The organism is Rhodococcus sp. TAF43 (assembly GCF_052113525.1).
GTDB lineage: Bacteria > Actinomycetota > Actinomycetes > Mycobacteriales > Mycobacteriaceae > Prescottella.
On the sequence record NZ_JBFRDL010000001.1, the window covers coordinates 225,998 to 282,108 of the forward strand.

Sequence of the window (56,111 nt, forward strand, 5' to 3'; positions counted from 1 at the left end):
TGGCCGAGTCCACCGTCACCGACACCGGCCGGGGCTGGTCGGCGTGGACAGACATGCTGTGGTCGGCGTCGTTCCGAAAGGCCTTGTGGCGCACGATCGAAGTGGCGCTCGCCTCCACGCTCGGGTGCCTCGTGCTCGGCACGTTCCTGGCGCTGGTCCTCGCGTTCGTGCCGTTCCCCGGGTCGAAGGTGGTGGGACGCCTGATCGACACCATCCTGTCGCTGCCCTCGTTCCTCGTCACGCTCGCGTTCACGTTCCTGTACGGCACCGCCGGTGCCGTGAACGCACTGATCAGCCGCATCACGGGCGCCGACCGGGTGCCACTGAACTTCCTCAACACCCCGCTCGGCGTGATCGCCGCCGAGATCACGTTCTTCACCCCGTTCGTGGTGCGACCGCTGCTCGCGGCGTTCACCCAGATGCCCCGCGAGCAACTCGACGTCGCCGCGAGCCTCGGTGCCTCTCCCCTGCGGGTGCTGCGCACCGTGATCCTGCCCGAGGCCTGGCCGGCACTGATGGCGGGCGGCTCGCTGGTACTGCTGTTGACGCTCAACGAGTTCGGCATCGTGCTGTTCACCGGAGCCAAGGACGTCATGACCCTGCCGGTGCTGATCTACACGCACGGCATCGTCACCTTCGACCTCCCCGGCGCCGCGGTGATCGCGACCGTCCAGGTGGCGCTGTCGCTCACGCTGTACGGCGGCTACCGGTTCCTGTTCACCCGACTGATGGGAGGCAGCCGTGCTGCTCTGGACCCGACGCGCTAGGTACCTCACGCTGGCGTTCTTCGGCGCGGTCGTCATGACCGTGTTCGTCGCCCCGATCGCGACGGTGATCGCCGCCGCGCTCGCGGGCGCGTGGAACGGCCCACTGCCCTCGAACCTGGGGACGAAGAACCTGTCGGCGGCACTGTCCGACGACAACCTCGCGAGCATGACGGTGAGCCTGCAGACCGCGATCATTGCCGGCGGCATCGCGTTGTTCCTCGGGGCCTGGGCCGCGTTGGCCGCGCGCGAGGCGCCGGTGTGGCTGCGCAAGGTCACCGACGCGGTCTTCCACCTCCCGGTGGAGCTGCCGTCCGTCGCGATCGGCCTGGGCATGCTCATCGCGTTCAACGAGCGGCCGCTGCTCCTCGGCGGCACCAAGTGGATCGTCATCCTCGCGCACGCCGTGCTGGTGCTGGCCTTCGCGTTCAGCTCGGTCTCCGCCGCACTCGACCGTCTCGACCCCGCCTACCGTCAGGCCGCCGAATCCCTCGGCGCCGGCCCCGTCCGGGTCCTGTTCCGGATCACGCTGCCGCTGCTGGTGCCCGCCCTCGGCGCGGCCGCGGGCCTGTCCGTCGCGCTGTCGATGGGCGAACTGGGCGCCACCATCATGGTGTACCCGGCGACGTGGAAGACGTTGCCGGTGGCCATCTTCGGCCTCACCGACCGCGGCCAGGTGTTCCAGGCCGCCGCGAACACCACCCTGCTGCTGCTCGTCACCCTGGTGGCGCTGCTGGTGCTCGGACGGATCCGCGGACGCGGCGCGGCCCGCTGACCCCTGTCGGCCTGAGCGCCCACTCCTCCTCTGATCTCGCGGGCTTCCGCGGAACGAGGCAAGGAATGGGCGCTCAGGCCGATGTCGTATCCCGCTCGCCTTCCCGCCGGACCGGAGCAAGTTCCGGTCGCTTCGCGACGCGCCCGGCGCCCGACGACGTCCCGCGCACGCGACGCCCGAGCCATGGCCCGAGGAACCGGACCGCCCACTCGGTGTCGGCACGGATTCGCCCGAGTGCGGTGACCGGCGGCAGCGGACCCAGACTGTCCTGCCAGCGCAGGTCGGTGCCGGGCACTCCCAGCGCCGTCGCCGCGGCCGCGGCCAGACGGTCGTGGCCATCCGCGTTGAGGTGCAGTCGATCCCAGCTCCACAGCCGCGGGTCCGTCGCGACCGGGTACACCTCGAGGTCGATCACCGCGACACCGTGCCGTGCCGCGGCCGCCCGGATCTCCTCGTTCAGCGCCGAGATCCGCGCCATGATCGCCCGGCCGCCCGGCATGCCCGCCCCGAGCGTGGGGAACGTCATCGTCAGCACCCGCGCACCCGACGCGGTCAGCGCCTCGAACGCGATCTCCAGTTCGGCTGCTATCGCGACAGGTTCGAACTTCGGTCGCAGCAGGTCGTTCACGCCGGCGACGACGGATGCCAGGTCGGGCTCGAGCGCCAACGCGGGGGCCAACTGTTCCTCCCGCACCTGGCGGGCCAGCCGGCCCCGGATCGCGAGGTTGGCGTAGAGCATCTCGGGGTTGATCTCCGCAAGCCGCTCGGCGAGCCGGTCCGCCCAGCCTCGATAGCCCAGCTGGTCGTCCCCGTCGTTGAGTCCTTCGCTCTGGCTGTCACCGATCGCCACGAACCGACTGAACACGGCCCCTCCTCATCTCAGCTTCTGCGGTGCGACGAGCCTAGACCTCGCGTCCTCCCCCGCCGAGCGCACGCCGGCAATGGCAGACTCCTCGGCGACCACCGACGCCAGGCGGCGGCACACCGACTCGGTGCAGCCCGTCGCGGACGCGGCGAAGCTGTACAACGGCCTGCCCGACATCGGGCTGTCCCACGGCAAGGAGACCCATGAACAGCGCGCACTGGCGCACCCACCTCGCCGATGTCGACTGGCCGACGCTGGAGCACGCATACGGTGATGCGAGCGACGTGCCCGGCTGGATCGAGGGACTGACCGGGGCGGAGACAGTCGAGGAATCGCTGCACGAGCTGTGGTCGGCGGTGTTGCATCAGGGAACCCTCTACGACTCGACCGAGCCTGCGATGACGTCCATCGCGTCGGTGCTCGGCGCCCGGCAGACCGCGGATGCTGAGGGCACGGCGTGGTTGCTGCTGATGTTCGCCGACGCGGTGCACGACTATGAACAGGTCGGGGCGGACGACGCCGAGACGGCCGCCCTCGTCCGCTCGGCCCGAGACTCGTTGCTCGGAATCGCAGCGCTCGTACGACCACTGATCGCCGACGACGGCCCGGAAGCCGCGGCCTCGGCACTGCTGCAGGCCGCGGCCCGCACGGCCGATTCCGCTGCGGTAGAAACACTCTCGGCACGGGCTGACGCACGCCCGGCCGCGCAGGTCGAGCAGGCATGTGTCGCCGCGCTCACGACTCTCGGTGCCGATGTCGCGGCGGCTCTCGCCGACGGGGATCCCGGCCTGATGATGGCGGCGACGCTCGCGCGGATCGCGGCCGGGAGCACCGAGACCACGGACCTCGACGCGCTCGTCACGGGATGGGAGCTCGCCGTCGAGGTGGCCTCGCACATCGCGTTCGATGTCGGAAACCTTCCGGAGTGGTTGAGCGCGAACAACCCCGAGGCGTCGGCTCACGTACTCGCTGCGCTGCCGATGCCGGACGAGACGACGATCGCCGGGCTCGTCGATGTCGTCGTCGGTTCCCGGAGCAACGCTCCGGCCGCGGTCCGTCGTCTGCTCGCACTCGCGGCGCTCCCCGAAGCCGGGCCGGAGTCGATGATCGCAGCGCTCCGGCAGTGCCCGGCGACACCCGAAGTCTGCGACGCACTCGTTGCCCTCGCCGAGCGGGTCACCACCGGTGACACCTCCGCCATCGGGTCGAGCACCTTCGACACGGATGCTCGGACAGATGCCGCGCTCGCCCTGCTGCGGGCCGGCGACGGACGGTGGGCTCGCCCGATGGCCCAGGCCCTGCTCACGAACCCCGCAGCACGCGGCCTCATGGTTGCCACCTCCGCGTCGGGACGTTCCGCGCTCGGCTACGCGCTCGTGCGCGAGCACGCACCGTCCTCCACCATGGTCGTCGCCGGCATCCGGCAGGCGCTGCGGCAGAAGCCTCCTGCCGATCCGTCCCGCGACGGCGCCGGACACCTCGTCGAGTTGCTGGCCTCCTGGCCCGCCGAGGCTGCCGCGGACGCGCTGCCCGAGGTCCGGGAGCTTCTCGCGGTCGCGCCGAGGCAGTCCGCCGACGCGCTGGCGACGTGGGGCGACACCGCCGGTATCGACCGTGTCCGCGAGGCGAGCGTCACCGGCGACGCGACCGTGCTGCTCGCTCTCGCACGCCTGACGAAGGACACGGATGACTTCCATCATGTCCTCGACGCCGACCTCGAGCACAAGGAGTCGGAGGTGCTCGCGCACTGGGCTGACCGCACCGACCGTCGCTTCCTCGACTGGTGTCGCGGCCTCGTAGGCACGAAGGCCGCGACAAGCGACCACCAGCGAGGTAACCAGCTCACCGCGCTGCGCATCCTCGCCGCCGTCGACTCGGACGAGGCCGCAACCGGCTGGCCTGTGGTCCGCAGCATCATCGACGCCGGTCGCGGCCCCATCGAGGAAGCGATCGGTCTCGCGCTCGATTGGCGCGCCCGACAGTTGCTACCGCCCGAGGCGTGCACCGACTTCGAGGCGCTGCTCACCGATCTCGTCGTCACCGACCGCAAGGACTACAACGGCCCGATCGTCAAGACGAGCGCCGCCGCCGCGATCGCCCTCCTCGACGTCGGGCTGCCCCTGCCCGACGCTCCCGCACGAATCGTGAAAGTGGTCGCGGGGGCCGTGACCGACCGGTGGGCGCGCGAGCTCGGCCTCCGCCTCGCCGAACGGCTGGCGGCCGCACCGGCAACGGTCCGCCGCGCGGTCGCGAAGAAGCTCCAAACCCTCGTCGACCGCGACGAGCGCTTCGACTCCACCGGCGACATCGCTGTCGAGGACGCGCGAACCGTTGCCCGCCTGCGCCCGATCCTGCACAAGCTGGAGACCGAATGAGTCCGCTGTGCGCGAGGAGCCGTCAGCTCGCTTCCCGAACGACCGAGCTCGAGCGCCCACTCCTGCGCTGATCTCGCGGGCTTCCGCGGACGACGGCAAAGAATGGGCGCTCAGGCCGATGTCGCACAATCACTTCATGCCCGGTTCCCTCGGATGGGTCGGCGATCCGTCACCCGACGCCGCGACGTGGCTCGCGCCCTACCGCTACCCGGACGCCGGACCGGCGAGCGGGTGGGCGGCCGATAGATTCCCCTATGTCCTGCGGATCCTGCACCCCGCTCACCTGGGCCCGGACGGGGAGGCGCAACCGGCCACCTGGGCCGAGATTGCCGAGGCGCGAAATGTGCGCCTCGAGCCTGGCATGGCCTTCCCGGAACTCAGCGGATTCGACGATCCGTGCGCGACCGTCGACGGACTGTTCGACGCGACACCCGAGATGGGCTCCCTGCCGGCCGGACTGCTCGACGCGGTGTACTCGCACTTCGACGACGCGGCTCACGGCCTGTTCTGGGACGGGTGGAACGGTTTGCTCGACCACCCGATCCGCCAGTGTGCCCGGGTGCGGGAGGACCCGACCGGGCCGTCGTATCAGGTGGTGCGGGCCACCCGGTCCGTCGAGGCGGGTGCCGTCCGACTACGCACGCCGAACTTCTGGTGGCCGACAGACCACTCGTGGTGTGCCGCCACCGGAATCGACGACATGCACACCCTCGTCGTCGCCGCAGATCTCGAGAGGCTCGCAGCAGCGCATGCCGATCCGCGACTGGAGACCCTGCTGCACCGACAAGCCTGAGCGCCCACTCCTCGCCTGATCTCGCGGGCTTCCGCGGAAAGAGACAAGGAATGGGCGCTCAGGCCGAACGTCACTGACCCTGGCGCAGGATGTAGCGCTGGACCTTGCCACTGGGGGTCTTGGGCAGCTGCGGGACGAAGTGCACGGTCCGCGGGTAGGCGTGGGCGGCGAACTTCTTCTTCACCAGATGCTGCAGGTCCTTCTCCAGCTCGTCGGTGCCCTCGATGCCGGAGCGCAGCACCACGAACGCCTCGAGCACCTCGCCGCGCAGCTGGTCCGGCATCCCGACGACCGCGGCCTCGACGACGTCGTCGTGCATCACCAGCACACTCTCGACGTCGAACGGGCCGATGCGGTAGCCGGCCATGATGATCACGTCGTCGTCGCGGGAGGAGAAGAAGAACCGGCCCTGCTCGTCGACCTGCCCCGCGTCGCCGGTGATGTACCAGCTGCCGTCGGGCGTGAAGCGGGCCGCGGTCTTCTCGGGGGCGTCGCTGTAACCGGTGAACCACATGAGCGGGCTGGCGGTGGTGTCGATCACGACGCGGCCAGGGGTGTTCGGCGGGGCGATCTCGTCGGCGTCGTCGGAGAGGACCGCGCAACTCCACCCGGGCAGCGGGCGACCCATCGACCCGGCGACGACGTCCTCGCGCAGGCCGTCGGCCCACGCGTTGATGATGAACATGCCGTGCTCGGTCTGCCCGTAGTGGTCGCGGACGGTGACGCCGAGCTCGGCCTGCGACCAGGCGATGACGTCGGGGGTGAGCGGCTCGCCCGCCGAGGAGGCGCGGCGCAGCGTCACCGACTCCGGCACCGGGGTCTCGTCGGCGCGCAGGCTGCGGTAGACGGTGGGCGCGGCCGCGAAGTTGGTGACGCCGAACCGCTCCATCACCTGCCACGTGAGCGGCGCCGAGAACCCGGCGTGCAGCAGGATGCTGCGGACGCCGGCCGCCATCGGACCGAGCAGCGCGTAGTACAGCCCGTACGCCCAGCCCGGATCCGCGGCGTTCCAGAACACGTCGTCCTCGCGGACGTCGAGTCCGAACTCCATGTACGACTGGAACGACGCGAGCGCGCGGATCGGCACCGGGACACCCTTCGGGGTGCCGGTGGTGCCGCTGGTGAACAGCCGGACCATCGGGGCATCGCCGCCCATGGTGACCGCGGCGCCGCGCGGGTCGTCCGCCGCATGCCCCTGCACCAGGGCATCGAACGACAGCGCGCCGGATGCGGCACCACCGGCCACGACGACGCGCCACGCTGCGTCGGCCGGCATGTCCTCGCCCGGCGCCAGCTTGTCGAGCTGGTTGGCATCGGCGATCACGACACGCGCACCACTCGCCTCGAGCCGGAACGCGATCGCGGGCGTTGCGAACGCAGTGAACAGCGGGACGTGGACCGCGCCGCGACGCCAGATCCCGAGCAGCGCCACCACGAGGTCCGCCGACTTGCCCATCAAGGTCGCGACGCAGTCCCCCGGCTCGACGCCCAGGTCCGCCAGCGCGGCCGCGAAGCGGGTGGACTGCTCCCGCAGCCACCCGTACGTTAGATCGGTCGACGACAGGTCACTCTCGACGACGGTGAACGCGACCGCATCGGCCGGGTGCCGATCGCACAGCAACTCCGCGGCACAGGCCTGCGGGGTGTCGTACCGGTCCGCGAGCTCGCGAAGGCGGGTGGTCGGGTCGACGGTCATCGTCACTCCTCGTCGTCGGGGCCCCGTCGCCGCGGGGCCGTCGTGCCACCTATGATCCGTGTCACAGCATCGACCGGCTACCCCCGGAAAGGGGTGATGAGGGTGCCCACCCACACCACGGCCCTGCTGCGTCCGCGTGACCGCGACGCACTGCGCACCGAACTACGAAAAGTGGCCGCGACCGGCATCGTTCCGGTCGTGTTCGGCGGGGAGGTCTACGACGGCACCCTGCACCTGGGCGAGTTCGTCGGCACCCACACCGACGGCCTGCGCGGCCTGGCCGTCTCCGAGAGTTCCGGCCTGGGCGGACACGTCGTCGCGCGCCGCAACCCCGCGGCGGTGCACGACTACGGGCGGGCCCGCACCATCACCCACCACTACGACGGCCCGGTCCTCGCGGAGGGACTCTGCTCGGTACTGGCGGTGCCGGTGGTCGTTCGCGGGAACTCCCGCGCAGTCATGTACGCCGCGATCCGCGAGCGTGTGCAACTGGGTGACCGCATCGCCGACGTCATGATGCAGGCCGGTCGCCGCCTCGCGAACGAGATCGCGATCCGCGACGAGGTGGACCGGCGGGTCCAACTGCTCGACGCGGCGGCCGCCGAGCGCACCGCCCCGAATGGCGCCGACACCGAGGAGATCCGGGACGTCCACGCCGAACTCCGCAGCCTCGCGCACACCGTCGACGACCCCGCGCTGCAGGAACGGCTGCGCCACCTGTCGAGCCGACTCGCCGGCGTGGGATCGACCCCGGAACCCGATCGCGGCGCCCTCGCCGTCACTCTGTCACCGCGCGAAGTCGACGTCCTCAGTCACGCTGCCCTCGGCTGCTCGAATGCCGTTATCGCCGAGCGCCTTTCAGTCAAGGCCGAGACCGTGAAAAGTTACCTGCGCAGCGCCATGAGCAAGCTCGATGCGCACTCGCGGCGCGAGGCCGTCGTCGCGGCACGGCGGCTGGGCCTGCTCCCGTAAGACCCGAAGCCCGCGTCCGGACGTGTCCCCGTTTTCTGGAACACGTTCCACCCTCTGTGCGATACTCGCGACCATGTCAGCGACACCGGCCGGGCCCACCACGATCACGCGAACGGCAACCCCAGAGGACCTGCTCGAGTTGGCGCGGCAGTCCCCCGCCGCCGTCGCCGTGCACGACAAGAAGGCCTGGCTGGGGCTGTTCGCCGACCGTCACGTCGTCGAGGACCCGGTGGGCGGACGCCCCGTCCTCGGTGGTCTCTACGACCGCCGCAGCCATGTCCGCGGCGGCGAGCCCCTCGCCCGTTTCTGGGACACCTTCATCGCGCCCAACGACATCCGGTTCCACGTCGAGAACGTCGACATCGTCAGCGGACTGGACGTCGTCCGCGACGTCACGATCGAAACCCGACTTGGCGGCGGCGTCGTCGCGAAGGCCCCGATGCACCTGCTGTACGAGACGACGCTCGACGACGGCGCGCCGCGCATCCGCCGGATCGCGGCGCACTGGGAGGTCGCGCCGATGTTCGCTCAGGTCGCGGGCATCGACCGCGCGAAACTCGGTGTCGCGGCGGCGATGAGCGCGCGCATGCTCCGCCTGCAGGGCCTCGGTGGCTCGCTCGCGTTCGGACTCGCGGTGCGCAGCGTCGGCGAGAGGGGGAAGCAGGCGGTTCGCCGACTGGTCGAATCCGCGCAGCGCGGCGACCGGACCGCACTCGATCTTCTCGGTGGCCGAGCCGTCGCGGACGTCACGAAGCTCATTGCCGCGGGCGACGCCGTCACGGCGACGTGCACCGTCGACGGCGCGCACGCGGTGCTGTTCTGCTACCTCGACCGAAAGACGATGCAGGTCACGAGAGCCGTCGTGTACGCGTAGCCGGCGAACGATCAGTCGAGCAGCACCGTCGCGAAGGTGGCGACCTGTGTGAACCCGACCGTCGCGTACGTTCGGCGTGCGCGCTCGTTGTAGCTGTTGACGTACAGGCTCGCGATGCGTCCCCGCGCGGTGACCGCACCGGCGACGGCCGCGGTGCCGGTCGCTCCCAGGCCCTCGCCGCGCCGCGCGGGATCGACCCACACACCCTGGATCTGGCCGACGGTGGCCGACATCGACCCGACCTCCGCCTTGTAGACCACTTCCCCGTCCTCGAACCGGGCCCAGGCCCGCCCCGAGGCGATCAGGTTCGCGACCCGACGTCGGTAGCTCCGCCCGCCGTCGCTGGCCCGCGGATCGATCCCGACCTCCTCGATGAACATCGAGACCGCGGCGGGCAGATACGACTCGATCTCGTCCATCCGCACCTGCCGCACCAGCGGATCGGGGCGCACAAGCGGCTCGTCGCGGAGTGCGAGCAGCGGCTGCTCGGATCGCAGCTCGCGCGGCGGGCCCCAGTCGGATTCCAGCAACTCCCACAGCGGAAGCGCCAACTCGGCCCGTCCGACCAGCGACGAACACATCCGCGGAAACCGACTGGCCCGGTCGGCGAACGACCGGAGGTCGTCCAGCTCCCCCAGCAGCGGAACCAGATTCGCGCCCGCGAAACACAGCGACTCCGCCGGGCCCCCGCGGCTCCACATCTCACCCTGCAGTGCACGGGGGTCGAGCCCCGAATGCTGCACCCTGGCCGCGACCATGCATGCCGCGACGGGGTCCGATTCGAGCACACGCAGCACCTCGGCGGTGTCCCGACCGCCCAGTTGCCTCGCCCCGAGGAGCTTGAGCACTGACGCACCCCCTTCGTCACACGTCTCTGTGAGACCGCTCGGCGTGATGTCTGTCAGCGTCGGGCTGTCAGTGCCGGATCTGGGGACCACATTGCCATGAAGGTGCGTCGAGGTGGGCCGATTTCAGCTCACGGTGACCACCGGCGCGCCGCTCGTCTCGCCGCCTTCCATCTCCTCCGCGATTCGCATCGCCTCTTCGATGAGGGTCTCCACGATCTGGGCCTCGGGGACGGTCTTGATGACCTTGCCCTTGACGAAGATCTGGCCCTTGCCGTTGCCGGACGCGACACCGAGATCGGCCTCGCGGGCCTCGCCCGGGCCGTTGACGACGCAACCCATCACCGCGACCCGCAGCGGGACCTCCATGCCCTCGAGCCCGGCGGTCACCTGGTTGGCGAGCGTGTACACGTCGACCTGCGCGCGACCACACGACGGGCACGAGACGATCTCCAGCTTGCGGGGCCGCAGGTTCAGCGACTGCAGGATCTGCCCGCCGACCTTGATCTCCTCGGCCGGCGGCGCCGACAGCGACACGCGGATGGTGTCGCCGATGCCCTCGGACAGCAGGGCGCCGAAGGCGACGGCCGACTTGATGGTCCCCTGGAACGCCGGACCCGCCTCCGTCACACCGAGGTGCAGCGGGTAGTCGCACTGCGCCGCTAGCTGGCGGTACGCCTCGACCATGACGACCGGGTCGTTGTGCTTGACCGAGATCTTGATGTCGCCGAAGCCGTGCTCCTCGAACAGGCCCGCCTCCCACAGCGCCGACTCGACGAGCGCCTCCGGGGTGGCCTTGCCGTACTTCTGCATCAGACGCGGGTCCAGCGAGCCGGCGTTGACGCCGATCCGGATGGGGATCCCGGCGTCACCGGCCGCCTTCGCGACCTCCTTGACGCGGCCGTCGAATTCCTTGATGTTGCCGGGGTTGACGCGGACCGCGGCGCAGCCGGCGTCGAGCGCGGCGAAGATGTAGCGCGGCTGGAAGTGGATGTCCGCGATCACCGGGATCTGGCTCTTCTTCGCGATCGTCGCGAGCGCGTCGGCGTCCTCCTGCCGCGGGCACGCGACGCGAACGATGTCGCAGCCCGACGCCGTAAGCTCGGCGATCTGCTGCAGGGTCGCGTTGACGTCGTGGGTCTTGGTGGTGCACATCGACTGCACCGAGACCGGGTAGTCGCTGCCGACGCCGACGTTGCCGACCATCAGCTGACGGGTCTTGCGTCGCGGTGCGAGGACCGCAGGAATATCGGGCATGCCCAAACCGACGGGGCTGGTCACGTTTCGCCTTCTTTCGTTGGTACGGGGCAAGTCTATCGTTCGGGAGTTTCCACGGTCCGGCTCGAAGCGAGCGCCGAGATCACGGGAACAACTGGATCGGGTTGACGATGTCGGCGGTCAGGGTGAGCAGCATGTAGGCGCCGCCGATCACCACCACCACGTATGTGATCGGCATCAGCTTCATGTAGTCGACCGGCCCGCCGTCCGGCTTGCCGCGCAGGTTCCGGAAGAAGTTCCGGACGCGCTCGTAGATCGTCACGGCGATGTGCCCGCCGTCGAGCGGCAACAGCGGCAGCAGGTTGAAGATGCCGAGGAAGAAGTTCAGCGTGGCGAGCAGCCCGACGAAGACCTCCCACAAACCACGCTCGGCGACCTGTCCGCCGATGACCGAGGCGCCGACGACGCTGATCGGGGTGTCGAGCGCTCGCTCGCCACCGGTCACCGCCGTCCACAGATCCACGACCTTCGCCGGCATCTGGGTCAGCGCGTGCGCGGTCTGCACGAAGATGTCACCGGTGTAGGCGAACGACGCGGGAACGGCCGCGAGCGCCGAGTACTGCACGACGCCCGGGGGCGCCTGGATGCCGATCGCTCCGACGTCCTGCGAGACCGGGGGCTGCGGGTTCTGCTCGGTGGAGTCCGGGTTGTTGACGTACCGCTGCGCCTGCTGCACCTGGACCGGGATGACGAGCGTCTGCCCGTCGCGTTCGACGGTGAAGTCCGCCGTCCCGGTCAACGGCTGCGTCTTCTTCACGAGGTCACCGAAGGTCGGGGTGGGTTCACCGTTGACCGCGGTGATCAGGTCACCGGCACGGATACCGGCCGCCTCGGCAGGACCGACACCCGAGCACTCCGCGAGCGCGAAGTCCGGGCCGGCACTCTGCGTCGGCGACACGCACACGGTGCCCTCGACGACCGCGCGGTCCTCCGAATTCGGCAGGCCCCAGCCGACCGCGAGGATGAACACCAGCACGAGTCCGAGCAGGAAGTTCATCGCGATGCCGCCGGACATCACGACGATCCGCTTCCACGCCTTCTGCTTGTACATCGCGCGGTCGACCTCGTCGGGCGCAAGTTCGTCGACCGCCGTCATGCCGGCGATGTCGCAGAACCCGCCCGCGGGGATCGCCTTGAGTCCGTACTCGGTCTCGCCGCGGCGGAACGAGAAGATCTTGGGGCCGAAGCCGATGTAGTAGCGCCGGACCTTCATGCCGAGGGCCTTGGCGGTCCACATGTGCCCGGCCTCGTGCAGCGCGATGGACGCGCCGATACCGAGGGCGAACAGCACCACACCGAATGCGAAGACCATGCGGTTCTAGCCCTCCTGTTTCACGAGCTCGCGTGCCCGTGCACGGGCCCACCCGTCGGCGGCGAGCACGTCGTCAACCGTAGCGGGAGGCGCGGCCCATTCGCCGCCGGCCGCGAGAACCCGCTCGACCGTCCGCACGATTCGGGGGAACCGGAGCGTGCCGTCGAGGAACGCCTCGGCCGCGATCTCGTTCGCCGCGTTGTAGACGGCCGTCATGCAGCCACCGGCCTTGCCGGCGTGGCGCGCCAAGTCGATCGCCGGGAACACCACCGAATCCACGGGTTCGAACGTCCACGTCGAGGCGGTGGAGAAGTCGCATGCCGCGGCCGCACCCGGCACCCGGTCCGGCCAGCCGAGGGCCAACGCGATGGGCAGCTTCATGTCGGGCGGGCTGGCCTGCGCGAGGGTCGAGCCGTCGGTGAACGTCACCATCGAATGCACGATCGACTGGGGGTGCACCGTGACGTCGATGCGGTCGTAGTCGATGCCGAACAGCAGGTGCGTCTCGATCAGCTCGAGCCCCTTGTTCACGAGCGACGCCGAGTTGAGGGTGTTCATCGGGCCCATCGACCACGTCGGGTGCGCGCCGGCCTGCTCGGGTGTGACGTCCTCGAGCGCCGCGGCCGTCCACCCGCGGAAGGGTCCACCCGACGCCGTGAGGATCAGCCGGTCCACTTCCTCGGCGCGGCCGCCACGCAGGCACTGCGCGAGCGCGGAGTGCTCGGAATCGACCGGAACGATCTGGCCGGGTGCGGCGGCCGCGGTGACCAGCGGACCACCCGCCACGAGGGACTCCTTGTTGGCCAGCGCCAGACGCGCGCCGGACGCGAGTGCCGCCAGGGTCGGTTCGAGGCCGAGCGACCCGACGAGCGCGTTGAGCACGACGTCGGCCTCGGTCCCCTTCACCAGTTCGGTGACCGCGTCGGGACCCGACAGCACACCGGGCAGGTCCAGCCGGGCCGCCGCGGCGGGATCGGCGACCGCCACCCGGCTCACGCCGGTCTCGCGGATCTGGCGGGCGAGCAGGTCGATGTTCCCGCCACCCGCCGCGAGCCCGACCACCTGGAACTTGTCGGGGTTGGCGGCGATGACCTCGAGGGCCTGGGTGCCGATGGAACCGGTGCTGCCCAGCAGCAGGACGCGAGTCGGTTGGGTGTCAGCCACGGATCCATTGTTCCTGACGGATGCTGAGAGAATCACACAGGATTGATCTCGGCCGCGGCAACACGGTCGGGACCCCACTTCGTACGACGCACGGTCGTATGTCACGATATGCGGCGATAGCGCATTCGTATGATCAGGAGGATCGAGCCGTGGCCGGTACCCAGTTGGACCCCACTTCCAACGACCCCGTCGTCGCCGCGCACGTCGACACCGCCGAGGTGCCCTCGGCCGCATGGGGCTGGAGTGGCGAGGCTCCGCGAACGTTCCGTTTCGCCGGCTGGTTCTTCGCCGCGTTCCTGCTGCTGATGATGATCGGTAACCACAGCGGCAAGGTCGAGGACCTTTTCCTCATCGGCTTCGCCGGTGCGATCGTCTTCGTCCTCGTTCGCGACATGGTCGTGCGCCGCAAGCCGCGGTAGGCGACGCCGCCGCAGCACCGAAGACAACGAAGAAGGACCCCGCACTCTCGGTGCGGGGTCCTTCTTCGTCGAACGGCCTAGTTCTCGGCGGCCAACTGACCGCACGCGGCGGCGATCTCCTGACCGCGCGTGTCGCGGACGGTGCAGGAGACGCCCTGCGCCTGCACGCGGCGGACGAACTCCCGCTCCACCGGCTTGGGGCTGGCATCCCACTCGCTGCCGGGCGTCGGATTGAGCGGGATCAGGTTGACGTGCACCAGCGGGCCGAGCGCCTTGTGCAGCTTCTTGCCGAGCATGTCCGCGCGCCACGGCTGATCGTTGACGTCCCGGATCAGTGCGTACTCGATCGACACCCGCCGGCCCGACTTGTCGGCGTAGTAGCGCGCCGCATCGAGGACCTCGGCCACCGGCCAGCGGTTGTTGACCGGCACGAGGGTGTCGCGCAGCTCGTCGTCGGGCGTGTGCAGCGAGACCGCGAGACGCACCGACATGTCCTCGTCGGCGAGCTTGCGGATCGCCGGGGCCAGCCCGACCGTCGAGACGGTGACGGAGCGCTGCGAGATGCCCAGGCCGTCCGGTGCGGGCGACGTGATCCGACGGACCGCGGCCACCACACGCTTGTAGTTGGCCAGCGGCTCCCCCATACCCATGAACACGATGTTCGACAGGCGACCCGGACCGCCCTCGACGTCGCCGTCCCGCAAGGCCGCCGCGGCGGCGCGAACCTGGTCGACGATCTCGGCGGTGGACAGATTCCGCTGCAGGCCGCCCTGCCCCGTCGCGCAGAACGGGCAGGCCATGCCGCAGCCCGCCTGGCTGGAGATGCACAGCGTCGCCCGGTCCGGGTAGCGCATGAGCACGCTCTCGAGCAGCGTGCCGTCGTTCGCCTTCCACAGCGTCTTGCGGGTCTGCCCGGCATCGCACGCGACGTGCTTGACGGCCGTCAGCAGCTGCGGGAACAGCGCCGCGCCCACCTTCTCGCGCATTCCCGCGGGCAGGTCGGTCATCTTCTCCGAGTCGGCCTCGAGCCGGCCGTAGTACTGACGGGCCAGCTGGTCGGCACGGAAACCGGGAAGACCCAACTCCTTGACCGCCGCCTTGCGCTCGTCGGCGTCGAGGTCGGCGAGGTGTCGCGGCGGCATCCCGCGGCGCGGCGCATTGAAGACGAGAGGAACAGGAGTGGCAGTCATAATGTCGCCCATTCTCCCATTACCCGGCCTCCACGTCCGATGCGCGTGCGCAACGCCATACTGTGGGTGATGATCGACACATGACCGATGTACCGAGCGAGGACCCCGGCAGGGCTCACGAGACGGTCCACGACGAGCCGGCCGCCACACCGTCAGCGAAGGGCCGGCACGAGGCCGCCGCGCCGGCCCCGACCCACGACGCCGCCAAGATCGCGCGTACCCGGGCCGCCTCCACCTGGACCGGACTGGTCATTGGCATCGTCGTCGCGATCCTGCTGCTGATCTTCATCCTGCAGAACCTCGATTCCGTGACGTTCCAGCTGTTCGGATGGCAGTTCACGCTTCCGGCGGGCATCAGCCTGCTGCTGGCCGCCATCGCGGGCGCGTTGATCATGGCGCTCGCGGGCGGCGTGCGGATCATCCAGATACGCCGGGTCGCGAAGCGCGCGGGTGCCGTGACCGACCACACGTCGCCGGAGTAGCTGCAGCGACGCTTCGGGGGCACGATGGGAGCCATGACAGGAGCACGGTCTTTCACCCGAGGAGTCGATCCGTGACGACCCGCACGCAGCAATCCGAGCGACACACCGTCCGCCCCGACCTCGCCCGCTCCTGGCTCCTGACCGCGGCCACGAAACCGGACGGCTTCACTCGTCCCGAACACGTCGACGCGATCATCCTCGACCTCGAGGACGCCGTCACCCCCGACCGCAAGCCCGAGGCGCGCGACGCCGTCACCGCGTGGCTGTCCGGTCGCGGCGAAGCGTGGGTGCGAATCAACGACGCCACCACCCCGTACTGGGAGCAGGACCTGCGGGCCCTCACCGGGCTCCCGGGCCTGCAGGGTGTGATGCTCGCCAAGACGGAGAGCGGCGGACAGGTCGATGCGACCAGCGAACTGCTGCCGGACACCCCGGTCCTGGCACTGATCGAATCCGCGGTCGGGCTCGAGGCGGCACCCGAGATCGCCCGCGCGGACGGCACGTTCCGGCTCGCGTTCGGCAGCGGCGACTTCCGCCGGGACACCGGGATGAGCGACGACGTCACGGCGATGGCCTACCCGCGCTCACGGCTGGTGATCGCGAGCCGGGCCGCACGACTGGCCGGGGGCCCGATCGACGGCCCCACCGTGTCCGCGAACGAGACCATCCTGCAACGGGACTGCGAGGCGACGGTGTCGCTCGGGCTCACCGGCAAACTGTGTCTGCACCCGGATCAGGCGTCGGCTGTCAACCGCGCGCTGAGCCCGAGCCCGCACGATATCACCTGGGCCCACGACGTGATCTCCGACCTCGGTTCCGACGGCGAGCGGGTACGGGACGGCAGCGACCTGCCCCGACTCGCCAAGGCCAAGAAGATCACCCACCTCGCCGACGTGTTCGGCCTCGACTGACCGTCAGGCGGTGCAGGTGGACTTGGTCGGCGCCCCGGTGAGCCGGTCGGTCATCCAGTCGAGCGCCTGCGGCAGCCCCGAGACCATCGGCAGGCCGTGCCCGACGATGAACCCCGGTGCGATCGGCGGAAACTCGGCTGTCGAGAACTCGACGGTGGCACCGGCTCCACACCAGTCCGTGGCGAGCTGCTGCGCCTGCGGGTACGGGATCACGTCGTCGTTGCGCCCCTGCACGATCAGGACCGGCGCGGTCGGAACCGCGCGGCCGATGCGCTGCTCGTCCACCACCGCGCGCACCGTCGGCAGCGCGTCGATCAGTTCCGCGACCGATCGTCCGTCCCGCGTCCACTCCGACGTCCGGTGCATGCCGTACCGCGCGATCGTCTCGGGGACACACTGGTTCGCGATGTCGTCCAGCGCCTGCCGCCCGGCCGGACTCAGGGCACCGTCGATCTCGGCGCGGGTCTCCGGGTAGCCGGCGTAGATGTTGTTGACGGCGTAGCCGAGAAGACCGGCCGCGAGGCCGCCGTCGAGTGCGGCCGCGACGGCCCGCAGATCGGCCGGGGGGCCGCCGGAGTAGGTTCCGCTGATGTTCAGTTCGGGCGCGTACACGGCCTGCAGTTCGGCCGCGGCCGCCGCCGCTCCCCCGCCCTGCGAGTACCCCCACAGTCCGATCGGGCTGTCCGCGCCGATCCGGGTGCCCGGCAACGCTTTCACCGCGCGGGCCGCATCGAGCACGGCGTGTGCCTCGGCGCGACGGTCGACGTAGCTGTGCATGCCCTCGGTACCGAGGCCCTGATAGTCGGCAACGACGACGTCGATGCCCTGGGAGAGCAGCGCGTGCACCTGCAGCAGTTCGTACTCGACCGCGAAATCGAGCGGCGGGCTGTAATGGATCGCCTCGGCGATGAGCTTCGACGGCGCACACTGGTCGCCCTGCCCTTGCGTCCCGGGCGCGAGGACCACGAGCGGTCGCGCACCCGCACCCACCCACGGCAGGCTCGCGTCGAAGTACGTGGCGGTCGCGGCGGTGGCGTCGCCGTGAGCATCCGTGGTGCGGTACATGATCCGATTCGCACCGGACGGCCACGGCCCCGCCTGGTTCGGAATCGACAGCAGCGGCGCGTACGGATCGGTGCGCAGCACGACACCGGGATCACCGGCCGGGAGCGGCGCCGCGACCTGATAGAAGTCCGCGGGCGCGGGGGCCGCCCCGGCCACCCCGGCGGTCGCTGCCGCGAGCCACACGCCGAGAACCCCTGCTGTCCAACGAGTCCGTCGCGCTGAGAACATGAGGCCCAGCTCACACGACGGCAGCGCCAGTGTCAATACTCCGAGTAACACTAACCAGACGGAAGGATGAGACCGCTCGACACCACCCTCGTGTGGATGCGGTAGCCGACTTCCAGTCCCAGGCCCGGCGTTTCGGCGAACGCACGGGCCGCGGTCCGCGCGGTGAACTCGATGCCCAGCACCGCACGCAACGCGTCCCTGCCCTCGAACTCCCATCGGGTCCGCACCCGACGCATCGCGAAACCCTGTGCGTCGAAGAAGGCCTCGACGGCCACCGGGTCGTAATGCGGAAGGTCCGCGCGCATCCACCCGCCGTACGGGGCGACGGTCGCATCGAGGTCGACGATCGCGAGCACCCCGCCGGGACGGAGCACCCGCATCGCCTCGAGAATGCCTGGACCGCATCCGGGACCGAAGAAGTATGCGGTGCGCGCGTGCACGACATCGACGCTGTCGTCGGGCAGCGGAAGCGCGTCCGCGGATCCTTCGACAACACTGACCGCGGCGTGTCCGGCGGTGCGGCGGCGCGCTGCCGCCACCAGCGGCGGATGCGGCTCGACACCTACCACCGACCGGGCCGTCTCCGCGAACAGGGGCAGGTGGAAACCTGCACCGCAGCCGAGGTCGAGGACGTCGCGGTCGCGCCAGTCCGCGACCTCGGCGAGTACGCCGAACACGACGCCGTCGACGTCCTGGGCACGGTTCTCGACCTCGTAGATGTCGGGCCAGTGCCAGATGTTGGGGCTCGGGATCGTTCCCCGAGCGCTCCCCCGGCCGCGGTCGGCGCGGCTCACACCAGGACGGTGAGAACGAGCCAGGTGACGAAAGCGGACGGCAGCAACGAATCGAGACGATCCATGATGCCGCCGTGCCCGGGCAGCAGGGTGCCCATGTCCTTGATTCCCAGTTCGCGCTTGACCTGGGATTCGATCAGGTCACCGAGCGTCGCGGTGAACACCAGCGCAACGCCCAGGAGGGCGCCGATGAACGGGTTCGCGTCCAGGATGAACGTCACGGTGAGGACGCCACCGATGACGCAGAAAACGAGCGACCCGGCGAAGCCCTCCCAGGACTTCTTGGGGCTGATCGCCGGCACCATCGGATGCTTGCCGAAGAACACGCCCGCGACGTAGCCGCCCACGTCGGAGCACACCACGATGATCATGAGGCAGAGCACCCGGCCTGCGCCGTCGTCCTGCAGCACCATCAGCGTCGCGAAGGACGCCAGCAGCGGAATCCACGCGGCAACGAAGACCGTGATCGCGGTGTCCCGCAGGAAGTTGCGCGGCGTGGCCTTGAGGCCGTGGTCGAACAGGCGCCACACCATGCACACCAGCACCGTGCCGGCGAACGCACCGAGCACCCCCTCGGTCCCGTACGGCCAGCTGAGCCAGATGACGGCCTGACCGCCGAGCAGCAGGGGAATCACCGGGACGCGGATGTCGGCCTCGCCCAGTCGCTTGGCGACCTCCCACGTGGCGATCGCCATCGCCACGGCAACAACACCGATCCACACCAGCGGCGCGAAGGTCAGGATCAAGATCAACGCAACACCGATGCCGCCGCCGACGGCGATCGCGGCAGGCAGGTTGCGTCCAGCTTTGGAGGCCGGGGCGGCGGTCGCCGCGGAGGCGCCGTCAGCTTTCCCCACGGCTAAACCTCCATCAATTCTGCTTCCTTGTGCTTCACCAGGTCGTCGATCTGGCTGACGTAGCGCGCGGTGGTCTTGTCGAGCTCCTTCTCGGCGCGACCGACCTCGTCCTCGCCGGCCTCGCCGTCCTTCTGGATGCGCGACAGCTCGTCCATCGTCTTGCGGCGGACGTTGCGGATCGAGACCTTGGCGTCCTCGCCCTTGCCCTTCGCCTGCTTCACGAACTCGCGACGACGCTCCTCGGTGAGCTGCGGGACCGAGATGCGAATGATGCTGCCGTCGTTGCTGGGGTTGACGCCCAGGTCGGAGTTGCGGATGGCGTTCTCGATCGGTCCGAGCTGCGACGCCTCGTAGGGCTTGATGATGACCATCCGCGCCTCGGGCACGTTGATGCTCGCGAGCTGCGTGATCGGCGTCATGGAACCGTAGTACTCGATGACGATTCGGTTGAACATGCCCGGGTTGGCTCGACCGGTCCGGATGGAGCCGAGGTCGTCCTTCGCAACCGTGATGGCCTTCTCCATCTTCTCCTCGGCCTCGAAGAGAGCTTCATCAATCACGGCTGTTCCTCCGTCTCGTTCGTGTGACGCTCGAATACGTCCCGCATCTTGATCGTGCTGCACGACATCATGACTTGACCAACGTTCCGATCTTCTCACCGGACACCGCGCGCGCGATATTTCCCCGCGTCAACAGGTTGAAGACCATCATCGGCATCTGGTTGTCCATGCAGAGGCTGAAAGCGGTCGCATCGGCGACCTTGAGACCCTTCTCGATCACCTCGCGGTGGGTGACCTCGGAGTACATCGTCGCGTCCGGGTCGAGGCGCGGATCGGCGGAGTACACGCCGTCGACGGCCTTCGCCATGAGCACCACCTCGGCGCCGATCTCGAGGGCGCGCTGCGCTGCCGTCGTGTCGGTCGAGAAGTACGGCATGCCCATGCCTGCACCGAAGATCACCACGCGCCCCTTCTCCAGGTGGCGGCGGGCCCGCAGCGGAAGATACGGCTCGGCGACCTGCCCCATCGTGATGGCGGTCTGCACGCGGGTATCGATGCCCTGCTTCTCCAGGAAGTCCTGCAGCGCAAGGCAGTTCATCACGGTACCGAGCATGCCCATGTAGTCCGAGCGCGCGCGGTCGAGACCTCGCTGCTGCAACTCGGCGCCACGGAAGAAGTTGCCGCCACCGATGACCACCGCGACCTGAACACCCGAGCGCACCACCTCGGCGATCTGCTCGGCGACCGTCGTCACGACGTCCGGATCGAGCCCGACCTTGCCGCCACCGAACATTTCACCGCCGAGCTTGAGGAGCACACGTCGGAATCCTGGACGTTCGTCGGCCGGTGCGGTCATAACTCTCCCTCGGTTCTGCAGGTTGTGCGGTTCTAGAAGTATTGCGGTTCTTCGGCGAGCGGGCCACGAACGGGCCGGGCCAGACGTCGAGGACCCGTCCGGCAGATCCTCCGGAACAGGCTCTACCATCCTGCCTCATCGGCCCGGGATCACCAGCGCTGACCCCACCCACCGCACACGTCGGCCCCGCACGGACCGAATGGGCGGACCGACGATCCGGATGAACCGGATCGACGACTGCACCCACCCGGCCGGCGGGGCCGATGTGTGGAAGTGCGACTAGCTGGCGCCGACCTCGAACCGCGCGAAGCGGGTGATCGTGACGCCGGCCTCGTCCAGGATGGCCTTGACGGTCTTCTTGGAGTCGGTGACCGAGGACTGCTCGGTCAGGACGACGTCCTTGTAGTAGCCGTTGACGCGACCCTCGACGATCTTGGGGAGCGCAGCCTCGGGCTTGCCCTCCTCCTTGGCCGTCTGCTCGGCGATACGACGCTCGGCCTCGACGATGTCCGCGGGGACCTCGTCGCGAGTGACGTACTTGGCCTTGAGCGCAGCGACCTGCATCGCGGCGGCGCGAGCGGCCTCAGCGGCAGCATCGCCCTCACCGGTGTACTCGACGAGCACGCCGACGCCCGGGGGCAGATCGGAGGCGCGCTTGTGCAGGTAGGTCGCGACCGGGCCGTCGAAGGAGACGACACGACGCAGCTCGAGCTTCTCGCCGATCTTGGCGGAGAGCTCCTGGACCAGGGCGTCGACGGTCTTGCCGTCGACCGCGAGGGCCTTGAGGGCCTCCAGGTCGGCCGGCTTGCCGGCGGCAGCCACGGCGACGACCTTGTCGGCCAGCTCCTGGAACTCGGCGTTCTTGGCGACGAAGTCGGTCTCGGCGTTGATCTCGATCATGACGCCGTCCTTGGCCGCGACCAGGCCCTCGGCCGTGGTGCGCTCGGCGCGCTTGCCCACGTCCTTGGCACCCTTGATGCGGAGCAGCTCGACAGCCTTGTCGAAGTCGCCGTCCGTCTCAGCGAGCGCGTTCTTGCAGTCCATCATTCCGGAGCCGGTGAGCTCGCGGAGCCGCTTGACGTCAGCGGCGGTGTAATTCGCCATCGGGGGCAATCCTCCTCGGATGAGTTTCGGATGCCTGACTCAGCGGTGCCAGGCAAAAGCAGCTGAGTGAAACGGCCCCGACCGGGATTACGGTCGGGGCCGAATCAACTAGGCCTGCTTCTCGGCGTCCGCGACGTCCGCGGGAGCCTCGGCGAGCTTGGAATCGGCCTCGGCGACAGCCTCACGCGGGGACTCGGGGCCACCCTCCGTGATCACGTCGGCGGCCGGAGCAGCCTGCGAGAGGAGCTCCTGCTCCCACTCGGCGAGGGGCTCGCCGGCGCCGGCCTCCGGCTTGGCGTCCTTGTCGGCGCTCAGACCGGCACGGGCCTGCACGCCCTCGGCCACCGCCGAAGCGACGACCTTGGTCAGCAGGGCGGCGCTGCGGATCGCATCGTCGTTGCCCGGGATCGGGTAGTCGACGACGTCGGGGTCGCAGTTGGTATCCAGGATCGCGATGACCGGGATGTTCAGCTTGCGCGCCTCGCCGACGGCGATGTGCTCCTTGTTGGTGTCGACGACCCAGATGGCCGACGGAACCTTGGCCATGTCCCGGATGCCGCCGAGGGTGCGGTCGAGCTTGGTCATCTCACGCGTGAGCATGAGGATTTCCTTCTTGGTGCGACCCTCGAAACCGCCGGTCTGCTCCATCGACTCGAGCTCCTTCAGGCGCTGCAGGCGCTTGTGGACCGTCGAGAAGTTGGTGAGCATGCCGCCGAGCCAACGCTGGTTGACGTAGGGCATCCCGACGCGAGTTGCCTCGCCCGCGATGGACTCCTGAGCCTGCTTCTTGGTACCGACGAACAGGACGGTGCCGCCGTGGGCGACAGTCTCCTTGACGAACTCGTACGCCTTGTCGATGTACGTCAGCGTCTGCTGCAGGTCGATGATGTAGATGCCGTTGCGGTCGGTGAAGATGAACCGCTTCATCTTCGGGTTCCAACGGCGGGTCTGGTGCCCGAAGTGTGCGCCGCTGTCGAGCAGCTGCCTCATGGTCACAACAGCCATGGCTGTGTACCTCTTCTTTCATTGCCGGTTGCTGCAGTGGTCGGGTGACCTCTGCCCTGGCGCCCGCCCGATCGTCGGACCTGCACGAATGCAGGACCAGCCGAAGACCGGATAATGCGCGGGCGCGCGAAGTCGGACTGTGCGTGCACAGACCGCTCGACAAGTGTACGGCCTCGCCGCCACCGTTCCTAACCCGAGACTCACGGATCAGGAAGCCGCAGGTGGCGAGTCCGGCCGGCAAATCTGTGGATGACGAATTCGTCCATCCACAGATCGAGGGATGGGTGCCGCACGTGACGGATTGCGCGCCAGAGTCGCTCCATGAGGTTTCCCCGCGCCGCCTGCTGCATCGTGATCACGGCAGCACTGTTCTGTTTCTGCGTCTCCCCGTCGGTCGTCTCCCCCACGGTCGCCGCCGCACCGCGACCGGCGCCGCCTCCCGCCGAGCCGGCCCCCACCGCCGACACGGCACGCGCGGCGTTCGATTGGCCGCTGCACCCCCGACCGAGGGTGACGCGGGCGTTCGACAAGCCCGACCGGAACTGGCTGCCCGGGCACCGCGGCGTCGACCTGGCGGCGGCGCCGGGCCAACCGGTGCTCGCCGCCGGCCCCGGCACGGTGGTCTTCGCCGGTTCGGTCGCCGGGAAGCCCGTCGTCTCGGTCGATCACCCGGGCGGTCTGCGGACCACGTACGAGCCGGTGGACGCGTCGGTCACCGCCGGCCGACGGGTGGAACGCGGCACCGTCCTCGGCACCGTCGCACCCGGGCATCCCGAGTGCGCGGCGACGGCGTGCCTGCACTGGGGGCTGAGGCGGGACCGGGAGTACCTCGACCCGCTGCCGCTGGTCCGGGCGGTGCCGATCCGGCTGTTGCCGACCGTCGCCGGTCAGGCGCGGGGATGAGCCTGGTCGTGGACGGCGCGCAGTCGGGCCACCGAGACGTGCGTGTAGAGCTGGGTGGTCGCCAGACTCGAATGCCCCAGCAGTTCCTGGACCACACGCAGGTCGGCTCCGCCCTCGAGCAGGTGCGTCGCCGCCGAGTGCCTGAGCCCGTGCGGCGCGAGGTCGGGCGCGCCCGGCACGGCCTGGACCACGTCGTGCACGACGCTGCGAGCCTGACGCTGATCGAGACGTCCGCCGCGGCGCCCGAGCAGCAGGGCGTCGCCGGATCGCGCGTTCGCGAGTTCGGGTCGGCCCGCACGCAGCCACGCGTCGATTGCATCCTCCGCGGGCAGGCCGTACGGAACCACGCGTTCCTTGTCGCCCTTGCCGAGCACCCGCAGCACGCGCCGACTGCTGTCGATGTCGGCGACGTCGAGCCCGCACAGTTCGCCGACGCGGATTCCTGTCGAGTAGAGCAGTTCCACGATCAGCCGGTCCCGCAGCGCGATCGGGTCCTCCTGATCGGCACCGGACTGCGCGGCGGCCATCGCCTCGGCCGCCTGTTCCTGGCGCAGGACCGGCGGGAGCGTGCGGTGCGCTTTCGGCGCGACGAGCCGGACCCCGGGGTCGACCTCCATCCGGCCGGTCCGCTGCGCCCACCCGGTGAACCCCTTCGCCGACGACGTCCGTCGGGCGAGGGTGGTGCGGGCGACACCGGCGGCGGCCTGCCCTCCGAGCCAGCCGCGCAGGACCCGCAGATCGAGATCGGCCAGTGTCGCGTCGGGCCGGTCGCGGGTCCCGTACTCGAGCAGGCTCCGGACGTCGGCGAGATAGGCGCGCACGGTGTGCTCCGAACGCCCCCGCTCGAGCCTCAGATACTCCGCGTAGTCGTCGAGATGCGTGCGCAGCCCGGGCGACAGCTGCGGGTTCGGGTCGACGTCCATACCGACAACGGTCGCGGCGTCCTCGCGAATTCGCAAGCGGCCGCGCCGGTAGGGTTCTCGCGTGAATCGCGCTATTCCTATTCCGCTGCTTTGCGTTCTAGCTCTGATCTCGGCAACTGCTCCCCTGTCGACGGACATGTACCTGCCCGGCCTGCCGTCGATGGCCGACAGCCTCGGCACGTCCCCAACGAACGTTCAGTTGACGCTGACCACCTTCATGGCCGGGCTCGGCATCGGCCAGTTGCTGATCGGGCCGCTGTCCGACGGTCTCGGCCGTCGCAAGTTGTTGATCGGCGCGACCGTCGTGTGCGCGATCAGCGGTCTGCTGTGCGCGATCGCGCCCAACATCGGCGTTCTGATCGCCGCCCGACTGCTCCAGGGTCTCAGTGGCGGCGCAGGAATCGTGTTGGCCCGCGCCGTGATTGCCGACCGAGCCCGGGGCGACTCGGCGGCGCGCCTGTTCAGTCTCATGATGATCATCGGCGGGGTGGCGCCCGTCGTCGCGCCACTCATGGGCGGCGCGCTGCTGGGGCCGATCGGCTGGCGCGGCATCTTCTGGGTCCTCACGGCCGCTTCCGTCCTGATGCTGGTCGGTGTGCTCACCGTCGTCCCGGAGACGCTGCCCGTCGAGCGCCGGCACGGCGGCGGACTGGCCGCGTTGGCGCACAACATCCGGTACGTCGCCACCAACCGCGTGTACGTCGGCTATGCCCTGACGTTCGCGTTCGGATTCGGCGCCCTGTTCTCGTACATCTCGGCGTCGCCGTTCGTGGTGCAGGACGTTCTCGGCCTGACGCCCGGGCAGTTCTCCATCGTGTTCGCGGTCAACTCGCTGGGCATCATGGTCGGCAGCATCGTCAACACCAAGCTGATCGGCCGGTTCGACCCCCGACAACTCCTCGCCTTCGGCGTCAGCCTTTTGGTGGCCTCCGGACTTCTGCTGACCCTCGCGACCACGATCGGCGGCAGCCACATGTGGCTCGTGCTGCCCTTGATGTTCGGCGTCGTCTCGAGCATCGGCTTCATCATGGGCAACGCGACAGCCTTGGCGCAGGGACGGGTCCCCGAGGCGGCCGGAACCGGTTCGGCGCTGATGGGCGCCGGGCAGTTCGGGCTGGCGGCGCTCATGTCCCCGCTCGTGGGAATCGGCGGCGGCGATTCCGCCGTGCCGATGGCGATCGCGATCCTCGCGTCGGGCGTGATCGCGATGACCGCGCTCACGGTCCTGACCCGCGCCGCCGACCCGAACCCGACGGATACTCCGGAGCACGATCGGACCCAGTCCACGTCACCCCGCCAGGTCGTCGACGAGGCGGGGTGACCGCGACCTCAGACCGACTCGGCAGCCGCCAGTTCGGACTTCCACACGCGGAACCCCTCTTCCGTGCGCCCGCGACGCCAGTACCCGGAGATCGATGCCGAGGCGGCCGGGACGCCGCGTTCCTTCCGGATGTAGGGGCGCAGGCCGTGCATGACGGCCTGCGCCTCCCCATGGATGAACACGTGCACGTCGCCGGGCAGCCAGGCCATCTCGCGGACCGCCGTCACCAGTAGCGAGTTCTCGCCCGCCACATCGTCCCCCGCGATGTCGGACGTGACGCCGCGGTGGATCCACGTGATCTCCACGTCGTCACCGGCTGCCAGCGCGACCTCGTCGCGCTCGTCGGCGACCTCGATGAAGACCCTGGCCACCGCGTCGGGCGCGAGGGCAGCGACGGCCGTCGAGATGGCCGGCAGCGCCGATTCGTCACCTGCGATGAGATGCCAGTCGGCATCCGGCCGGGGCGCATAGGCACCGCCGGGACCGCGGACGGTCAGCGTCTCCCCCGGCGCCGCGGACGCGGCCCAGGGCCCCGCGACACCCTCGTCGCCATGAACGACGAAGTCGATCGCCAGCTCGCGCGCGACCGGGTCGACGGATCGGACCGTGTACGTCCGCAGGACCGGGTCGTCCGCGGGACCGAACTCGATCTTCACGTACGAGTCGGTGAACTCGGAAGATTCGAAGGACTCGAAACCCGGATCCCCCAGAACGACGCGAACCATGTGCGGCGCGATTCGCTCGGTGCGCACCACTGTCAACGTCGATGTCTTCCTGGCCACTGCGACACGCTCCTGACGATCCAAACAGCAATTGGTTAGCTTTACCTAACTACCATACAGACCGCGCGGACAGTGGTCGCGCGCCGTCAGCGGCCGTGCGGGCGGGCCAGCGTGAGTCGCTGCACCCAGCCGTGGGTCGGCCATGCCTTGAGTCCCGCGCGATCCGGAGTGACCCGGGTTCCGACGAACTTCGCCTCGAGCTCGGCGTCGACAGAACCGGTGAACCGCCACAGCTGATCGGTGGTCGGACCCACACCTTCCCAGGAGGTGGCGCGGTAGACAGCCCGAACGATGTTGTCCGCGAACACGATCACCGGAAGATCGGCGATGTTGCGGGCGGCCGACCCGGCGCGCCACGGCCCCCGGGCCGCCGCGTACAGATCGTCCGCGGACAACCCCGCGCCGGCCGCGGCGGGAACTCGCACCAGAGCACCCGGCACCGGCAGTTCCGGCGCGGGCAGAGCCGCGTACTGCACGGCCAATTCCTCGACGGACATGGCCCGCTTCTCGAGGTCCATCGGTTCACCGGCGAGGTTCGTCAACACCGGATGCTGCGGCCGGTGCTCGAGCTGACGCAGTGCGTCGGTCACCAGATGCGCCGCCTCCCGTGCCGCGCCGACGGTGTCGTGGGCCGCCTCCAACCGGTGTCGCAGAATGAGGTGATCCACCGAATGCCCGGCCGCATAGATGTCGCGGATCCGGCGAGTCCAGGCGGTGCGGGTCTCGTCGCGATCCGCGTCCCCGACATTCTCGGAGTCGAGCGTGCCCGCCTCCCCCAACGCATCCCATGCATGCGCGTAGACCTGATTGCCGCGTCCCGCGCCGACGTAGAAGATCGAGCGGTCACGGGGGTCCCGCAGCGCGTAGACGTACACGCCCAGGTTCTCGACCACGCGGGCCGGAAGCGGGTTGGGCGACGGCTTACGCTCGCGGGGCTCGGCGGTGATCACCCGCATGACGGCGAGCCGGAGCGCATCGGAGACCACGACGCCGCCGGCGGGCCCGTCGAACAGCACCCCGGACGCGTCGCGCACCGACGTGAAGGTGCGCCCGGCGTTGTCCTGCAGCGAGTTGACGACCGCGGTGAACTCGGCGAGCCGCACCTTGGGGTCGCTCGCCACGCCCCGCCCCTCGTCGTCCGTGAGGAAATCGCGGATTCCCGGTGCGGCCAGCAGCACTCGGGTGATGTCTTCGGGGACGGTCCAGACGGTAGCCATGACGCGACTGTAGGCGATCACCGGACCGCATGCGGTGCACCTTGCTACCCAGTGACCTCGGATCGTTTCCGTATGGAAACGATCCGAGGCCGCTTGTGTCCATCCACGTCCGATATCGGACGCCGGAACCGTTCTTCCGTCACACTCGATCTGTGACCCGATCAGCCGAACCCACCGACAACCGCGCCTCACGCGCCGAGCGTCTGGTGGGCTACAGCTACCGCATGCCCGACTACTACGAGGTGGGCCGGGAGAAGGTTCGCGAGTACGCGACCGCCGTCCAGAACACCCATCCCGCGCACTACGACGAGGAAGCCGCACGCGCGCTCGGCCATTCGGCACTGATCGCGCCGCTCACCTTCGTCTCGGTCATCGGGGCCATTGCCCAGAAGTACCTGCTCGAACAGATCATCACCGGATTCGACCTGAGCCAGATTCTCCAGACGGACCAGAAACTGGTGATCCACCGCCCGATGCGCGCAGGCGACCGGTTGACGGTCGACGTCTCACTCGAGTCGTTTCGGCAGACGGCCGGCAGCGACATCATCGTGACGAAGAACATCGTGTCGGACGACACCGGCGAACCCGTCATCACCACCTTGACCACACTGGTCGGCCGGACCGGCAGCGAGGCCGATCCCGATCGCCTCCGCCGGATCAAGGACGTGATGATGCGCGAGGCGTGATCCGGCGGTCGGCACACTCGGTGGCCGGCGCCTTCCCGTCACCACCGGAACCAGCCCGTCTCGTCCGACCCGACGAATCCGTCGAGTTCCAGCACCGGCAGCAGGGCCCGCACCCGCGCCACCGGTAGCCCCGACTCCTCCGACAGCTCGCGGGTGCCCCGGGTACCGCTGCCCGGCAGCGCCTCGTACACCGCGGCCGCATCGCCGGTGAGCGCGTCGAGAGCGCGCACCGCCCCGCCGCCGGCAGCCTCGCCACCATCGACACCAATCGGCCCGGCCTCCTCCACGATGTCCTTCGCGCTCGCGACCAGGCGGGCCTCTCCCTCCCGGATCATCCGGTGACACCCGGTCGACGCCGCGGACGTCACCGGTCCCGGCACCGCCAGCACGGGACGGCCCAGCCGCCGGCCCCACGTGGCGGTGTTCCGCGCCCCGCTGCGCCAGCCCGCCTCGACCACCACGACGCCGTCGGACAGGCCCGCCACCAACCGGTTCCGGGCCAGGAATCGATACCGGGCCGGGGTCGTGCCGGGCGGATACTCGCTGATCACCGCGCCGTCACGCGCGATCTGCTGCAGCAACCGCCCGTGCCCGGCGGGATAGGCCCGATCCACCCCGCACGCGAGGACCGCGACCGTGAGACCACCCGAGCCCAGCGCCGCCCGATGCGCGGCGGCGTCGATCCCGAACGCCGCCCCCGACACCACCGTCCACCCGTCGGCCGCGAGATCGCCGACGATCTCGGCGGTGACGTGCTCGCCGTAGGAGCTCGCCGCCCGCGTACCGACGACCGCCACCGACCGGGCCACCAGCTCGTCGAGCGGTCGATCCCCCAGCACCCACAGCGCCAGCGGGCCGCCGTCGTCGCGGCCGTCACCGAGTGCGTCGAACGCCAGCAGTCGCCACCGCGGCCACTCGTCGTCGTCGGGCGTCACCAGACGACCGCCCATGGCCGCGAGCAGATCCAGATCCCGGGCCGCCGTGTCGATGTGCGCCCGCGCCGACGTCCGCCGATCCAGGAAGCTCGACAGATCCCGCTCGCGCACCGCCCGCGCCGCGTCGACTGGGCCGACCGCCGAGACCAACTCCGCGAGCGGTGGACACGACCCCTGCACCACCTTCGACAGATACGCCCACGCCGACAACCGCGGATCGTGCCCACTCATGCCACACCCCGGTCCCGGAACTCGAGCGCCGTCGAGACCTGGTCGCGGCCCGGTGAGTCCAGGCCAGCGAGGTCGCCGAGGGTCCACGCCACCCGCAGCGCACGGTCCGCGCCGCGTGCGGTGACGGCGCCCAGGCGCAGCGCCTTCTCGAGCGGTACGAGCGCCTCTCGCGGCAGCCGGAACCGTTGCCGCAGAGCCGGGCCCGGCACCTCCGCGTTGGTCCGCCATTCGTAGGACCGCCACCGTTCGCCGGCCGCGGCCCGGGCGGCGGCCACCCGACCGCGCACCTGCTCGGTGGTCTCACCCACCTCGTCCATCAACGCCCCGGTCGCCACGGCCTTCATCCGGATGCGCAGGTCGACCCGGTCCAGCAACGGTCCGGAGAGCCGACCCAGGTAGCGGCGCCGGACCGTGGGCGCGCACACGCAGTCCACCTCACGCGCCGGTGCGCACGGACACGGGTTCGCGGCGAGCACCAACTGGAACCGCGCCGGGTAGCGCGCGACCCCGTCCCGCCTGGCGATGCGAACCTCCCCGTCCTCCAACGGCGTCCGCAGGGCCTCGAGCGCCTTGGTTCCCATCTCGGCGCACTCGTCCAGGAACAGGATTCCTCGGTGCGCGCGGCTGACCGCCCCCGGTCGCGCCATCCCGCTGCCACCGCCCACCAGCGCGCTCACCGAAGACGTGTGGTGCGGCGCGATGAACGGCGGCTCGGTGATGAGCGGGCGCTCCGACGTGAGCAGCCCGGCCACGGAGTGAATCGCCGTGACCTCCAGCGCCTCCGGCTCGGTCAGCGCCGGCAGCACACCCGGTAGCCGCTGCGCGAGCATCGTCTTCCCGATGCCGGGTGGACCGGTGAGCATCAGGTGGTGGGCACCGGCGGCCGCCACCTCGATCGCCCACCGCGCCTCCGCCTGTCCCACGACCTCGCTGAGGTCGGCGCGCGACGACGACGCCCCGGTGTCGAACGGCGCGGGTGCGGACAACGTCCCCTTGCCCTGCAGCCACAGCGTGACCGCGGTGAGACGGTCGGCGCCCAGAACCTCGATTCCGTCGACCAACCCGGCCTCCGCCAGCGCCTGGACCGGGACCACCACCGTCGACCATCCCGCGTTCTTCGCCGCCAACACTGCGGGCAGCACGCCGCGGACCGTGCGCAGCCGGCCGTCGAGCGCCAACTCGCCCAACAGCACCGTCTTCGCGAGGCGCGTCCGCGGAACCTGCCGGGCGGCGTCGAGCACGGCGCACGCCAAGGCGAGGTCGTAGACGCTGCCCACCTTCGGAAGCGTCGCCGGCGACAGTGCCAGCGTCACCCGCGATTCGGGCCACTTCTCGCCGGAGTTGGTGACCGCCGCCCGCACCCGATCCCGAGACTCCTGCAGCGCAGTGTCCGGCAACCCCACCAGATGCACCCCGGGCAGTCCGCGGCCGATGTCCGCCTCGATCTCCACGATCTGCCCGTCGACCCCGCTCACCGCCACCGAGTGAGCACGCCCGAGCGCCATCAGAACACCGCCACCAGGTGCGTGACCTCGGGCTCCCGATGCCGAGCCACGAGCACCGACACCACATCGAATCGCACATTCGGCCAGTGCTTCTCGGACGCGGACAGCCAGCGCTGGGCCAACATCCGGATCCGCCTCTGCTTGGCATAGGTCACCGCCTCCGCCGGACTCCCGAATCCCAGCCCCGACCGAGTCTTCACCTCCACGAACACCACGGTGTCGCCGTCCGCGGCCACCACGTCCAGTTCTCCGTGGCGGCACCGCCAGTTCCGGTCCAGGATCTGCAGGCCCGCGTCCGTCAGCACGCGGGCCGCGATTTCCTCCCCCATCGCGCCCAACGCGATATTGCGTCCCATCCGGGCTTCCCCCTCACCCGGCCGGAACCTCCCGCCGGTGACGAAGACTGTGCCCGTCACCCCTCGGCGCGGCGGAACCCCGAACAGGGAGAACAGATTGCCCTGTGGATGGGTCGGGAGCTGTGGACAACCACCCTTCGAACACACGAGAGCCGCGCACCCCGGAAGATGCGCGGCTCTCGGAAACTCGAACGATCAGCCCAGACCGTTGTCCGGCAGTCGCAGGTCGGACTTCTCCAGCTCCTCGATGTTCACGTCCTTGAACGTGATGACCCGCACGTACTTCACGAAGCGAGCAGGCCGGTACATGTCCCACACCCAGGCGTCGGACATCCGCACCTCGAAGTAGATCTCGCCGTCCGCGCTGTGCGGCAGCAACTCCACGGAGTTCGCGAGATAGAACCGGCGCTCGGTCTCCACGACGTACGAGAACTGACCGACGATGTCCCGGTACTCGCGGTACAGCGACAGTTCCATCTCGGTTTCGTATTTCTCGAGATCCTCGGCACTCATCGGCCTCGACGTCCTCCTGCGTTGTTGTGAAAACTCATCATCCCGCACCTACCCCGCGGACCCGAATCCGTGGCTCCCCGCCGATTCGAACTCGCGGCTCGCCGCGGCTACATTCGCGTACGACATCCGGTGCTCACGGCTCGGCCCCAGTTCGTGGAGCGCGGCCGTGTGCACCGCTGTGCTGTAACCCTTGTGCCCGGCAAAACCGTACCCGGGCAGTTCCTCGTCCATCGCGACCATCGTCCGATCACGGGTGACCTTCGCGAGAACGCTCGCCGCCGCGATGCACGCGGCCGCGGCGTCGCCCCCGATCACCGGCAACGACGGCGCCGGCAGACCCGGCACCCGGAATCCGTCGGTGAGGACGTAGCCGGGCGGCACCGACAGTCCGGCGACCGCCCGGCGCATCCCCTCGATGTTCGCGACGTGGACCCCGATCCGGTCGATCTCGGCGGCGGGGATCTCGACGACACTCCACGCCACCGCGAGCCGCTTGATCACCGGGAACAGCTCCTCACGGACCTTCTCGGTGAGCTTCTTCGAATCGTCCAGCCCGGCCAGGGCCGCGTGCGGCTTGGGTCCGAGCACACACGCCGCGACGACCAGCGGTCCCGCGCAGGCGCCGCGTCCGGCCTCGTCGACGCCGGCCACGGGCCCCAGACCGCATCGCACCAGTGCAGACTCCATGGTCCGCAAGCCGGATGCTCTGCGAATGACGGTTCTCGGTGGCCAGGTACTCACTGCTGCTGAATGTCGGGGGACGAGATCTTGCCCCAGCGTGACGGCGGCAGCACGATGAATGTCGCCTTGCCGATCACGTTGTCGATCGGGATCGTGCCTTGGCGTTCGTCGGAGACGTGGTAGCGCGAGTCCGCCGAGTTACTGCGGTTGTCACCCATCATCCACAGGTTGCCCTCGGGGACGGTGACGGGACCGAAGCAGCGGGCCGACTTCACCGCGGTATCGCACGTCTGCACGCCCGGGATGAACGGGAAGTCCATGGTGATGTACGGCTCGTCGAGCGGTTTGCCGTCGACCAGGACACGGCCCTGGTCGTCGCAGCACTCCACCCTCTGCCCACCGGTGGCGATGACACGCTTCACGAGATCATTCTCGTCCGGCGGGACGAGTCCGACCATGGATCCGAGTTCCTGCGCGCCACGTTTCACGGGGTTCGACGAACGCGTCGACTCGTACCGCTCCGACCACGAATCCGGGCCGCGGAAGACGATGACGTCCCCGGGCTTCGGGTCGCCGAAGCGGTAGCTGATCTTCTCGACGACGATGCGGTCACCCGTGCAGCCGGGGCAGCCGTGCAGCGTGGGTTCCATCGACTCGGACGGAATGAGGTACACCCGCGCGATGAACGTCTGCAACAGGAAACTCAGCACCAACGCGACGAGGATGAGGATCGGTATCTCGCGCCAGAACGAGCGGGGCTTCTTCGCCTTGCCCCGACGTGAGCGCTTTTCGGCGCCGTCTCCGTCATTCGCGTCCGACGTCACGGCCGGGTCCTGCGGTGCATCTGCCACTGAGACAGATTAGCCCGACACCGCGTGAAAGCGGTGCCGGGCCAACCGAAGTAGCTCAGAGCGTCGAAGCTCAGCGCTTTTCCTTGATCTTCGCAGCCTTGCCGCGCAGGTCGCGCAGGTAGTACAGCTTGGCGCGACGGACGTCACCGCGGGTGACGACCTCGATCTGGGCCAGGTTGGGGCTGTGGACCGGGAAGGTGCGCTCGACGCCGACGCCGAACGAGATCTTGCGGACGGTGAAGGTCTCGCGAACGCCGCCGCCCTGGCGGCGGATCACGACGCCCTTGAAGACCTGCACGCGCTCCTTCGAGCCCTCGATGACCTTGACGTGCACGTTCAGGGTGTCACCGGCGCGGAACTCCGGAATATCGTTGCGGAGGGACTTGGCGTCCAGGAAATCCAAGGTGTTCATGGTTGTTCCATCCTTGCGTTTTTCGCAGGAGCAGAGGAACCGAGCGGCCGTGGCTCGACTGGTTCGTGCTCAGATCAAGTTGAGTCGCCTTCACCAGGCAACCCGACCATTGTGCCAGACGCCGCACCATGCGTGGAAATCGGCGCCGGTGCGGGTTGCACGGTGCGCTCGAGCTCCGCCTCGGTGGCCGTCAGCGCATGCTCGACGCTCGGTTTACCTGCGACAAGGTCCTGCACATAGATCTTCGCCCGGATCATCGGGCGACGGAACCGCTTCTCACGCTCGATCGCGCGCTGCATCCGGCGGGGCTTCGCCGTATATCGCCATCTCGCCCACGGCGCGCCGGGCCGGCTCAGCCGGATCGCGCCGACCAACAGGATCGGGAACACGAACAGCCCGACGAGTCCCGTCCAGATCTTGCCCTTGAGGATGACGATCGCGGCCAGGGCCAGGTTGACGACCGCGAGAACCACGATGGTCACCCGGACCGCGACGTGCGGATCCTCGCGCCACTCGGTGATATCGAGCAGTTCGAGCGGCTGGAATCCGAGCAGCAGCAACCCGGTCACCGCGAGCGCGACGAAGACCGCGTCCACCGACGCCCGGCCCTGATCGGACCAGTACACGTCCTTGAGGTAGAAGATCAGGGCGAACTCGTCGAGGACGAGGGCCGCGCCGATCCCGAAGAACGTGGCGATCACCGCACCGGTCGCCTGCGTCGCGTTCTCGTACACCGCGATCAGCGCGACGCCCGAGGCGAACATCGTCACCACCCCGAACACGACGTGATGGATGTGCTGCCCGCCCGGGGTGATGTTCCCGGGCCACCACCGCACCTCGGCTCGGATCATCCGGACGCTGACCCGGATGAAAAGGAACGCGAGCAGGAATCCGAGGAGGAAGAACAGCAGCGGGAGCCGACCGTTGGCGATGATCTCCCGTTCGAGCCAGTGTCGCATCAGGAAGGGACCCGACCACGGACGATGCAGCGGAACCCGATGTGGCAGGTGGACGTCTCCTCGGTTTCCCCCTGTCGGGCCGCCGGACGGTAGCGCACGCAGTAGTTGGGCGCGCACAGGTGCGATCCGCCCTTGATCACCCGGCGCGGGTACACCTCGCCGTCACGCGCCTCGCCTACCTCCACGCGCGGGTTGCGCGGAATGCAGCACGACGACGCGGGCGCGACGTTCCTGCCGGACGCGCTGTGGTCGACGGTGTGGAAGTCGGTGGTCCACTCCCACACGTTGCCTGCCATGTCGTCGAGGCCGTAGCCGTTGGGCCGGAAACTGCCGACCGGCGACGTGCCGACGAATCCGTCCTCCGCCAGGTTCTCCCACGGGAACTGTCCCTGCCACGTGTTCGCCTGATGCCTGCCGCCCGGCGTGAACTCGTCGCCCCACACGTATGTCTTGCGGTCGAGTCCGCCGCGCGCCGCGAACTCCCATTCGGCCTCGGTTGCCAGTTCCTTGCCCGACCACGCCGCGTACGCGAGCGCGTCGGTGTAGGAGACATGTGTGACGGGGTGCCGCTCGCGGCCCCCGACGTTGCTGCCGGGGCCTTCCGGATGCCGCCAGTCCGCGCCCGGCACCCACGACCACCACTGCTGGTAGTTGTCGAGCGAGACCGGTCGGTCGGGCGGGGTGAACACGAGCGAACCGGGGACGAGCAGCGCCGGGTCGGCGTCGGGGTAGTCGGCCGGATCGGGCGCGAGCTCCGCGGTCGTCACGTGGCCGGTGGCCTTCACGAAGCGCCTGAACTCGGCGACCGTCACCTGGTGGGTGTCCATCCAGAAGCCGTCGATGCTGACCTGATGGACCGGACGCTCCTCCGGGTAGAAATCCTCCGATCCCATCCAGAACGTTCCCCCGGGGACCCACACCATGTTCTTCGGCGCACCGGAGGAGTCTGTGGGTACTGACGCGATCGGCTGCATGAACGATGAGCTTTCCATCTGTTCGGGTACCGCGAAAGCCGGAGTCGGATCCGGCGATTCACCCACAACGGGTGGGCCGCGCCGGGGCCTTCGCTGCCAACATTCGAGGATGGGTACCGCTATCGGGGACGTGCTCCCCCTCGCCGTCGGCGTCGCGATCAGTCCGATTCCGATCATCGCGACGATTCTGATGCTGCTCACACCTCGCGCCGGAAGCACCGCGACAACCTTCCTCGCGGGCTGGATCCTCGGGATTGCGGTTGCGTACGCACTGTTCGTGGTGATCGGCAGCGCGATAGACCTGTCGTCGAACTCGGACGGCAACGCCGTGACCGCGACCATCCGGATCGTCCTCGGCGCCCTGTTGCTGGCCCTGGCCGTGAAGCAGTGGCGGGGACGTCCGGCCCCCGGCGAGGAACCGTCGATGCCGGGGTGGCTCGCCGCGATCGACAAGGTGACACCCGTCAAAGCGCTCGGGCTCGGCTTCGCCCTGTCGGCGATCAACCCGAAGAACCTGTTGATGATCGTCGGTGCCGCGGTCGCGGTGTCTCAGCTCGGCGCACCCGTCGGCACGATCGTCGTCGCGGGAGTGGTGTTCACGGTGCTCGCGGCGTGCACGGTGGCCGTCCCCGTGATCGGCTACTTCACCATGCGCGAGCGCGCGACCTCGTGGCTGAACAACCTGAAGACGTGGCTGACCGCCAACAACGCCGCGGTGATGGCGGTCCTGCTGCTGGTGATCGGCGTGATGCTGATCGGCACGGGCATCGGCGGTTACTGAATCCCCAGACCGCGAAGGAGCCCCGGGACACCGGTCCCGGGGCTCCTTCGGTCTCACCGCTACTTGCCGAAACCGGCCTTGCGCAGCGCGTCCGCCATCGAGCCGCTCGCGGGCCGCTGTTCGGCGCGCCGGTCCCGGCCCCGGCCCTGGCCCTGGCCCTGGCCACCGCGACCCTGACCACCCTGCCGCTGACCACTCTGACGCTGACCGCCGTTGCCCTGGCCACCCGGACGCTGACCGCCCTGACGCTGTCCGCCGCGCGGCCCGTTCGGGGCACCGACCTCGTCGTCGAGGCGCAACGTCAGCCCGATGCGCTGGCGTTCGACGTCGACCTCGAGCACCTTGACCTTCACGACGTCACCGGACTTGACGACCTCGCGCGGGTCGCTGACGAACGTGCGCGACATCGCCGACACGTGCACCAGGCCGTCCTGGTGGACGCCCACGTCGACGAACGCGCCGAACGCGGCCACGTTGGTCACGACGCCCTCGAGCACCATGCCGGGCTTCAGGTGCGCGACCTTCTCGATCCCGGCCGCGAACGTGGCCGTCTTGAACTCCGGGCGCGGGTCGCGGCCCGGCTTGTCCAGCTCGGCGATGATGTCGGTGACGGTCGGCAGACCGAACTTCTCGTCGACGAAGTCGGCCGGCCGCAGCTTCTGCAGGACGGCGGTGTTGCCGACCAACTCCCCCACCCCCGAGCCGGAGGACTGCACGATCCGGCGCACCACGGGGTATGCCTCGGGGTGCACGCTGGACGCGTCGAGCGGGTCGTCACCGTTCGGGATCCGTAGGAAGCCGGCGCACTGCTCGAACGCCTTCGGCCCGAGTCGCGGCACGTCCTTGAGCCCCTTGCGGCTGCGGAACGGACCGTTCTGGTCGCGGAACGCGACGATGCTCTCGGCGAGCGAACCGGCGATGCCCGACACCCGCGACAGCAGCGGCACCGACGCGGTGTTGACGTCCACGCCGACCGCGTTCACAGCGTCCTCGACGACCGCGCCGAGCGAGCGCGCGAGCATCGTCTCGGACACGTCGTGCTGGTACTGGCCGACACCGATCGACTTGGGGTCGATCTTCACCAACTCGGCGAGCGGATCCTGCAGACGCCGCGCGATCGACACCGCGCCCCGGATCGAGACGTCGAGGTCTGGCAGCTCCTGCGACCCGTACGCCGACGCCGAGTACACCGACGCGCCCGCCTCGGAGACCATCACCTTCGTCAGGCCGGCCTCGGGGAACTTCGAGATCAGTTCGGCGGCAAGCGCGTCCGTCTCACGCGATGCGGTGCCGTTGCCGATCGCGACGAGTTCGACGCCGTGCTTGGCGGCGAGCGCGGCCAGGGTCGCGAGCGACTGGTCCCACTTGTTGTGCGGCTGGTGCGGGTAGATGGTGTCGTGCGCGACGACCTTGCCGGTGGCGTCGACGACCGCGACCTTGGTGCCGGTGCGGAAGCCGGGGTCCAGGCCCATCGTCGCGCGGGTGCCGGCCGGCGCCGCGAGCAGCAGGTCCTTGAGGTTGGCCGCGAACACGTCGACGGCGTCCTTCTCGGCGGACTGGCGCAGCCGCATCCGGGTGTCGATGCCGAGGGTGATCAGCATCTTCGTCTTCCATGCCCAACGGACGGTGTCGAGCAGCCAGCGGTCGGCCGGACGGCCACGGTCGGCGATCCCGAAGCGGGACGCGATCCGGCCCTCGTAGAGGCTGGTCTCCCCCGGCTCGAGCGGCTCGCGATCCGACGCGAGCGTCAGCGACAGGATCTCCTCCTTCTCGCCGCGGAACATCGCGAGGATGCGGTGCGAGGGCAGCTTCTCGAACGGCTCGGAGAACTCGAAGTAGTCGGCGAACTTGGCGCCCTCGGTCTCCTTGCCCTTGCGGACCGACGACTCCACCTGCCCGCGGGCCCACATCAGCTCGCGCAGCTCACCGACGAGGTCGGCGTCCTCCGCGAACCGCTCCACGAGGATCGCGCGGGCACCCTCGAGTTGCTCGGCGTCGTACCGGGCGGGATCGACGGTCGGGTCACCGATCAGTGCATCGGCCACCGGTTCGTGCCCGGCCTCGCGCGCGATCTGCGCCTTGGTGCGCCGCTTGGGCTTGTACGGCAGGTAGATGTCCTCGAGCCGGGCCTTGGTGTCGGCGAGCATGATCTGCTGCTCGAGTGCGGCGTCGAGCTTGTCCTGGGAGCGGATCGACTCGAGGATCGCGACCCGCCTGTCGTCGAGTTCCCACAGGTAGCGCAGCCGCTCCTCGAGCTGGCGCAGCTGCGCGTCGTCGAGGCCGCCGGTGACCTCCTTGCGGTACCGGGCGATGAACGGAACCGTGGCGCCGCCGTCCAGGAGGTCGACGGCCGCGGCGACCTGACCCTCCCGTACGTCGAGCTCTTCGGCGATGCGCTGGTTCACGGATTTGAGAGCAGTCGTCACGGCGATCGACCCTACCGCTAGCCTGTCCGAGGCGTCGGTCATGAGCCCGGCGAACGGATCGCGGGAGGAACCGGTGGCAGGACGGGCGCGACGCCTCGGCGGCGTGTGCCTCGCGGTGGGCGTGCTCGCCTCGTGCGCGGCGCAGACGACGGGTGACGCGACCCCCGACAGCCGGCACGCCACCGTGCAGGCGGCGACCGTCGATTCGGATCCGGTCCCGACCACCCTCGAGGGCCGGATCGGCAAGGCCGTCTCCGACGCCGCCGACCGGGGCGCCGACCTCACCCTGGCTCTGCTGGACCGGCACCAGAACCGTTACGTCTCGTTCGCCGACACCGAGCCGTTCGCGACCGCATCCGTCGCGAAGCTGTTCATCGCCGACGACCTCCTCTACCGCGAGTCCACCGACGAATTGGAACTGTCCGAGGACGAGCACACCCTCGTCGCGCGGATGCTCGAGGACTCCGACGACGACGCCGCGAACGAACTGTGGAACGAGTACGGCGCCTCCGATCTCGTGCTCGACGTGGCGTCCCGATACGCCCTGTCGACGACGTCGGCGCCCTACGACGACAACTGGTGGAACACCGAGACGACCGCCGCCGACCTGGTCGGCTACTACTCCGCGGTGCTCGACGGCCGCGGCGGGCTCGACGCCCCGCACCGCGACGAGCTGCTCGGTTACCTGCGCAACTCGCACCCGACCGCGGCGGACGGCTACGACCAGCGGTTCGGCATTCCCGACGGCCTGCCCGACGAGACCGTCAAGGCCGTAAAGCAGGGCTGGATGTGCTGCCTGGACGATCGCTGGACCCACCTGTCGACCGGGATCGTCGGCGCCGACGACCGCTACGTGTTGGTGCTGCTGTCCCGCGAGGATCTGGACTACGGGGATGAGGACACCGACTACTACCCGGACACCTCGCTGACCGCCGCCGTCGACGACGCCAGCGCCGCGCATGCGCGCGAGACGATCACCGACGCGGCCCGAACCCTGTTCCCGCAGAGGCGGATCGACTAGTCGGCGCGCGCCGCCCCGACGAGATCCTCCGCGGCGATCACCTCACGGGCAGCACGCTCCCCGGACCGCACCGCTCCGTCGACCCACCCGCACATCACCGCCGAACTCTCGGTGCCCGCCCAGTGGATGCGGCCGCACGACGCGCGCAGCGCCGGACCGAATTCGGTGAGAACCCCGGTCGGGGCGTGGCTGAGCATCCCGCCGCCCGAGTACCGCTCGGTGGTCCAGTCCTGCTCGACGTAGTCGACCGGCGCGGCGGCCTGCGGCCCGAACCGCTCGATGAGGGCGGCCACAACGGCGCCGCGCCGGTCCGCGGGGGTCATCCGGCCGAGCGCGCGGGCCTGCGGCCCCTCCACTATGACGCACATGATTCCCGGCCGCGCGGCGTCGGTGCCAGCGTCGACCGTCACCATGGCCGCCGAACCCGGCGCCGCGGACTGCCCCGACAACCCGTCGGCGCGCCAGAACGGCTCGTCGTAGAGGACCGCGACCTTGAGAATCGATCCGCTCGGCATCCGCTGGTGCAGGAACGTCCGATCTACCGGCAGCAACGGCTCGTAGCGGATCTGACCCGCGATCGCCAGCGGCACCGCGACGATCGCCCGGCGGGCCCGCACCGTCACCTGGTCGCTGCGGACCGTCACCCCGTCCGTGTCCTGTTCGATCACGCGCACAGGCTGCGACAGGTGCAGCGAGCGCCCCAGTTCGGCGGCCATCGGCCGATAGATCGCACCCATGCCGCCCACCGGGCGGGCGTCCTGCGCGGCATCCCTCACTCCGAGCACGAACGACGGCCCGCCACCCGACGCCATCTGGTACAGCACGAACAGGAACGAGACCTCCGACGCGGCCGACGTGTAGCAGCCGGCGATCGCCATCTCGAGGAGTTCGTGGGCCGGCTTCGAGAGCACGTTGTCGTCGAGCCACTTGGCGAGACTGATCCGGTCCCATTCCGCGGCGCGTTTCGCTTCCCACGGCGCATCCAGCGGTATCGACTTGCACAGCTCACCGAGTTCGAGGAACACCGCCCCCAGATTGGCGACGGCCCACGGACTCATCGTCATCGGGATGGTGCCCTGGTAGCGATACTTCTTGCCGTCCACCATCATCATCGCGTCGCCGTCGGTGTACTGGCGGTAGCTCGGGACGCCGAATTCGGTCATCAACGCGTGGATCCGGTCCTGCCCGGGACCGATCCACGCCCCGCCGCGATCGATCCACACACCGTCGTCGCGGGTCTCGGTGAAGGTGCGGCCCCCGATCCGGTCGCGCGCCTCGAGCACCGTGATCGAGCGGCCCGCCTGTTTCAGGCGTAGCGCCGCGGTCAACCCCGCAAATCCGGCCCCCACGACGCAATAGTCGACATCAGTCATTGCCGGTCACCTCGAGTTCATGCCTACTCGCGGGGACCGCTGCGGGTCAATGATGTTCGGGCGGGCTCGAGAAACCGATCAGGAAAGGAGATCGGGGCGACGCTCGGCCGTGCGCTGCAACGACTGCGCCCGACGCCAGGCCGCGACCTTCGCGTGATCGCCGGACAGCAGCACCGGCGGGACGTCGAGTCCGCGCCAGCTCACCGGACGGGTGTAGCTGGGACCCTCGAGCAATCCGTCGGAGAACGAATCCTCTTGGTGCGACTGCTGATTGCCGAGGACACCGGGCAGCAGCCGGACCACGGCCTCGACCATCACGAGAACCGCGGCCTCGCCACCGATCAGGACATAGTCGCCGATCGAGACCTCTTCGACACGCACCCGTCGGGACGCGTCGTCGAACACCCGCTGATCGATGCCCTCGTACCGGCCGCACGCGAACACCAGGTGCTTCTCCTCGGCCCAACGGTGCGCGGTGGCCTGGGTGAACGGCACGCCGGCGGGAGTGGGGACGACGAGCAGGGCCTCGGAATCGGGTTCACCGTCGTCGTCGGTGAGCACCTCGTCGAGTGCGTCGCCCCACACGGTCGGCTTCATGACCATGCCGGGTCCGCCGCCGTACGGGGAATCGTCGACGGCCTTGTGCACGTCGTGGGTCCAGCGCCGCAGATCGTGGACGCCGACGGAGATGAGCCCCTTGTCGATCGCCTTGCCGAGCAGCGCAGCACGCAGCGGCTCGAGGTACTCGGGGAAGATCGTGACTACGTCGAGACGCACGGCGGTTCGGTCACTCCTCGTTTCGGCTGTCGCCGAAGTCGGGGTCCAACAGGCCCTCCGGCGGATCGATCTCGATCACGCCGTCGGCGATCGAGATCGTCGGCACGATTGCCGTGACGAACGGGATCAACAGTTCGCCCGACGTCTGCCCTTCCGGGCGAACGGACAGCAATTCGCCTGCAGCGGAATGCAATACCTCGATCACGGTGCCCACCGGCGTGCCCGCGTCGGGTCGTCCGGCGGCGATACGCACAGCCAGGCCCTCGAGCTCGTGATCGTAGAACTCGTCCGGATCGTCGGACGGGGTCAGTTCGGCGGTGTCGATCAGGAACAGCGTGCCGCGCAACTCGTCCGCAGCGGTGCGATCCGCGACACCGTGAAGGCGCAGCAGAAGCCGCCCGGAATGCTCCCGGGCGGCTTCCACCGTGAATGTGCGCAGCTTCTGCTCGCGCGGCTTGCGGCCACGCAGTTCGGCGCCGACGGCGAACCGCTCGCCGGGCTCGTCAGTGCGAACCTCGACGACCAGCTCTCCCTTGATGCCGTGCGACTTGGCGATGCGGCCTACGACGAGCTCCACTGCCGTACTACTGATCGGTGTCGACGACGTCGACGCGGATCCCACGGCCCCCGATACCGGAGACCAGGGTCCGCAGGGCGGTCGCGGTACGACCACCGCGACCGATCACCTTACCGAGATCGTCGGGGTGCACATGCACCTCGACGGTGCGTCCCCGACGCCCCGTGATCAGCTCGACGCGAACGTCGTCGGGGTTGGCGACGATCCCACGGACGAGATGCTCCACGGCATCGGCGACAACGGCGCTCATTACTCGGCAGCCTCGGTGGACTCGGCGTCGGCAGCAGGAGCCTCGGCCTCTTCCTTCGCGGCCTTCTTCTTCTTGGGGGTGATGGCCTCGGAAACCGGCTCGTTCTCGGCCTGCGCCAGCGCAGCCTGGAACAGCTCCAGCTTGGACGGCTTGGCTTCCTTGGTCTTCAGGGTGCCCTCGGTGCCCGGCAGGCCCTTGAACTTCTGCCAGTCACCGGTGATCTTCAGCAGGTTCTCGACCGGCTCGGTCGGCTGTGCGCCGACACCCAGCCAGTACTGAGCGCGCTCGGAATCGATCTCGATCAGCGAGGGCTCTTCCTTGGGGTGGTACTTGCCGATGGTCTCGATCGCACGGCCGTTGCGGCGGGTGCGAGAGTCCGCGACGATGATCCGGTACTGCGGGTTGCGGATCTTGCCGAGGCGGGTGAGCTTGATCTTGACAGCCACTGCTGCGTATCTCCTTCAGTGCGCACACCAGTGCACACGTGTCACGTGCAATTCGGCGACCTGCCAGGGTGGCGGGTCCGGTTTTGCCTCTCTCCTGTGACCGTCGCGCGGTGCGTAACCGGATGCGACGAACAGCGGTTCATTCTGCCAGACGCCGACGGGTGAGTGAAATGCGGGCCGACCGACCCCGCGCGGGGTGGCCGACAGGTGCACTGCGGGTGACGAGTACCACCAGGCACCCCTACGGGGAGGCTCCCCACCTCGGGTACCGTCGATGTGTGGCCAGAACCGTTCGAAAACGACGCCCCGCGCTGATCGTGTTGGTGATCGTCGCGGCCGCCGGATGCCTCGCGCTCGGCTGGTGGCAGTGGACGCGATTCGAAGCGGCCGGCGGCACCGGCCAGAACCTGGGCTACGCGTTCCAGTGGCCGCTGTTCGCAGCATTCGTCGTCTACGCATACCGCCGCTTCGTCCAGCTCGAGGACGGCGGAGCCGAGGCCGACGAGCAGGCGGCCGCGGACGAACCGACCGACGTCCCCGACGGGCTGCTTCCCGAGCGCCCGAAGGCGCGGACGTCGTCCGACGACGTCGATGATCCCGAGTCTCGGCAGATGCTCGAGTACAACGATTACCTCGCCGGGCTCTCCGCTCGCGAGTCCGATAGGAGCGACAAGTGAGCGGCGGCCCGAACGAGACCACCCCACAGCAGACCACCGCGCCCGCGCCGGCGACGCCCACGGAGGGCGACAGGAAGAAGATCGCCGGGGCACTCCTGCGCTACCGGGTACTCGCGTACGCGACCGGTATCTGGCTGCTCGTGCTCACCGCCGAGATGGTGGCGAAGTACATCTTCGGCGTCGACAACCTGCCGACCTGGATCGCGATCGTGCACGGCTGGGTGTACTTCGTGTACCTGATCCTCACGATGGACCTCGCCGTGAAGGTCCGCTGGCCTGCGAGCCGCACGATCGGCACGCTACTGGCCGGCACCGTCCCGTTCCTGTCGTTCTTCGTCGAGCACTGGCGCACCGTCCAGGTGAAGCGCGACTTCGGGGTCTGATCCCACCCCGCACACGACGAAGGGCCCGTCCGTCAGGACGGGCCCTTCGTGCGTCTCTATCGGCGTGCGAGCTGCGCGAGGGCCGGCACCAACTGGGCCAGCGCGCGTCCGCGGTGCGAGGCCGCGTCCTTCTCCTGCGGCGACAACTCGGCCGACGTCCGCTGCTCACCACCGGGTTCGAAGACGGGGTCGTAGCCGAATCCGTTGTCGCCGCGCGGCTCGCGGACGATCCGCCCACGCCACTCTCCCCGTACCACGATCGGGCCCGCGCCCGGGATCGCGAGCGCGCACGCCGACACGAAGGCCGCGCCACGCCGCTCGTCCGGCGTGTCCGACAGCTGACCCAGCAGCAGCGCGGTGTTCGCGTCGTCGTTTCCGTGGGCACCGCTCCAGCGAGCCGAGAGGACGCCGGGCATGCCGTTCAGGGCATCGACCTCGAGCCCGGAGTCGTCGGCGACGCACGGCAGGCCAGTGGCGGCGGCACCGTCGAGGGCCTTGACGAGCGCGTTGTCCTCGAAGGTCGCGCCGGTCTCCGGGGTCTCCGGAAACTCCGGCACCTCGTCGAGGCCGATCACCTCGAGGCCGTCGATACCGGCGGCGGCGAGCACGCGCCGCAGCTCACCGAGCTTCTTTGCGTTGCGGCTGGCTACCAGGATCCTGCCGCTCAACTGCCGAACGCCTTCTTCTTCGGCTCGGCCGGCTCCGGCAGCGTGCCCGGGTACGGCTCGGCGAGCGCGGCCTGCTGGATCTCGAACAGCTGCTCGCAGCCGGCGAGCGCCGAGTCGAGCAGCTTGTCGAGCGTCGACCGCGGGAACGTGGCACCTTCTCCGGTGCCCTGGATCTCGACGAGGGTGCCGGTGTCGGTCGCGACGACGTTCATGTCGACCTCGGCGCGCGAGTCCTCCTCGTAGGGCAGGTCCAGGCGCACACGTCCGTCGACGACACCGACGCTGACGGCGGCGATGGCGCACGAGATGGGCTGGGGGTCCGCCAGACGCCCGGCGGCGCGCAGGTAGGTCACGGCGTCCACCAGCGCGACGTAGGCGCCGGTGATGGCCGCGGTGCGGGTGCCGCCGTCGGCCTGCAGCACGTCGCAGTCGATCGCGATGGTGTTCTCACCGATCGCGGCGAGGTCGATGCACGCGCGCAGCGAACGACCGACGAGGCGGCTGATCTCCTGGGTGCGCCCGCCGACCTTGCCCTTGACCGATTCGCGGCCGCTGCGGGTGTGCGTGGCGGCCGGGAGCATCGCGTACTCGGCGGTGAGCCAGCCCAGCCCCGAACCCTTGCGCCAGCGCGGCACGCCCTCCTCGACGCTCGCGGTGCACATCACCCGGGTGTTGCCGAACTCCACCAGCACCGAACCCGCCGGGTGGTTGGTGAATCCCCGCGTGATCCGAACCTCGCGGAGCTGATCGTCGGTCCTACCGTCTTCTCGTGTCGTCACGTTCCGAGAGCCTAGTCGCCGCGCGGGAGTGCGCGGGCGGGGCGCCGGTTGCGGTCAGACGGTGTAGACGTCGCCGGCCGACACCGCGTGCACCGGTCCGGAGAACTCGGCCTTGGCCTCGGCGATGACGTCCTCGCGGGACGTCCACGGCGGAATGTGGGTGAGCAGTAGCTCGCCGACCCCTGCACGGGTCGCGATCTGCCCGGCCTCGGTCCCGGACAGGTGGATGCCCTCGGGACGGTCGGGGCTGTGCGTCCACGACGCCTCCGACAGCAGCACGTCCGCGCCCCGCGCCAGCTCGACGACGGACTCGCAGATGCCGGTGTCGCCGGTGTAGACGAGGACCCGGCCGGTCTTGCTGGTGACGCGGAACCCGTACGCCTCCGGGGGGTGGTTGACCCGGCGCGCCTCCACCGTGATCTCGCCGATCTCGGCGACGTGGCCGTCGGACCAGCTGCGCAGATCGATGGTGTCGGAGATGTCGTCGAGGTCACCGCCGCACTCGGCCGACGCGACGCCGATACGGCACGCGCTGTCCGTGGGGCCGTAGACGAGGGCCCGGCCGGCCGGCGGATTGGGATGGTAGCGGCGCCACACGAGCAGGCCCGGCATGTCGAGGCAGTGGTCGGCGTGCAGGTGCGACAGCAGGATCGTGGCCTCACCTGGGTCGGCGTATCGCTGCAGCGCGCCGAGCACACCGGGGCCGAAATCCATGACCACCGGTGGGGTACCCGGAGCCGTCACGAGGTAGCCCGAAGCAGCCGAGTCGGGTCCGGAGACGCTGCCCGAACATCCCAGGACCGTAATGCGCATGCAAACCATGCTGCCACGACCACCGCGCTCTCAAAAAGCTTCGGGCACTTTCGGCTGTGTGAACTCACATCTGCCGTCGGATTGTGATCCGTCGGCGCACGGGTCGAGCATGTGATCGCCGAGTCAGCGACCCGCAGATCAGAGGGCGGTTCTAGGTGCGCGGAAGCTGGATCCCGGACGTGCCGACCGTCGGCACCGCGGTCCGGCGCCTGCGCGTGTCGGACGACAGCACCCACGCCGCGACGACGCCTCCGATCGCGCCGAACAGGTGCCCCTGCCACGAGATCCCGTACTGCCCGGGCAACACGCCCCACAGCATGCCGCCGTAGACGAACAACACCACCACACCGAGCAGGATCTGTCCGATGCTGCGGGTGAAGATCCCCCGCACCAGCAGGAACGTGAGCCAGCCGAACACCAGCACCGACGCGCCGAGATGCGCACCGACGCCGCCGGTGAGCCACGTACCGACCCCGCCGATCACCCAGATGATCCCGGTCGCGGCGAGACCGCGACCGATCCCCGACATCAGCACCAGGAACCCGAGGATCAGCAGCGGCACCGTGTTGGCGAACAGGTGTCCCCACCCGAAATGCAGCATCGGCGCGAACAGGACTCCCCACAGGCCGTCGAGCGTGCGCGGTTCGATCCCCCACTGGTCCAGCGGATTGCCGGCAACGGTGTCGACGGCCTCGAGGACGTAGAGGACCATCGCGAACCCGCCGATGGTCATCGCCGCCCGCTGCCACAGCGGGCGCGGGACACGAGGCAGGTCGGGGCGCAGTTCTGATCCGGCGGTCACGAATCCGAGCGTACCGACCATCGCCGATGACGGTCGGTGTCGAACGACCGCGCGGTCTAGCCGGAAGTCCCGAACGCCGACGGAAACACGTCGCGGTAGCTCGGGATCCCGGCGACCGCAGTGGCCGACAGGATCGCGTCGACGATCGCCCACTGCACGCATGCGGCGGCGGCCGTGCAGACCGCGTCGAGGATCGGTAGTTCCGTCGGGAAGGCCGCCGGGACACCGTCGGGTGCGGGCACGTCACGGGCGCCGGTGGCGAGCGCGAAGATCGTGTCGCCGTCGAGCGGCGAATGCGCGGGACGGATGGCGCGGGCCAAACCGTCGTGTCCGGCGACCGCGACTCGTCGGCAGGCGGCCTTGGACAGCGTCGCGTCGGTTGCGATGACGCCGATCGTGGTGTTGAGGACCGTCGTCTTGGCCCCCAACTCGTTCGCGGCGGCCAGATCGTCGGGCGACGGCAGTCGCATTCCGCGACGTTCGGCGTCGGCGAGCGACAGCCCCCACGGCAGGCCGGTGTCGGGATCCCACACCGCACCGACCGGATTGGCCACCATGAGCGCGGCGACGGTGACACCGTCGGCCGGACCACCGTCGATGACGGTGCTGGCGGAACCCACCCCGCCCTTGATGACGCCCGCGCGGGCTCCGGTCCCGGCACCGACACTGCCGGTGACGACGGTGCCCGACGCGCGCGACGCCGCGCGACGCCCGAACTCGGCGGTGGGCCGGACGTTCCAGTCGCCGACGGGCAGATCGAAGATCACCGCGCCGGGCACGATGGGGACCACCTGGCCGGGCGCCCCCATCGGGATCCCGTGGTCGTGTTCCTCGAGCCACCGCATGACCCCGTCGGCGGCGGCGAGGCCGTACGCACTGCCGCCGGTCAGCAGGACGGCGTGCACCTGCTGCACCGAGTGGCTGGGGTCGAGGAGGTCGGTCTCGCGGGTGCCGGGGCCACCGCCACGCACGTCGACGCCCGCGGTCGCACCGGACGGCACCAGCACCACGGTGCATCCGGTCGCCGCACCGGCGCCGAGCGTCGCGTCGGGATCGAGCAGGTGGTCGTGGCCGACGAGGACGCCGGCGACGTCGGACAGCGAATCCGACGGCCCGGACCGGGGCGCCGTCACGACAGGAGCGCCTGGACGAGGGAGTCCTGCATCCACGTCAACCAGTGGTAGACGTCGAGGTGCGGGGCCCGCGGGTCGCCCTCCTCGAGTTCGTCCGGGGTGTCGGCGTCGATGCCGATGTTCGTTCCCAGGGCCAACCGGACGTCGTTGAGTGCGGCCAACCACGCGTCGGCCTGCTCCGGGGTGATGACGACCTTGCCGCCCTCCGCGGGCACCGTCTGCAGGACCACGGACCCGGCGGCGATCTTCTCGTCGATGATCTCCGGCTCGTGCAGGCTGCGCAGGGCGCTGTTGACGTTGCCGCGCTCGGAATCGTCGTCGGGCCGGTCGGGGTCGGCGCGCTGGAAGTCGGGCAACAGGCGGGCGAGAACCTCGTCGGACGGGGTTTCGCTGTTGCCGGTCCGCAGGCCCGTCAGCGCGGCCAGCTCGTCCGTCGGCGCCGAGGCGGCGCGCTCCTCGAGCAGCCCGGAAACCGACGTCACCAGCGACCGCAGGACCGCCGCCTCGTGGGCGTCCATCTCCGAGCGCAGTTTCAGTCCGCCGAGTGAGTTCTTCCTGGTCCAAGTCCGCACGTCTGTACCCGGGTTCCTAACCGTCGAGAGGGATGGATTCGATCGTCTAGCTGCTGTCGCGCTGCATGGTCGCCCACAGGCCGGCCGCGTGCAGCTTGCGCACGTCGTTCTCGACCTTGTCGCGCGAACCGCTCGACACGACGGCCTTTCCTTCCTTGTGGACCTGCATCATCAGGTCCGTCGCCTTGGCTTTGCTGTAGCCGAAGAGCTTCTGGAAGATGTACGTCACGTAGTGCATGAGGTTGACGGGATCGTCCCAGACGACAGTTACCCACGGCCGATCCTGGGCCTCGGTCATCTCCTCGATTTCCGCCTCGGCAGGAGAGACCTGGGGCGCTGCGGCGGGCATCTTGCCGACCGGAACTGCGGTCGGGAAAGTCATTGTGGAACACGGCGCCATGCGTCCAGGGTACGGCGTGGCTCCGGAACTCGACACCCGCGCCCGGCGCCCGAATCGTAAAGTTGGGCCCGTGGCAACCGTTCCCGCAGAGAGCACCGGACTTCGTCCGAGTACCGCGCTTTTCACCGACCAGTACGAGCTGACGATGCTCGAGGCGGCCCTCACCGACGGCTCGGCGCACCGCCGCTGCAGCTTCGAGGTCTTCGCCCGCCGACTGCCGGACGGGCGCCGGTACGGCGTCGTCGGCGGCATGGGCCGAATCCCGGACGCATTGGCGCACTTCCGCTTCGGCGAACCCGAACTCGAGATCGTCTCGCGCTTCCTCGACAGCTCCACCGTGGACTGGCTGCGCGACTTCCGGTTCTCCGGGGACATCGACGGCTACCGCGAGGGCGAGCTGTACTTCCCCGGATCACCGATCCTGTCCGTGCGGGGCACGTTCGCCGAATGTGTCCTACTCGAGACCCTGGCGTTGTCGATCCTCAACCACGACAGCGCGATCGCGTCGGCGGCCGCCCGCATGGTGAGCGCCGCGGACGGTCGTCGGCTGATCGAGATGGGGTCGCGGCGCGCGCACGAGGAGTCGGCCGTTGCGTGCGCCCGCGCGGCGTACCTCGCGGGGTTCGACGCGACGTCCAATCTCGAGGCGGTCCGCCGTCACGGCGTGCCGGGCGCGGGAACCAGCGCGCACGCCTTCACGCTGCTGCACACCGCGGACGGAGCGCCGCAGGAGGAGGCCGCGTTCCGCGCGCAGGTCGCCGCGCTGGGGGTGGGCACGACACTGTTGGTCGACACCTACGACATCACTCAGGGCGTCAAGAACGCCGTGGCCGCGGCGGGCACCGGGCTCGGCGGCGTGCGCATCGACTCCGGCGACCTGGGTGTGCTCGCCCGCCAGGTCCGCGACCAACTGGACGGCCTCGGCGCGACCGGCACCAGGATCGTCGTCTCGGGTGATCTCGACGAGTACGCCATCGCGGCTCTGCGCGCCGAACCGGTCGACGCGTACGGGGTCGGGACCTCCCTCGTGACGGGATCCGGGGCACCCACGGCGGGCATGGTCTACAAGCTCGTCGAGGTCGACGGCGTTCCCGTCGAGAAGCGCAGCAGCCACAAGCAGTCGCGGGGCGGCACCAAGCGGGCGATGCGGCTGAGCCGCCCGTCCGGCACCGTCGTCGAGGAGGTGCTGTACCTCGCCGGCGCGCCGGCCCCGGAGGTCGGCGACCTCGAGGCGCGGGAACTGCTCACCCCGATGGTGCGCGGCGGCGACCTGGTCGGCGACCTACCGACGCTCGAGGACGCCCGCGCGCTGCTCGCGAGCAATCTCGTGAGCCTGCCCTGGGAGGGGCTCAAGCTCTCGCACGGCGATCCGGCCGTGCCGACCCGTTTCGCCATGTCGGCCGAGCCGACGATCACGACGTGAGAGGAGGGACGAGCGTGACCGGGAAGGCACTGATCGTCGTCGACGTCCAGAACGATTTCTGCGAGGGCGGCGCGCTCGCGGTCACCGGCGGCGCCACCGTCGCGACCGACGTCAACGACCTGTTCGGCCAGGGCTACGCGGCGATCGTCGCGACCCGGGACCACCACGTCGATCCGGGGCCACACTTCTCCGATCACCCCGACTTCGTCGACACATGGCCCCCGCACTGCCGGGCCGGGACGCCGGGCGCGCAGTTCCATCCGGCGCTCGAGACCGCGCCGCTGCAGGAGGTGTTCTCGAAGGGCGAGTACAGCGCCGCGTACTCGGGCTTCGAGGGCGTCTCCGCCCGCGGTGAGTCGCTCGCCGACTGGCTGCGCCGCCACGGCATCGACGCCGTGGACGTGGTGGGCATCGCGACCGATCACTGCGTCCGCGCGACCGCGCTGGACGCGGCCATCGAGGGATTCCGCACGCGGGTGCTGCTCCCCTTCACCGCCGGCGTGTCCCCCGTCACCGTGGAGGCCGCGCTGGCCGAACTCGATGCGGCGGGTGTCGAACTCGTCGGGCAGGTCGGCGACCGCGACTGACGGCCCCGCGCAGTACCCTGTTGCGGTGTCCGACCGTGCCCGAGAGCTGCCCAATGTCCCGGAACTTCTCGAGGTCGCGATCCGGACGTTGGGTGGCAAGCCCCGCAAGAACCAGCTGACGATGGCATCCGCCGTCGCCCACTCGATCGATACCGGCGAGCACCTCGCGGTGCAGGCCGGGACGGGTACCGGCAAGTCGCTCGCCTACCTCGTGCCGAGCGTGCGCCACGCCGTCGAGTCCGGCCGCACCGTCGTCGTCTCGACCGCGACCATCGCGCTGCAGCGTCAGCTCGTCGACCGGGACATGCCGCGCCTGGCGGACGCGCTCACGTCGGCGTTGGGACGGCGCCCCCAGTTCGCGATCCTCAAGGGCCGCGGCAACTACCTGTGCATGAACAAGATCCACACGGGCATGGCGCAGGACGATCCGCCCGAGGCGGAGCTGTTCGACGCGTTCGCGATCAGCCGTCTGGGCCGCGAGGTGCAGCGGCTCACGAAGTGGTCGTCGGACACCGAGACCGGTGACCGCGACGACCTCGTGCCCGGCGTCAGCGACCAGGCCTGGCGGCAGGTCAGCGTCAGCGCCCGCGAATGCCTCGGCAAGTCGCGCTGCCCCGTCGGCGAGGACTGCTTCGCCGAGCGGGCCCGCGCCGAGGCCGCACAGGTCGACGTCGTGGTCACCAACCACGCGATGCTCGCGATCGACGCGATCTCCGGCATCGCGGTGCTGCCCGAACACGACGTCGTCGTCATCGACGAGGCCCACGAACTGGTCGACCGGGTCACCGGCGTCGCGACGGCGGAGCTGTCGGCGTCGGCGATCAGTGCCGCCGCCCGCCGCAGCATCAAGATCGTCGAGGAGCAGGACGTCGACCGGCTCGAGGGTGCCGCCGAGGGCTGGACCGACCTGCTCGAGGATCTGCCCGCCGGGCGCTGGGACGCGCTGCCCGACGGTGTCTCGATGGCGTTGGCCGCGGTCCGCGACGCCGCCTGGAATGTCCGGACGGCGATCGGGCCGTCCAAGCCCGGCATGGCGGCCGCCGATCCCGAGGCCGCGGCCGCCCGCAACGCCGCACTGTCGGCGATCGACGAGATCCACGACAGCGCGGTCCGGGTGCTCACCGCGTTCGACGAGCCCGACCCGGCCAAACGCAAGGACGTCGTGTGGCTGTCGGTCGACGAGAACCGCGGAAACGTCCGCCGGGTGGTCCGGATGGCGCCGCTGTCGGTGGGCGGGCTGCTGCGGGCGAGCCTGTTCGCGGAGTCGACTGTGGTGCTGACGTCGGCGACGCTCACGGTCGGCGGCTCGTTCGACGGGCTAGCCGTCAACTGGGGTCTGCCGCCGGAGTCGCCGGCGCGCAGCGACACCGCGACCGCGATCGGCAAGGAGGCGCCGTCGGACGCCGGTGTGCTGCGCTGGAATTCGCTCGACGTCGGCTCGCCGTTCGACCACGCGAAGGCCGGGATCATGTACGTCGCCCGGCACCTGCCCCCGCCCGGGCGCGACGGCCTGTCCCCCGCCTTCATGGACGAGATCGCGGAACTGGTGACCGCGGCCGGTGGCCGCACACTGGGACTGTTCTCGTCGATGCGCGCCGCGAAGGCCGCGGCCGAGGAGATGCGCGAACGCCTCGACGTCCCGATCCTGTGCCAGGGCGACGACGCCACGGGCACGCTGGTGAAGAAGTTCGCCGAGGACGAGGCGACGACGCTGTTCGGGACGCTGTCGCTGTGGCAGGGCGTCGACGTTCCCGGCCCGTCGCTGAGCCTGGTGATCCTCGACCGGATCCCGTTCCCGCGCCCGGACGATCCGCTGCTCATCGCCCGCCAGCAGGCCGTCGAGTCGCGCGGCGGCAACGGCTTCCTGTCGGTGGCCGCGAACCACGCCGCCCTGCTGCTGGCGCAGGGCGTGGGGCGTCTGCTGCGCAGCGTCGACGACAAGGGTGTCGTCGCGGTCCTCGACTCGCGTCTGGCCACCGCCCGCTACGGCGGCTACCTGCGGGCGTCGCTGCCGCCGTTCTGGGAGACGGCGGACCCGAAGGTGGTGCGGCAGGCGCTCGCCCGGATCGCGGCGTCGCGGCCCTGAGACGCGGCTGAGCACGCACCCCGGCAAAACTGGGCCGACGCCCCCGCATCCGCCCTATGCTCGGGCGATGGACCCGGTGATCTCGGTTCGTGGCCTCGCCAAGCGTTTCGGTGACGTCCATGCCCTCGACGGCCTCGACCTCGAGGTCGGCCCCGGCGAGGTCCACGGCTTCCTCGGCCCCAACGGATCCGGCAAGTCCACCACCATCCGGGTGCTGCTGGGTCTGCTGCGCGCCGACGGCGGCGAGGTGACCGTACTCGGCGCCGACCCGTGGCGCGACGCCGTCAGCCTGCACCGGCACCTCGCGTACGTGCCGGGCGATGTGAACCTGTGGCCCAACCTCACCGGCGGCGAGGCCATCGACCTGTTCGGACGGCTCCGCGGGGGCCTCGACGAGGCGCGGCGCCAGGAGCTGATGGAGCGCTTCGAACTCGATCCCACCCGCAAGGGCCGCACGTACTCGAAGGGCAATCGGCAGAAGGTCGCGCTGATCGCGGCGCTGGCCGCCGATGCACAACTGCTGATCCTCGACGAGCCGACGTCGGGCCTGGACCCGTTGATGGAGGCGGTGTTCCAGCAGTGCATCGGCGAGGCGACGCGGGACGGCCGCACGATCCTGCTGTCGAGCCACATCCTGGCCGAGGTGGAGTCGCTGTGCGGGGTGGTCACGATCATCCGCGCCGGCCGGACGGTGCAGAGCGGCACCCTGCGCGAGCTGCGCCACCTGACCCGGACCACGATCACCGCCACCACCCGCGAGGCTCCGGACGGGCTCGCCTCGATGCCGGGTGTGTACAACCTGCAGACGCTCGTCGACCAGGACAACGGCATCACCTTCGACGTCGACTCCGACCGGATCGATTCGGTCATGTCGACGCTCACCGGACTCGGCGTGCTGACGATCACCGCGCACCCGCCGACGCTCGAGGACCTGTTCCTGCGCGAGTACAGCGACGAGTTCGACTCGCTGGGCATCGAGCGACGATGACGGCGCAGGTCGCGGGCGTCGAACGGGTCACCGGACCGGCCGGGACCTCGACGACGGACCGTCTCGCCGGGACGTGGACGCTCACCCGGTTGGCGCTGCGGGTCGACCGGATCCGGCTGCCGGCGTGGGTGATCGCGGTCGGCGGCTCGACGGTGCTGCTGGCGTCGAGCTACCAGACCCTCTACCCCACCCCGGAATCGCGTCAGGCACGCGCCGCCCTCATCGAGTCGCCGGCCGCGACGTCGCTGGCCGGGCCCGGCTACGGACTGTCCGACTACACGCTCGGCGCGATGGTGGCGAACGAGATCGCGGGGATGACGATGATCGCCGTCGCGGTCATGTCGGTGCTGTTGGTGACCCTGCATCTGCGGACCGAGGAGGAGTCCGGCCGCGCCGAGATGCTGCGTTCGGCCGTGGTCGGCAGATTCGCGCCGATCACGTCGGGACTCGCAGTGGTGCTGTTGGCGAACCTGCTGATCGGACTGGTCCTCGGGCTCGGTCTGACCGCGGTGGGACTGCCGGCCGTCGGGTCGTGGAACCTGGCCGCCGGGGTGTTCATGGTCGGTCTGGCGTTCGGCGCGACATCGGCCCTGTTCTCGCAGGTCACCGAGCATGCCCGCACCGCGAGCGGACTGGGTCTGGTCGCGGTCGCGGCCGCGTACCTGCTGCGCGCGATCGGGGACGTCCGCGCCAAGGAGGACGGCAGCGTGTGGTCGTGGCTGTCGCCGATCGGCTGGGCGCAATCCACCCGCGCGTACGTCGACGAGCGGTGGTGG

At 69.7% G+C, this 56,111-nt stretch carries 60 protein-coding genes (2 of these 60 running past the window's edge); 21 read left to right on the plus strand and 39 right to left on the minus strand.

Going from position 1 to position 56,111, the window contains the following annotated elements; all coding sequences use genetic code 11:
* On the plus strand, nt 1-767 hold the 3' portion of the coding sequence (locus tag AB4Z09_RS01080; protein WP_174909598.1) for a 2-aminoethylphosphonate ABC transporter permease subunit. 139 nt of this gene lie to the left of the window's left edge; the window shows 767 of its 906 coding nt (coding positions 140-906); its start codon lies off the left edge, out of view; it ends in the stop codon at nt 765-767.
* Entirely contained in the window at nt 742-1,539 is a 798-nt protein-coding gene (locus AB4Z09_RS01085) for an ABC transporter permease (protein ID WP_174909596.1), read from the plus strand. Before AB4Z09_RS01080 ends, AB4Z09_RS01085 begins: the two co-directional genes overlap by 26 nt.
* 73 nt (nt 1,540-1,612) lie before the next feature.
* On the opposite strand, the gene AB4Z09_RS01090 is transcribed toward AB4Z09_RS01085, so the two are convergent.
* A complete protein-coding gene (locus tag AB4Z09_RS01090; RefSeq protein WP_174909594.1) occupies nt 1,613-2,404 on the minus strand; it encodes an SGNH/GDSL hydrolase family protein in 792 nt (263 codons plus the stop codon).
* Nucleotides 2,405-2,607: 203 nt separating this feature from the next.
* Between AB4Z09_RS01090 and AB4Z09_RS01095 the strand changes: the two genes are divergently transcribed.
* Complete coding sequence (locus AB4Z09_RS01095; protein ID WP_442239004.1) at nt 2,608-4,779, plus strand: hypothetical protein; 2,172 nt, start codon at nt 2,608-2,610, stop codon at nt 4,777-4,779.
* A gap of 136 nt (nt 4,780-4,915) precedes the next feature.
* Nucleotides 4,916-5,572, plus strand: coding sequence for a hypothetical protein (locus AB4Z09_RS01100; protein ID WP_174909590.1), 657 nt, complete (start codon nt 4,916-4,918; stop codon nt 5,570-5,572).
* A gap of 70 nt (nt 5,573-5,642) precedes the next feature.
* Here the strand turns inward: AB4Z09_RS01100 and AB4Z09_RS01105 are convergent, their stop codons facing one another.
* Nucleotides 5,643-7,268: an AMP-binding protein gene (locus AB4Z09_RS01105; protein ID WP_442239005.1), complete on the minus strand. Its 1,626-nt coding sequence runs from the start codon at nt 7,266-7,268 to the stop codon at nt 5,643-5,645.
* 96 nt (nt 7,269-7,364) lie between these two features.
* Between AB4Z09_RS01105 and AB4Z09_RS01110 the strand changes: the two genes are divergently transcribed.
* Both AB4Z09_RS01110 and AB4Z09_RS01115 read left to right on the plus strand, forming a co-directional pair.
* On the plus strand, nt 7,365-8,240 hold the full coding sequence (locus AB4Z09_RS01110) for a response regulator transcription factor (RefSeq protein WP_442239006.1): 876 nt from the start codon (nt 7,365-7,367) through the stop codon (nt 8,238-8,240).
* A 73-nt stretch (nt 8,241-8,313) separates the two neighbouring features.
* Entirely contained in the window at nt 8,314-9,114 is an 801-nt protein-coding gene (locus AB4Z09_RS01115; RefSeq protein ID WP_114719580.1) for a nuclear transport factor 2 family protein, read from the plus strand.
* Between the two features lie 11 nt (nt 9,115-9,125).
* On the opposite strand, the gene AB4Z09_RS01120 is transcribed toward AB4Z09_RS01115, so the two are convergent.
* From AB4Z09_RS01120 to dxr, 4 genes are all read right to left on the minus strand, one after another.
* Nucleotides 9,126-9,962 (minus strand): GNAT family N-acetyltransferase, encoded by an 837-nt coding sequence (locus AB4Z09_RS01120; protein WP_114719578.1) that lies wholly within the window; start codon nt 9,960-9,962, stop codon nt 9,126-9,128.
* 123 nt (nt 9,963-10,085) lie between these two features.
* Entirely contained in the window at nt 10,086-11,240 is a 1,155-nt protein-coding gene (gene ispG, locus AB4Z09_RS01125; RefSeq protein ID WP_174909586.1) for a flavodoxin-dependent (E)-4-hydroxy-3-methylbut-2-enyl-diphosphate synthase, read from the minus strand.
* 79 nt (nt 11,241-11,319) lie between these two features.
* Nucleotides 11,320-12,549, minus strand: coding sequence for a M50 family metallopeptidase (locus AB4Z09_RS01130; protein WP_114719574.1), 1,230 nt, complete (start codon nt 12,547-12,549; stop codon nt 11,320-11,322).
* 6 nt (nt 12,550-12,555) lie between these two features.
* Nucleotides 12,556-13,713: a 1-deoxy-D-xylulose-5-phosphate reductoisomerase gene (gene dxr, locus AB4Z09_RS01135; RefSeq protein WP_114719572.1), complete on the minus strand. Its 1,158-nt coding sequence runs from the start codon at nt 13,711-13,713 to the stop codon at nt 12,556-12,558.
* A 149-nt stretch (nt 13,714-13,862) separates the two neighbouring features.
* Here dxr and AB4Z09_RS01140 point away from each other — a divergent pair, with 149 nt between their 5' ends.
* Nucleotides 13,863-14,132 (plus strand): DUF2631 domain-containing protein, encoded by a 270-nt coding sequence (locus AB4Z09_RS01140; protein ID WP_114719570.1) that lies wholly within the window; start codon nt 13,863-13,865, stop codon nt 14,130-14,132.
* A gap of 77 nt (nt 14,133-14,209) precedes the next feature.
* On the opposite strand, the gene rlmN is transcribed toward AB4Z09_RS01140, so the two are convergent.
* Nucleotides 14,210-15,322, minus strand: a complete 1,113-nt coding sequence (gene rlmN, locus AB4Z09_RS01145; RefSeq protein ID WP_114719996.1) for a 23S rRNA (adenine(2503)-C(2))-methyltransferase RlmN — start codon at nt 15,320-15,322, stop codon at nt 14,210-14,212.
* 80 nt (nt 15,323-15,402) lie between these two features.
* Between rlmN and AB4Z09_RS01150 the strand changes: the two genes are divergently transcribed.
* Together AB4Z09_RS01150 and AB4Z09_RS01155 are read left to right on the plus strand one after the other, a co-directional pair.
* A complete protein-coding gene (locus AB4Z09_RS01150) occupies nt 15,403-15,804 on the plus strand; it encodes a LapA family protein (RefSeq protein WP_174909584.1) in 402 nt (133 codons plus the stop codon).
* 71 nt (nt 15,805-15,875) lie between these two features.
* The gene (locus tag AB4Z09_RS01155; RefSeq protein WP_174909582.1) at nt 15,876-16,715 is read left to right on the plus strand and encodes an HpcH/HpaI aldolase/citrate lyase family protein; all 840 of its coding nucleotides are present in this window, start codon (nt 15,876-15,878) and stop codon (nt 16,713-16,715) included.
* A gap of 3 nt (nt 16,716-16,718) precedes the next feature.
* On the opposite strand, the gene AB4Z09_RS01160 is transcribed toward AB4Z09_RS01155, so the two are convergent.
* The 7 genes from AB4Z09_RS01160 to rpsB all read right to left on the minus strand — a co-directional run bounded on the left by AB4Z09_RS01160 (nt 16,719) and on the right by rpsB (nt 23,124).
* A complete protein-coding gene (locus tag AB4Z09_RS01160) occupies nt 16,719-18,008 on the minus strand; it encodes an alpha/beta fold hydrolase (protein ID WP_174909580.1) in 1,290 nt (429 codons plus the stop codon).
* Nucleotides 18,009-18,058: 50 nt separating this feature from the next.
* Nucleotides 18,059-18,802 carry a class I SAM-dependent methyltransferase gene (locus AB4Z09_RS01165; protein ID WP_174909578.1) on the minus strand — a complete coding sequence of 248 codons (744 nt, stop codon included), beginning with the start codon at nt 18,800-18,802 and terminating at the stop codon, nt 18,059-18,061.
* Nucleotides 18,799-19,659, minus strand: coding sequence for a phosphatidate cytidylyltransferase (locus tag AB4Z09_RS01170; RefSeq protein ID WP_174909576.1), 861 nt, complete (start codon nt 19,657-19,659; stop codon nt 18,799-18,801). Before AB4Z09_RS01170 ends, AB4Z09_RS01165 begins: the two co-directional genes overlap by 4 nt.
* A 2-nt stretch (nt 19,660-19,661) precedes the next feature.
* Nucleotides 19,662-20,219: a ribosome recycling factor gene (frr, locus tag AB4Z09_RS01175; RefSeq protein WP_114719560.1), complete on the minus strand. Its 558-nt coding sequence runs from the start codon at nt 20,217-20,219 to the stop codon at nt 19,662-19,664.
* 67 nt (nt 20,220-20,286) lie between these two features.
* On the minus strand, nt 20,287-21,015 hold the full coding sequence (pyrH, locus tag AB4Z09_RS01180; RefSeq protein WP_114719558.1) for a UMP kinase: 729 nt from the start codon (nt 21,013-21,015) through the stop codon (nt 20,287-20,289).
* Between the two features lie 279 nt (nt 21,016-21,294).
* Nucleotides 21,295-22,119 (minus strand): translation elongation factor Ts, encoded by an 825-nt coding sequence (gene tsf / locus AB4Z09_RS01185; RefSeq protein WP_114719556.1) that lies wholly within the window; start codon nt 22,117-22,119, stop codon nt 21,295-21,297.
* A gap of 108 nt (nt 22,120-22,227) precedes the next feature.
* Complete coding sequence (rpsB, locus tag AB4Z09_RS01190) at nt 22,228-23,124, minus strand: 30S ribosomal protein S2 (protein ID WP_114719554.1); 897 nt, start codon at nt 23,122-23,124, stop codon at nt 22,228-22,230.
* Nucleotides 23,125-23,445: 321 nt separating this feature from the next.
* On the opposite strand from rpsB, the gene AB4Z09_RS01195 reads away from it, so the two are divergent.
* A complete protein-coding gene (locus AB4Z09_RS01195; protein WP_174909574.1) occupies nt 23,446-24,027 on the plus strand; it encodes a M23 family metallopeptidase in 582 nt (193 codons plus the stop codon).
* Here the strand turns inward: AB4Z09_RS01195 and AB4Z09_RS01200 are convergent.
* On the minus strand, nt 24,012-24,950 hold the full coding sequence (locus tag AB4Z09_RS01200) for a tyrosine recombinase XerC (protein ID WP_174909572.1): 939 nt from the start codon (nt 24,948-24,950) through the stop codon (nt 24,012-24,014). The genes AB4Z09_RS01195 and AB4Z09_RS01200 overlap by 16 nt on opposite strands.
* An 85-nt stretch (nt 24,951-25,035) precedes the next feature.
* Here AB4Z09_RS01200 and AB4Z09_RS01205 point away from each other — a divergent pair, with 85 nt between their 5' ends.
* Nucleotides 25,036-26,271, plus strand: a complete 1,236-nt coding sequence (locus tag AB4Z09_RS01205; protein ID WP_174914616.1) for a multidrug effflux MFS transporter — start codon at nt 25,036-25,038, stop codon at nt 26,269-26,271.
* A gap of 8 nt (nt 26,272-26,279) precedes the next feature.
* Here AB4Z09_RS01205 and AB4Z09_RS01210 read toward each other — a convergent pair whose 3' ends face one another.
* Together AB4Z09_RS01210 and AB4Z09_RS01215 are read right to left on the minus strand one after the other, a co-directional pair.
* Nucleotides 26,280-27,053: a siderophore-interacting protein gene (locus AB4Z09_RS01210; RefSeq protein ID WP_174909570.1), complete on the minus strand. Its 774-nt coding sequence runs from the start codon at nt 27,051-27,053 to the stop codon at nt 26,280-26,282.
* An 86-nt stretch (nt 27,054-27,139) separates the two neighbouring features.
* Nucleotides 27,140-28,270, minus strand: a complete 1,131-nt coding sequence (locus AB4Z09_RS01215; RefSeq protein WP_114719546.1) for a GIY-YIG nuclease family protein — start codon at nt 28,268-28,270, stop codon at nt 27,140-27,142.
* A 152-nt stretch (nt 28,271-28,422) separates the two neighbouring features.
* Between AB4Z09_RS01215 and hadA the strand changes: the two genes are divergently transcribed.
* The gene (hadA, locus tag AB4Z09_RS01220) at nt 28,423-28,956 is read left to right on the plus strand and encodes a (3R)-hydroxyacyl-ACP dehydratase subunit HadA (protein WP_114719544.1); all 534 of its coding nucleotides are present in this window, start codon (nt 28,423-28,425) and stop codon (nt 28,954-28,956) included.
* Between the two features lie 38 nt (nt 28,957-28,994).
* Here hadA and dprA read toward each other — a convergent pair whose 3' ends face one another.
* The 9 genes from dprA to AB4Z09_RS01265 all read right to left on the minus strand — a co-directional run bounded on the left by dprA (nt 28,995) and on the right by AB4Z09_RS01265 (nt 36,373).
* Nucleotides 28,995-30,122 carry a DNA-processing protein DprA gene (gene dprA / locus AB4Z09_RS01225; RefSeq protein WP_174909566.1) on the minus strand — a complete coding sequence of 376 codons (1,128 nt, stop codon included), beginning with the start codon at nt 30,120-30,122 and terminating at the stop codon, nt 28,995-28,997.
* A complete protein-coding gene (locus AB4Z09_RS01230; protein WP_114719540.1) occupies nt 30,119-31,627 on the minus strand; it encodes a YifB family Mg chelatase-like AAA ATPase in 1,509 nt (502 codons plus the stop codon). The genes dprA and AB4Z09_RS01230 overlap by 4 nt, the downstream gene beginning before the upstream one ends.
* Nucleotides 31,627-31,983: a YraN family protein gene (locus AB4Z09_RS01235; protein ID WP_114719538.1), complete on the minus strand. Its 357-nt coding sequence runs from the start codon at nt 31,981-31,983 to the stop codon at nt 31,627-31,629. Before AB4Z09_RS01235 ends, AB4Z09_RS01230 begins: the two co-directional genes overlap by 1 nt.
* 195 nt (nt 31,984-32,178) lie before the next feature.
* Nucleotides 32,179-32,496 (minus strand): DUF2469 domain-containing protein, encoded by a 318-nt coding sequence (locus AB4Z09_RS01240; protein ID WP_005513927.1) that lies wholly within the window; start codon nt 32,494-32,496, stop codon nt 32,179-32,181.
* A 48-nt stretch (nt 32,497-32,544) separates the two neighbouring features.
* Nucleotides 32,545-33,237: a ribonuclease HII gene (locus AB4Z09_RS01245; protein WP_174909562.1), complete on the minus strand. Its 693-nt coding sequence runs from the start codon at nt 33,235-33,237 to the stop codon at nt 32,545-32,547.
* Entirely contained in the window at nt 33,234-34,001 is a 768-nt protein-coding gene (lepB, locus tag AB4Z09_RS01250) for a signal peptidase I (RefSeq protein ID WP_174914615.1), read from the minus strand. The genes AB4Z09_RS01245 and lepB overlap by 4 nt, the downstream gene beginning before the upstream one ends.
* 97 nt (nt 34,002-34,098) lie before the next feature.
* Nucleotides 34,099-34,440 carry a 50S ribosomal protein L19 gene (rplS, locus tag AB4Z09_RS01255; protein WP_031939962.1) on the minus strand — a complete coding sequence of 114 codons (342 nt, stop codon included), beginning with the start codon at nt 34,438-34,440 and terminating at the stop codon, nt 34,099-34,101.
* 74 nt (nt 34,441-34,514) lie between these two features.
* Nucleotides 34,515-35,399: a hypothetical protein gene (locus tag AB4Z09_RS01260; protein ID WP_114719532.1), complete on the minus strand. Its 885-nt coding sequence runs from the start codon at nt 35,397-35,399 to the stop codon at nt 34,515-34,517.
* Complete coding sequence (locus AB4Z09_RS01265; protein WP_174914613.1) at nt 35,399-36,373, minus strand: formylglycine-generating enzyme family protein; 975 nt, start codon at nt 36,371-36,373, stop codon at nt 35,399-35,401. Before AB4Z09_RS01265 ends, AB4Z09_RS01260 begins: the two co-directional genes overlap by 1 nt.
* Nucleotides 36,374-36,482: 109 nt before the next feature.
* Here AB4Z09_RS01265 and AB4Z09_RS01270 point away from each other — a divergent pair, with 109 nt between their 5' ends.
* Nucleotides 36,483-37,154 (plus strand): GAP family protein, encoded by a 672-nt coding sequence (locus AB4Z09_RS01270; RefSeq protein WP_174909560.1) that lies wholly within the window; start codon nt 36,483-36,485, stop codon nt 37,152-37,154.
* Between the two features lie 59 nt (nt 37,155-37,213).
* Here AB4Z09_RS01270 and AB4Z09_RS01275 read toward each other — a convergent pair whose 3' ends face one another.
* Nucleotides 37,214-39,580, minus strand: coding sequence for a Tex family protein (locus tag AB4Z09_RS01275; protein ID WP_174909558.1), 2,367 nt, complete (start codon nt 39,578-39,580; stop codon nt 37,214-37,216).
* Between the two features lie 40 nt (nt 39,581-39,620).
* Here AB4Z09_RS01275 and AB4Z09_RS01280 point away from each other — a divergent pair, with 40 nt between their 5' ends.
* Nucleotides 39,621-40,601, plus strand: coding sequence for a serine hydrolase (locus AB4Z09_RS01280; RefSeq protein ID WP_174909556.1), 981 nt, complete (start codon nt 39,621-39,623; stop codon nt 40,599-40,601).
* Here the strand turns inward: AB4Z09_RS01280 and AB4Z09_RS01285 are convergent.
* From AB4Z09_RS01285 to rpsP, 5 genes are all read right to left on the minus strand, one after another.
* Nucleotides 40,598-41,974 (minus strand): flavin monoamine oxidase family protein, encoded by a 1,377-nt coding sequence (locus AB4Z09_RS01285; RefSeq protein ID WP_174909555.1) that lies wholly within the window; start codon nt 41,972-41,974, stop codon nt 40,598-40,600. The genes AB4Z09_RS01280 and AB4Z09_RS01285 overlap by 4 nt on opposite strands.
* Nucleotides 41,975-42,052: 78 nt before the next feature.
* Nucleotides 42,053-42,751 carry a tRNA (guanosine(37)-N1)-methyltransferase TrmD gene (gene trmD / locus AB4Z09_RS01290; RefSeq protein ID WP_114719522.1) on the minus strand — a complete coding sequence of 233 codons (699 nt, stop codon included), beginning with the start codon at nt 42,749-42,751 and terminating at the stop codon, nt 42,053-42,055.
* Between the two features lie 10 nt (nt 42,752-42,761).
* Complete coding sequence (rimM, locus tag AB4Z09_RS01295) at nt 42,762-43,328, minus strand: ribosome maturation factor RimM (RefSeq protein WP_114719520.1); 567 nt, start codon at nt 43,326-43,328, stop codon at nt 42,762-42,764.
* A gap of 7 nt (nt 43,329-43,335) precedes the next feature.
* Entirely contained in the window at nt 43,336-43,578 is a 243-nt protein-coding gene (locus tag AB4Z09_RS01300; RefSeq protein ID WP_003939023.1) for an RNA-binding protein, read from the minus strand.
* On the minus strand, nt 43,578-44,024 hold the full coding sequence (rpsP, locus tag AB4Z09_RS01305; RefSeq protein ID WP_114719518.1) for a 30S ribosomal protein S16: 447 nt from the start codon (nt 44,022-44,024) through the stop codon (nt 43,578-43,580). The genes AB4Z09_RS01300 and rpsP overlap by 1 nt, the downstream gene beginning before the upstream one ends.
* Nucleotides 44,025-44,302: 278 nt before the next feature.
* On the opposite strand from rpsP, the gene AB4Z09_RS01310 reads away from it, so the two are divergent.
* Together AB4Z09_RS01310 and AB4Z09_RS01315 are read left to right on the plus strand one after the other, a co-directional pair.
* Nucleotides 44,303-44,701 (plus strand): transcriptional regulator, encoded by a 399-nt coding sequence (locus tag AB4Z09_RS01310; RefSeq protein ID WP_114719517.1) that lies wholly within the window; start codon nt 44,303-44,305, stop codon nt 44,699-44,701.
* The gene (locus AB4Z09_RS01315) at nt 44,698-45,084 is read left to right on the plus strand and encodes a DUF3817 domain-containing protein (RefSeq protein ID WP_114719515.1); all 387 of its coding nucleotides are present in this window, start codon (nt 44,698-44,700) and stop codon (nt 45,082-45,084) included. The genes AB4Z09_RS01310 and AB4Z09_RS01315 overlap by 4 nt, the downstream gene beginning before the upstream one ends.
* A 56-nt stretch (nt 45,085-45,140) precedes the next feature.
* On the opposite strand, the gene rdgB is transcribed toward AB4Z09_RS01315, so the two are convergent.
* From rdgB to clpS, 7 genes are all read right to left on the minus strand, one after another.
* Nucleotides 45,141-45,752: an RdgB/HAM1 family non-canonical purine NTP pyrophosphatase gene (gene rdgB / locus AB4Z09_RS01320; protein ID WP_174909553.1), complete on the minus strand. Its 612-nt coding sequence runs from the start codon at nt 45,750-45,752 to the stop codon at nt 45,141-45,143.
* On the minus strand, nt 45,749-46,531 hold the full coding sequence (gene rph, locus AB4Z09_RS01325) for a ribonuclease PH (protein ID WP_114719511.1): 783 nt from the start codon (nt 46,529-46,531) through the stop codon (nt 45,749-45,751). Before rph ends, rdgB begins: the two co-directional genes overlap by 4 nt.
* A gap of 54 nt (nt 46,532-46,585) precedes the next feature.
* Nucleotides 46,586-47,344, minus strand: coding sequence for a cyclic nucleotide-degrading phosphodiesterase (locus AB4Z09_RS01330; RefSeq protein ID WP_174909551.1), 759 nt, complete (start codon nt 47,342-47,344; stop codon nt 46,586-46,588).
* A gap of 151 nt (nt 47,345-47,495) precedes the next feature.
* Nucleotides 47,496-48,077, minus strand: coding sequence for a rhomboid family intramembrane serine protease (locus AB4Z09_RS01335; protein ID WP_442239021.1), 582 nt, complete (start codon nt 48,075-48,077; stop codon nt 47,496-47,498).
* A 125-nt stretch (nt 48,078-48,202) separates the two neighbouring features.
* Nucleotides 48,203-49,279 carry a P1 family peptidase gene (locus AB4Z09_RS01340; RefSeq protein ID WP_174909547.1) on the minus strand — a complete coding sequence of 359 codons (1,077 nt, stop codon included), beginning with the start codon at nt 49,277-49,279 and terminating at the stop codon, nt 48,203-48,205.
* Nucleotides 49,276-49,851: an oxidative stress transcriptional regulator AosR gene (aosR, locus tag AB4Z09_RS01345; protein WP_174909545.1), complete on the minus strand. Its 576-nt coding sequence runs from the start codon at nt 49,849-49,851 to the stop codon at nt 49,276-49,278. Before aosR ends, AB4Z09_RS01340 begins: the two co-directional genes overlap by 4 nt.
* A 46-nt stretch (nt 49,852-49,897) precedes the next feature.
* A complete protein-coding gene (clpS, locus tag AB4Z09_RS01350; protein WP_114719501.1) occupies nt 49,898-50,251 on the minus strand; it encodes an ATP-dependent Clp protease adapter ClpS in 354 nt (117 codons plus the stop codon).
* Between clpS and AB4Z09_RS01355 the strand changes: the two genes are divergently transcribed.
* The 5 genes from AB4Z09_RS01355 to AB4Z09_RS01375 form a co-directional block, all read left to right on the plus strand.
* Complete coding sequence (locus AB4Z09_RS01355) at nt 50,250-51,674, plus strand: nicotinate phosphoribosyltransferase (RefSeq protein WP_441346807.1); 1,425 nt, start codon at nt 50,250-50,252, stop codon at nt 51,672-51,674. The two genes, clpS and AB4Z09_RS01355, sit on opposite strands and share 2 nt — an antisense overlap.
* Before the next feature lie 14 nt (nt 51,675-51,688).
* Entirely contained in the window at nt 51,689-52,261 is a 573-nt protein-coding gene (locus AB4Z09_RS01360) for an isochorismatase family protein (protein WP_174909541.1), read from the plus strand.
* A 25-nt stretch (nt 52,262-52,286) separates the two neighbouring features.
* Nucleotides 52,287-54,347, plus strand: a complete 2,061-nt coding sequence (locus AB4Z09_RS01365; RefSeq protein ID WP_174909539.1) for an ATP-dependent DNA helicase — start codon at nt 52,287-52,289, stop codon at nt 54,345-54,347.
* Nucleotides 54,348-54,414: 67 nt separating this feature from the next.
* The gene (locus AB4Z09_RS01370; RefSeq protein WP_174909537.1) at nt 54,415-55,335 is read left to right on the plus strand and encodes an ABC transporter ATP-binding protein; all 921 of its coding nucleotides are present in this window, start codon (nt 54,415-54,417) and stop codon (nt 55,333-55,335) included.
* On the plus strand, nt 55,332-56,111 hold the start of the coding sequence (locus AB4Z09_RS01375) for an ABC transporter permease (RefSeq protein ID WP_442239007.1). The gene runs 870 nt beyond the window's last position; 780 of the gene's 1,650 nt are visible here — the first part of the coding sequence; its start codon is at nt 55,332-55,334; its stop codon lies beyond the right edge, outside the window. The genes AB4Z09_RS01370 and AB4Z09_RS01375 overlap by 4 nt, the downstream gene beginning before the upstream one ends.

Excerpts from the sequence above, each read along its gene's own strand:
- AB4Z09_RS01300 (WP_003939023.1), bottom strand. The coding sequence starts at position 43,578 with ATGAGCGCCGTTGTCGCCGATGCCGTGGAGCATCTCGTCCGTGGGATC.
- AB4Z09_RS01195 (WP_174909574.1), top strand. The coding sequence starts at position 23,446 with ATGAGGTTTCCCCGCGCCGCCTGCTGCATCGTGATCACGGCAGCACTG.
- tsf (WP_114719556.1), bottom strand. The coding sequence starts at position 22,119 with ATGGCGAATTACACCGCCGCTGACGTCAAGCGGCTCCGCGAGCTCACC.
- AB4Z09_RS01130 (WP_114719574.1), bottom strand. The coding sequence starts at position 12,549 with ATGGTCTTCGCATTCGGTGTGGTGCTGTTCGCCCTCGGTATCGGCGCG.
- AB4Z09_RS01095 (WP_442239004.1), top strand. The coding sequence starts at position 2,608 with ATGAACAGCGCGCACTGGCGCACCCACCTCGCCGATGTCGACTGGCCG.
- AB4Z09_RS01265 (WP_174914613.1), bottom strand. The coding sequence starts at position 36,373 with ATGCAGCCGATCGCGTCAGTACCCACAGACTCCTCCGGTGCGCCGAAG.
- rplS (WP_031939962.1), bottom strand. The coding sequence starts at position 34,440 with ATGAACACCTTGGATTTCCTGGACGCCAAGTCCCTCCGCAACGATATT.
- AB4Z09_RS01370 (WP_174909537.1), top strand. The coding sequence starts at position 54,415 with ATGGACCCGGTGATCTCGGTTCGTGGCCTCGCCAAGCGTTTCGGTGAC.
- AB4Z09_RS01270 (WP_174909560.1), top strand. The coding sequence starts at position 36,483 with ATGGGTACCGCTATCGGGGACGTGCTCCCCCTCGCCGTCGGCGTCGCG.
- AB4Z09_RS01355 (WP_441346807.1), top strand. The coding sequence starts at position 50,250 with ATGCGTCCAGGGTACGGCGTGGCTCCGGAACTCGACACCCGCGCCCGG.
- AB4Z09_RS01330 (WP_174909551.1), bottom strand. The coding sequence starts at position 47,344 with ATGCGCATTACGGTCCTGGGATGTTCGGGCAGCGTCTCCGGACCCGAC.
- AB4Z09_RS01285 (WP_174909555.1), bottom strand. The coding sequence starts at position 41,974 with ATGACTGATGTCGACTATTGCGTCGTGGGGGCCGGATTTGCGGGGTTG.
- AB4Z09_RS01105 (WP_442239005.1), bottom strand. The coding sequence starts at position 7,268 with ATGACCGTCGACCCGACCACCCGCCTTCGCGAGCTCGCGGACCGGTAC.
- AB4Z09_RS01280 (WP_174909556.1), top strand. The coding sequence starts at position 39,621 with ATGAGCCCGGCGAACGGATCGCGGGAGGAACCGGTGGCAGGACGGGCG.
- AB4Z09_RS01260 (WP_114719532.1), bottom strand. The coding sequence starts at position 35,399 with ATGCGACACTGGCTCGAACGGGAGATCATCGCCAACGGTCGGCTCCCG.
- AB4Z09_RS01240 (WP_005513927.1), bottom strand. The coding sequence starts at position 32,496 with ATGAGTGCCGAGGATCTCGAGAAATACGAAACCGAGATGGAACTGTCG.
- pyrH (WP_114719558.1), bottom strand. The coding sequence starts at position 21,015 with ATGACCGCACCGGCCGACGAACGTCCAGGATTCCGACGTGTGCTCCTC.
- rlmN (WP_114719996.1), bottom strand. The coding sequence starts at position 15,322 with ATGACTGCCACTCCTGTTCCTCTCGTCTTCAATGCGCCGCGCCGCGGG.
- clpS (WP_114719501.1), bottom strand. The coding sequence starts at position 50,251 with ATGGCGCCGTGTTCCACAATGACTTTCCCGACCGCAGTTCCGGTCGGC.
- AB4Z09_RS01200 (WP_174909572.1), bottom strand. The coding sequence starts at position 24,950 with ATGGACGTCGACCCGAACCCGCAGCTGTCGCCCGGGCTGCGCACGCAT.
- rpsB (WP_114719554.1), bottom strand. The coding sequence starts at position 23,124 with ATGGCTGTTGTGACCATGAGGCAGCTGCTCGACAGCGGCGCACACTTC.
- AB4Z09_RS01215 (WP_114719546.1), bottom strand. The coding sequence starts at position 28,270 with ATGGCTACCGTCTGGACCGTCCCCGAAGACATCACCCGAGTGCTGCTG.
- AB4Z09_RS01150 (WP_174909584.1), top strand. The coding sequence starts at position 15,403 with ATGACCGATGTACCGAGCGAGGACCCCGGCAGGGCTCACGAGACGGTC.
- AB4Z09_RS01100 (WP_174909590.1), top strand. The coding sequence starts at position 4,916 with ATGCCCGGTTCCCTCGGATGGGTCGGCGATCCGTCACCCGACGCCGCG.
- AB4Z09_RS01160 (WP_174909580.1), bottom strand. The coding sequence starts at position 18,008 with ATGTTCTCAGCGCGACGGACTCGTTGGACAGCAGGGGTTCTCGGCGTG.
- AB4Z09_RS01235 (WP_114719538.1), bottom strand. The coding sequence starts at position 31,983 with ATGGGACGCAATATCGCGTTGGGCGCGATGGGGGAGGAAATCGCGGCC.
- AB4Z09_RS01335 (WP_442239021.1), bottom strand. The coding sequence starts at position 48,077 with ATGACCATCGGCGGGTTCGCGATGGTCCTCTACGTCCTCGAGGCCGTC.
- dprA (WP_174909566.1), bottom strand. The coding sequence starts at position 30,122 with ATGAGTGGGCACGATCCGCGGTTGTCGGCGTGGGCGTATCTGTCGAAG.
- AB4Z09_RS01230 (WP_114719540.1), bottom strand. The coding sequence starts at position 31,627 with ATGGCGCTCGGGCGTGCTCACTCGGTGGCGGTGAGCGGGGTCGACGGG.
- AB4Z09_RS01115 (WP_114719580.1), top strand. The coding sequence starts at position 8,314 with ATGTCAGCGACACCGGCCGGGCCCACCACGATCACGCGAACGGCAACC.
- AB4Z09_RS01110 (WP_442239006.1), top strand. The coding sequence starts at position 7,365 with ATGAGGGTGCCCACCCACACCACGGCCCTGCTGCGTCCGCGTGACCGC.